This window comes from Shewanella cutis (genome assembly GCF_022410515.1).
In the GTDB taxonomy this organism is placed as follows: domain Bacteria; phylum Pseudomonadota; class Gammaproteobacteria; order Enterobacterales; family Shewanellaceae; genus Shewanella; species Shewanella cutis.
In genome coordinates this window covers 1-57,671 of record NZ_JACSDI010000009.1, presented here as the reverse complement: position 1 = coordinate 57,671, position 57,671 = coordinate 1, and the positions used below count along the sequence as shown (strand labels likewise).

At 47.6% G+C, this 57,671-nt stretch carries 45 protein-coding genes (1 of these 45 running past the window's edge); 38 read left to right on the top strand and 7 right to left on the bottom strand.

The features are described from left to right. Positions 1–1,656, bottom strand: partial view of an arginine--tRNA ligase gene (gene argS, locus H9J30_RS13240; protein ID WP_240131432.1) — the 5' portion only. The gene continues 90 nt to the left of window position 1, outside the view; the window shows 1,656 of its 1,746 coding nt (coding positions 1–1,656); it begins with the start codon at positions 1,654–1,656; its stop codon lies off the left edge, out of view. Between the two features lie 111 nt (positions 1,657–1,767). Continuing rightward, entirely contained in the window at positions 1,768–3,981 is a 2,214-nt protein-coding gene (gene priA, locus H9J30_RS13235) for a primosomal protein N' (protein ID WP_240131431.1), read from the bottom strand. 102 nt (positions 3,982–4,083) lie between these two features. Between priA and H9J30_RS13230 the strand changes: the two genes are divergently transcribed. The 34 genes from H9J30_RS13230 to H9J30_RS13065 all read left to right on the top strand — a co-directional run bounded on the left by H9J30_RS13230 (position 4,084) and on the right by H9J30_RS13065 (position 44,283). Further along, positions 4,084–5,121 (top strand): FimV/HubP family polar landmark protein, encoded by a 1,038-nt coding sequence (locus H9J30_RS13230; protein WP_240131430.1) that lies wholly within the window; start codon positions 4,084–4,086, stop codon positions 5,119–5,121. A 175-nt stretch (positions 5,122–5,296) separates the two neighbouring features. Continuing rightward, positions 5,297–5,509, top strand: coding sequence for a 50S ribosomal protein L31 (gene rpmE, locus H9J30_RS13225; RefSeq protein ID WP_011073821.1), 213 nt, complete (start codon positions 5,297–5,299; stop codon positions 5,507–5,509). 515 nt (positions 5,510–6,024) lie between these two features. Continuing rightward, complete coding sequence (locus H9J30_RS13220) at positions 6,025–7,269, top strand: malic enzyme-like NAD(P)-binding protein (RefSeq protein WP_047537409.1); 1,245 nt, start codon at positions 6,025–6,027, stop codon at positions 7,267–7,269. Positions 7,270–7,483: 214 nt separating this feature from the next. Then, positions 7,484–9,394, top strand: coding sequence for an RNase E specificity factor CsrD (csrD, locus tag H9J30_RS13215; RefSeq protein WP_240131429.1), 1,911 nt, complete (start codon positions 7,484–7,486; stop codon positions 9,392–9,394). A 238-nt stretch (positions 9,395–9,632) separates the two neighbouring features. Then, the gene (locus tag H9J30_RS13210; protein WP_240131428.1) at positions 9,633–10,511 is read left to right on the top strand and encodes a pilus assembly protein PilM; all 879 of its coding nucleotides are present in this window, start codon (positions 9,633–9,635) and stop codon (positions 10,509–10,511) included. Beyond that, positions 10,508–11,110, top strand: a complete 603-nt coding sequence (locus H9J30_RS13205; protein WP_240131427.1) for a DUF2681 domain-containing protein — start codon at positions 10,508–10,510, stop codon at positions 11,108–11,110. The genes H9J30_RS13210 and H9J30_RS13205 overlap by 4 nt, the downstream gene beginning before the upstream one ends. Next, the gene (locus H9J30_RS13200) at positions 11,107–11,757 is read left to right on the top strand and encodes an MSHA biogenesis protein MshJ (protein WP_240131426.1); all 651 of its coding nucleotides are present in this window, start codon (positions 11,107–11,109) and stop codon (positions 11,755–11,757) included. Before H9J30_RS13205 ends, H9J30_RS13200 begins: the two co-directional genes overlap by 4 nt. Then, positions 11,744–12,061, top strand: coding sequence for an MSHA biogenesis protein MshK (locus tag H9J30_RS13195; RefSeq protein WP_240131425.1), 318 nt, complete (start codon positions 11,744–11,746; stop codon positions 12,059–12,061). The genes H9J30_RS13200 and H9J30_RS13195 overlap by 14 nt, the downstream gene beginning before the upstream one ends. A 14-nt stretch (positions 12,062–12,075) precedes the next feature. After that, positions 12,076–13,761 (top strand): pilus (MSHA type) biogenesis protein MshL, encoded by a 1,686-nt coding sequence (gene mshL / locus H9J30_RS13190; RefSeq protein WP_240131424.1) that lies wholly within the window; start codon positions 12,076–12,078, stop codon positions 13,759–13,761. A gap of 6 nt (positions 13,762–13,767) precedes the next feature. Then, positions 13,768–14,700, top strand: coding sequence for an ExeA family protein (locus tag H9J30_RS13185; RefSeq protein ID WP_240131423.1), 933 nt, complete (start codon positions 13,768–13,770; stop codon positions 14,698–14,700). Next, positions 14,697–15,980, top strand: coding sequence for a tetratricopeptide repeat protein (locus H9J30_RS13180; RefSeq protein ID WP_240131422.1), 1,284 nt, complete (start codon positions 14,697–14,699; stop codon positions 15,978–15,980). Before H9J30_RS13185 ends, H9J30_RS13180 begins: the two co-directional genes overlap by 4 nt. After that, complete coding sequence (locus tag H9J30_RS13175; protein ID WP_240131421.1) at positions 15,977–17,737, top strand: GspE/PulE family protein; 1,761 nt, start codon at positions 15,977–15,979, stop codon at positions 17,735–17,737. Before H9J30_RS13180 ends, H9J30_RS13175 begins: the two co-directional genes overlap by 4 nt. A gap of 2 nt (positions 17,738–17,739) precedes the next feature. Continuing rightward, the gene (locus H9J30_RS13170) at positions 17,740–18,960 is read left to right on the top strand and encodes a type II secretion system F family protein (RefSeq protein ID WP_240131420.1); all 1,221 of its coding nucleotides are present in this window, start codon (positions 17,740–17,742) and stop codon (positions 18,958–18,960) included. Positions 18,961–18,986: 26 nt separating this feature from the next. Continuing rightward, the gene (locus H9J30_RS13165; protein ID WP_240131419.1) at positions 18,987–19,481 is read left to right on the top strand and encodes an MSHA biogenesis protein MshF; all 495 of its coding nucleotides are present in this window, start codon (positions 18,987–18,989) and stop codon (positions 19,479–19,481) included. A 76-nt stretch (positions 19,482–19,557) separates the two neighbouring features. Continuing rightward, positions 19,558–20,175 (top strand): prepilin-type N-terminal cleavage/methylation domain-containing protein, encoded by a 618-nt coding sequence (locus H9J30_RS13160; RefSeq protein WP_011073808.1) that lies wholly within the window; start codon positions 19,558–19,560, stop codon positions 20,173–20,175. A 55-nt stretch (positions 20,176–20,230) separates the two neighbouring features. Next, the gene (locus tag H9J30_RS13155; RefSeq protein WP_275679627.1) at positions 20,231–20,737 is read left to right on the top strand and encodes a type II secretion system protein; all 507 of its coding nucleotides are present in this window, start codon (positions 20,231–20,233) and stop codon (positions 20,735–20,737) included. A gap of 14 nt (positions 20,738–20,751) precedes the next feature. Continuing rightward, on the top strand, positions 20,752–21,264 hold the full coding sequence (locus tag H9J30_RS13150) for a type II secretion system protein (protein ID WP_023266934.1): 513 nt from the start codon (positions 20,752–20,754) through the stop codon (positions 21,262–21,264). Positions 21,265–21,503: 239 nt separating this feature from the next. Further along, positions 21,504–21,977, top strand: a complete 474-nt coding sequence (locus H9J30_RS13145; RefSeq protein WP_240131417.1) for a type II secretion system protein — start codon at positions 21,504–21,506, stop codon at positions 21,975–21,977. Further along, the gene (locus H9J30_RS13140) at positions 21,967–22,521 is read left to right on the top strand and encodes a prepilin-type N-terminal cleavage/methylation domain-containing protein (RefSeq protein WP_240131416.1); all 555 of its coding nucleotides are present in this window, start codon (positions 21,967–21,969) and stop codon (positions 22,519–22,521) included. Before H9J30_RS13145 ends, H9J30_RS13140 begins: the two co-directional genes overlap by 11 nt. Beyond that, complete coding sequence (locus tag H9J30_RS13135) at positions 22,521–23,369, top strand: PilW family protein (RefSeq protein WP_240131415.1); 849 nt, start codon at positions 22,521–22,523, stop codon at positions 23,367–23,369. The genes H9J30_RS13140 and H9J30_RS13135 overlap by 1 nt, the downstream gene beginning before the upstream one ends. Then, a complete protein-coding gene (locus H9J30_RS13130) occupies positions 23,359–23,814 on the top strand; it encodes an MSHA biogenesis protein MshP (RefSeq protein WP_240131414.1) in 456 nt (151 codons plus the stop codon). Before H9J30_RS13135 ends, H9J30_RS13130 begins: the two co-directional genes overlap by 11 nt. Continuing rightward, positions 23,807–27,580, top strand: coding sequence for a DUF6701 domain-containing protein (locus H9J30_RS13125; protein ID WP_240131413.1), 3,774 nt, complete (start codon positions 23,807–23,809; stop codon positions 27,578–27,580). The genes H9J30_RS13130 and H9J30_RS13125 overlap by 8 nt, the downstream gene beginning before the upstream one ends. Before the next feature lie 343 nt (positions 27,581–27,923). After that, a complete protein-coding gene (locus H9J30_RS13120; RefSeq protein WP_007651015.1) occupies positions 27,924–28,973 on the top strand; it encodes a rod shape-determining protein in 1,050 nt (349 codons plus the stop codon). A gap of 44 nt (positions 28,974–29,017) precedes the next feature. After that, positions 29,018–30,049 carry a rod shape-determining protein MreC gene (mreC, locus tag H9J30_RS13115; RefSeq protein WP_240131412.1) on the top strand — a complete coding sequence of 344 codons (1,032 nt, stop codon included), beginning with the start codon at positions 29,018–29,020 and terminating at the stop codon, positions 30,047–30,049. Beyond that, entirely contained in the window at positions 30,049–30,537 is a 489-nt protein-coding gene (mreD, locus tag H9J30_RS13110) for a rod shape-determining protein MreD (protein WP_011073800.1), read from the top strand. Before mreC ends, mreD begins: the two co-directional genes overlap by 1 nt. A gap of 2 nt (positions 30,538–30,539) precedes the next feature. Beyond that, the gene (locus H9J30_RS13105; protein ID WP_240131411.1) at positions 30,540–31,124 is read left to right on the top strand and encodes a Maf family protein; all 585 of its coding nucleotides are present in this window, start codon (positions 30,540–30,542) and stop codon (positions 31,122–31,124) included. Positions 31,125–31,299: 175 nt separating this feature from the next. Beyond that, complete coding sequence (rng, locus tag H9J30_RS13100) at positions 31,300–32,766, top strand: ribonuclease G (RefSeq protein WP_240131491.1); 1,467 nt, start codon at positions 31,300–31,302, stop codon at positions 32,764–32,766. Next, positions 32,766–36,938 (top strand): YhdP family protein, encoded by a 4,173-nt coding sequence (locus H9J30_RS13095; RefSeq protein ID WP_240131410.1) that lies wholly within the window; start codon positions 32,766–32,768, stop codon positions 36,936–36,938. The genes rng and H9J30_RS13095 overlap by 1 nt, the downstream gene beginning before the upstream one ends. Beyond that, on the top strand, positions 36,862–37,755 hold the full coding sequence (locus H9J30_RS13090; RefSeq protein ID WP_240131409.1) for a carbon-nitrogen hydrolase family protein: 894 nt from the start codon (positions 36,862–36,864) through the stop codon (positions 37,753–37,755). The genes H9J30_RS13095 and H9J30_RS13090 overlap by 77 nt, the downstream gene beginning before the upstream one ends. 96 nt (positions 37,756–37,851) lie before the next feature. Then, the gene (tldD, locus tag H9J30_RS13085; RefSeq protein ID WP_240131408.1) at positions 37,852–39,300 is read left to right on the top strand and encodes a metalloprotease TldD; all 1,449 of its coding nucleotides are present in this window, start codon (positions 37,852–37,854) and stop codon (positions 39,298–39,300) included. A 146-nt stretch (positions 39,301–39,446) separates the two neighbouring features. After that, positions 39,447–40,868 carry a TolC family protein gene (locus H9J30_RS13080; protein WP_240131407.1) on the top strand — a complete coding sequence of 474 codons (1,422 nt, stop codon included), beginning with the start codon at positions 39,447–39,449 and terminating at the stop codon, positions 40,866–40,868. Beyond that, positions 40,858–41,832, top strand: coding sequence for an HlyD family secretion protein (locus tag H9J30_RS13075; protein ID WP_240131406.1), 975 nt, complete (start codon positions 40,858–40,860; stop codon positions 41,830–41,832). The genes H9J30_RS13080 and H9J30_RS13075 overlap by 11 nt, the downstream gene beginning before the upstream one ends. Before the next feature lie 98 nt (positions 41,833–41,930). Then, positions 41,931–43,145, top strand: a complete 1,215-nt coding sequence (locus H9J30_RS13070; protein WP_240131490.1) for an ABC transporter permease — start codon at positions 41,931–41,933, stop codon at positions 43,143–43,145. Between the two features lies 1 nt (position 43,146). Beyond that, on the top strand, positions 43,147–44,283 hold the full coding sequence (locus H9J30_RS13065) for an ABC transporter permease (protein WP_240131405.1): 1,137 nt from the start codon (positions 43,147–43,149) through the stop codon (positions 44,281–44,283). A gap of 159 nt (positions 44,284–44,442) precedes the next feature. Here the strand turns inward: H9J30_RS13065 and H9J30_RS21635 are convergent, their stop codons facing one another. Further along, on the bottom strand, positions 44,443–46,632 hold the full coding sequence (locus tag H9J30_RS21635; RefSeq protein ID WP_275679624.1) for an immunoglobulin-like domain-containing protein: 2,190 nt from the start codon (positions 46,630–46,632) through the stop codon (positions 44,443–44,445). Positions 46,633–47,253: 621 nt separating this feature from the next. Here H9J30_RS21635 and H9J30_RS13050 point away from each other — a divergent pair. Beyond that, entirely contained in the window at positions 47,254–48,585 is a 1,332-nt protein-coding gene (locus H9J30_RS13050; protein ID WP_240131404.1) for an APC family permease, read from the top strand. Between the two features lie 53 nt (positions 48,586–48,638). On the opposite strand, the gene H9J30_RS13045 is transcribed toward H9J30_RS13050, so the two are convergent. Both H9J30_RS13045 and yjgA read right to left on the bottom strand, forming a co-directional pair. Further along, positions 48,639–51,119: an Ig-like domain-containing protein gene (locus H9J30_RS13045; protein WP_240131403.1), complete on the bottom strand. Its 2,481-nt coding sequence runs from the start codon at positions 51,117–51,119 to the stop codon at positions 48,639–48,641. 28 nt (positions 51,120–51,147) lie between these two features. Beyond that, complete coding sequence (gene yjgA, locus H9J30_RS13040) at positions 51,148–51,681, bottom strand: ribosome biogenesis factor YjgA (protein ID WP_240131402.1); 534 nt, start codon at positions 51,679–51,681, stop codon at positions 51,148–51,150. Between the two features lie 161 nt (positions 51,682–51,842). On the opposite strand from yjgA, the gene pmbA reads away from it, so the two are divergent. Then, positions 51,843–53,186, top strand: coding sequence for a metalloprotease PmbA (pmbA, locus tag H9J30_RS13035; protein WP_240131401.1), 1,344 nt, complete (start codon positions 51,843–51,845; stop codon positions 53,184–53,186). Positions 53,187–53,385: 199 nt separating this feature from the next. Here pmbA and H9J30_RS13030 read toward each other — a convergent pair whose 3' ends face one another. After that, positions 53,386–54,231, bottom strand: a complete 846-nt coding sequence (locus H9J30_RS13030) for a substrate-binding periplasmic protein (RefSeq protein WP_240131400.1) — start codon at positions 54,229–54,231, stop codon at positions 53,386–53,388. A 277-nt stretch (positions 54,232–54,508) separates the two neighbouring features. On the opposite strand from H9J30_RS13030, the gene H9J30_RS13025 reads away from it, so the two are divergent. Continuing rightward, a complete protein-coding gene (locus H9J30_RS13025) occupies positions 54,509–54,736 on the top strand; it encodes a ribosome alternative rescue factor ArfA (protein WP_240131488.1) in 228 nt (75 codons plus the stop codon). A gap of 292 nt (positions 54,737–55,028) precedes the next feature. On the opposite strand, the gene rimO is transcribed toward H9J30_RS13025, so the two are convergent. Next, positions 55,029–56,474: a 30S ribosomal protein S12 methylthiotransferase RimO gene (rimO, locus tag H9J30_RS13020; protein WP_240131399.1), complete on the bottom strand. Its 1,446-nt coding sequence runs from the start codon at positions 56,472–56,474 to the stop codon at positions 55,029–55,031. A gap of 391 nt (positions 56,475–56,865) precedes the next feature. Here rimO and H9J30_RS13015 point away from each other — a divergent pair, with 391 nt between their 5' ends. Then, positions 56,866–57,579: an oxidative stress defense protein gene (locus tag H9J30_RS13015; RefSeq protein ID WP_240131398.1), complete on the top strand. Its 714-nt coding sequence runs from the start codon at positions 56,866–56,868 to the stop codon at positions 57,577–57,579. Positions 57,580–57,671 lie beyond the last annotated feature (92 nt).

Sequence of the window (57,671 nt, the reverse complement as noted above, 5' to 3'; positions counted from 1 at the left end):
TTTTTGCTCGTCGTTATCGGCGGCAAGCACTGGGCAGGCCTCATAGAAACTAGAGAAAGCCCCTGCTAATTCATAGAGGTAACCGCAGAGCACATGTGGTTGGCCTTTGTCGATAACACGGCTTAGGATTTCACCAAACTGCGCCAGTTTGTTGCCTAGATCTTTCTCTTTTTCGTGGTCGAGTACGATTTTGGCTTGGCTTAAGTCAACATCGGTCGCACGCTTAAAGATGCCCGCTACACGGGTGTAAGCGTATAACAGGTAAGGCGCGGTATTGCCTTCAAAGCTCAGCATTTGCTCGAAGCTGAAGATGTAATCGCTGGTGCGGTTTTTCGACAGATCAGCATATTTCACTGCGCTGATCCCGACGACGCGGGCAATCTCAGCAAGTGTTGCTTCATCCATATCAGGATTCTTACTGCGAACTAATTCCAGCGCGCGGCTGTTGGCTTCGTCGAGCAAATCGACCAATTTCACCACGCCACCAGTACGAGTCTTGAATGGACGACCATCTTCGCCATTCATGGTGCCAAAGCCTAAGTGTTCGAGTGACATATCATCACGAACAAACTTGGCCAGTTTGGCGAGGCTAAACACTTGCTGGAAGTGCAGGGCTTGGCGTAAATCGACAAAGTACAGCACGCGGTCAGCCTTGAGCACGCTTGAGCGGTAACGCATAGCGGCTAAGTCGGTCGTTGCATAGAGGTAACCACCATCGGCCTTTTGAATGATAACAGGCAATGACTCGCCTTCTTTAGTGCGAAATTCTTCTTGGAAGACCACTTTGGCGCCGTTGCTTTGGGTTAGTAAACCCTGTGCGTCTAAATCTTTGACTACTTGCTCTAAGTCGGCGTTATAGGCGCTTTCACCGTGCACATCGGCGCGGGTTAAGCTCACCCCTAAACGCTCGTATACGTCGTGGCAGTGGCTTAAAGAAATATCGTTAAATTCACGCCACAGTTTGTTGCAGTACTCGTCGCCTGATTGAAGTTCAACCACGAGCTGACGGGCACGGGTCGCGAACTCTGCTGACTCGTCAAAACGCAGTTTGGCGGCGCGGTAGAAGGTTTCGAGATCCGATAACTCTAATTGGGCTTGTTCGCCATTGGCCGCACGTAATTCTTCCATGTAGGCCAGCAGCATACCAAACTGGGTGCCCCAGTCGCCTACGTGGTTTTGGCGAATCACTTTATGACCTAAAAACTCGAGGGTACGCACCACGCTATCGCCAATGATGGTTGAGCGCAGGTGACCTACGTGCATCTCTTTGGCGAGGTTGGGTGAGGAATAATCCACCACAACAGTTTGTGGTGTGGGTAATTTGACCCCTAAATGCGCATCGCCAATCGCAGCTTGTAACTGGTTAGCCAGTGCGCTGTCATCAATGAAGAAGTTGATAAAACCAGGACCTGCAATTTCAACTTTTGCCACATAAGCAGAGGCGGGAAGGTTATCAATGATCAACTGCGCTAATTCGCGGGGATTTTTACCCGCCGCTTTGGTTAGCATCATGGCTAAGTTGGTCGCCAAATCGCCATGGCTCTTATCCTTGGTTCGATCTACTTGAATTCGGGCCTCAAAATCCGCAGGTAAAATACCTTGTTGTTTAAAGGATTCGATAGTTTGTTCAAGTAATGATTGGATATGTGATTTCATGGATTAATTAGCTACTAACTTTAAGAGTGAATACAGGGAATAACCGCGTATTTTAGCCGTTTGTGGTGGCTAATTGCTATCTTCCCGATGATTTTTTATCAAATTATTGAATCACAACAGATCCTGCGGATCCCTATCTAAGCTCCAGCGGCAGCGTTTGGCTTCGGGCAGTTGTTCCAAAAGCGGATAAATACGCTCAAACTCCTGCTGCAACCTATGTCTGTACTTGGCTTGAAACATCAACTGGCGGCGGAACTTACCTGCTTTTCGATCAAGTGGTGCGGGCATTGGGCCGATGATTTCAAACTCTTTATCTTGGGGCAGCAAGGATGCAAACGCATTAAGAAAATTGTCAGCATCTAAGGCTGAATGTGCCTCGGCGCGCACCAGTACCATATGCCAAGCGGGTGGTAAGAGCGCCATTTGCCGTTCTTTTAATTGGCTGCGGGCAAACTCACCATAACCGCGGTGGAGTAAATCCCTAAGGATCGGGTTATCGCTCTGGTGGGTTTGCAGCAATACAGTGCCGGGTTTATTGGCCCGCCCCGCGCGGCCAGCGACTTGGGTATAGAGCTGACCGAAGCGCTCTGGCGCCCTAAAATCGGCGCTAAATAGCGCACCATCGACATCGAGTAAGCCCACTAGGGTGACATCTGGAAAGTGGTGACCCTTGGCCAGCATTTGGGTGCCGACCAAAATCTTATACTCGCCCTTATGAATCGCACTTAAATGGTTTTCAAGTGAACCTTTAAGGCGAGTGGTATCGCGATCGATGCGCACCACGGGATACTTCGGGAACTCTTGCTGCAATGCTTCGGCGAGCTGCTCGGTACCAATACCTTGCCCCATCAACATGGTGCTGCCGCAATTGTGGCATTGCCGTGGGATGGCATATTGATTACCGCAGTGGTGGCAACGGATCTCGCCCAAGGATTGATGCACAGTAAAAAATGCATCGCAGCGGTCGCATTCATGTAAGTGCCCACACTCGTGGCACAGCAGTGCTGGTGCAAAGCCGCGGCGGTTCAAAAACAGTAATACTTGATTTCCCGCATCCAAATGGCTACGGATTTCATTGATGAGTGGCGCCGACATCCCCGCTTTGAGTGGCAGGTTTTTAATATCGATAATCCCTTGGCGTACTTTTTTAGCATTGCCAGCCCGTTCACCGAGTTGCAGATGATGATAACGACCACTGAGCGCATTTTGCAGGCTTTCTAAGGAAGGCGTTGCTGAACCTAAAATCACCGGAATAGATTCTAAATGCCCGCGCATTACCGCTAAGTCGCGGGCATGATAACCAACGCCTTCTTGCTGTTTAAAGCTACTGTCGTGTTCTTCGTCGAGGATGATGACGCCAGGAAATGCCATCGGTGTAAACAACGCCGAGCGAGTGCCAATAATAATGGCCGCTTGGCCACAGCGAGCTTGCCGCCAGGCTTCGAGGCGCTGATTGTCGGTTAAACCTGAGTGCAGCACGGCAACATTCACCTTAAATCGGCGTTTAAATCGATTAATGGTTTGCGGCGTGAGGCCAATTTCAGGCACTAGAATAAGTGCTTGTTTACCTTGCTTTAGGATATGTTCGAGCAAGGCTAAATAGACTTCGGTTTTACCCGAACCGGTAATGCCCTCGAGCAGAGTACAGTGATATCCTTGTTGCTGGGTTAATACCGTTACGGCAATCGCTTGTTCTTTATTTAGCCTGTGGGGCGTTTCATCGAGCTCGAGTTGGCTGCGCCAATCGAGATTGAGCTCGGCGAGTTTCTCGTGGCGGGCAATCCAGCCTTTATCTTCTAAGGTTTTGAGCGCGGTTTTGTTCAGCGCTAGGCTGATGACTTCTTCCTGGGTGAGACTGGTTTGTTTTAGCTGTTCAAGTAATTTTTTTTGAGCGGGCGCGCGTTTTAAGGTTTCTGGCGCAATATTGCTGCCAAGTGTAGTGATTTGCCAATATTGAATTTTTTGTGGCGCAGCATCTAGGCCCTTGCGCAGTGCCACGGGGAGCGCCTGTGTTAACATTTGCCCTTGGCTGCAAAAGTAATATCTTGCCGCCCAGAGGGTTAATTTATAAAGCGATTCTGGCAATAAGGGCGCGTCATCAATAAACTCTATGACAGATTTGAGTTGTGTTGGCGCCAGAGCGCAACTGTCGGTAATGGCGGTAACAAGGCCAATAAGTTGCTGCCGCCCAAAGGGCACTTTTACCCGTACACCAATCTGTGGTTTGTCTTGGGGAGTATCATCGTTTTGCTCGTATGTCTTTACACGATACGTAAAGTTTTGCCGCATAGGCACAGGTAACGCAACTTCAACAAACAGTGACATATGCTGGGCGAGTCTGAAAGGGAAATGAGGTTTAGTGTACTCAGCGCAGCGAGTTAGGGCTAGTCTTTATCAGGGAGTGTCTAGGGATGGTTGGGAGTATGTATGAGTAACGTATTAAAGTTACTAGGATTGTTAGCCTTAAGCTATAGTTTTTCCAGCTTAGCTCAAGTCTCTCATGTTAGTTTTAATGGACCTATGTTTGAGCTAGGGTCCCACCCAAAGATGCGTGTTAATGTGGTCACTGATGATCAGGATATGACGCGTTTGGAGTTTGTATTGCGTCAGTCAACGCGAGAAGAAAAGTTGATGGCGCTGCCAGTGAATCGTTTTATGTTGTTACTGTTTGGGTTGGAGAATGTGACAGATCCTAAAGCGCGATTGTTAGTTCGCGAATATCGAGTCGATCGTTGGTATGAGGTGAAAAACCTGCCACTGTTTGAGAATGTAGGCTCAGGTGAATCATCTACATTGCTAGCAAAGACAACGGTTGTTAAGCCGATAAAAGCCTCAAAGACTGAAGCTAATTCGCTGACTGCAAATGATAAAGCCACAGCTGCTAAATCAACCAAGAATGCGACCGAGGTTAATCTCGTGACCGCTGAAACAGAATTGGCACCTATTGTTGTTGCCGCCGCTAGTGAATCGGCAGTGGTGCCTCGCTCCAGCGGATTTACCTTCCCAGGGGATAAGCTTGATGCAGAGGTATCAAAGCTGCAGGTCTCTACAACGGATAAATCAACTGCCACAGCACAGGCAACGCCGGATGTGAATACTCGTAGATCTGATAATGTTGAATCGAGTAATGTGCCCGAAACTCAAACACAAAAATCTATGCCAGAAGCGGCATCATTAGCCGACAATAGCGTCGCGATTTCAGCCAGCTCGGGGCAGTGTACTCTGGATTATCATAACGAAACCCTATGGCGTATTTCCAATCGCTATGCTGTTGAGTGGCAAGTGAGTGTGTATGGCGCGATGTTGGCAATTCATGATGCGAATCCCAAGGCATTTTCTAAGAACCGCATTAACGCTTTAAAGAAAGACGCGACTTTGTATTGTCCATCAACCGAAATACTCGCCCGCTATCCCGATGCAAAGGCTGCGAAGGCAAGTTTTGAGGAGCGGGAAGCAGGGAAATAGAAGTAGATTAATAATTGTTAGCAAGCATCGATTATTGAGAAAATGCGCAGATAATCTACTTGTATCCACTTAGGTGATACTGTAATATCCTGCGCCCTAACATATCGTTATTAACTGCATGTGGTGTCCGACTTCGGGTTGGAAGAGCGACATGGCCTTACTTGAGGTAACCCAAATGAAACCAGGTATCCACCCAGAATACGCAGAAATCACTGCAAACTGTACTTGTGGCAACGTAATTAAAGTGAACTCTACTGTAGGTAAAGACCTGCACTTAGACGTTTGTGGTGCATGTCACCCATTCTACACGGGTACACAAAAAGTTGTTGATACAGGCGGTCGTATCGACAAATTCAACAAGCGTTTCGGTATGCTTGGCAAGAAATAATTGCGTTAGCAATGTTTCTAAAAAAGGCGCCTTTGGCGCCTTTTTGCATTTCATATCTCCGCTGGCACGTAATCGGTACTTTTTTCCCTTTCTGGTACGACTTCAATTAAAAAATCGTCATTATCGCTTTCTGCATGTTTCCATTGCGATAAATCGACTTATTTATAGCAATAAACTATAAGATAACAGCTACTAGCTGTCTTTATTGTAATTTAGTCAACATTTTTGGCTTTTTATGGTCTTTTTGCCATTGTTTTAATGTATATTTTCGTTGGTTTTCTACAGGTTTAAACGGGTAATCGTCCTTTATTGGGGCACATAAGATAATAAAACGTAGCTTAGAATGGTTGTTCGCTGGTAAAGGCGAAATTTCTCAAGATTTTATTTAAAATGTGACCTAATTGGCGTATCTTACCGCGACCTGCCACACTGTTTAAATCACCCACAAATGAGGTGATCTTGAGTCGGTCGGCCTTACTTCCATACTTATAAATGTCGCATTTCAGGATGTTAAAATGTCAGATATTCGTCAACAAGCACTCGATTATCATGAATTCCCCGTTCCCGGTAAAACTGCAGTATGCCTCACTAAACCCGCTGAAACGAGCCACGATCTCGCACTAGCCTACAGTCCTGGTGTGGCCGAGCCTGTCCGTGAAATTGCCGCTAATCCTGAAAATGCATATCGCTATACAAACAAAGGTAACACTGTAGCCGTTATCTCTAACGGTACTGCGATTCTGGGCTTAGGCAACCTAGGCCCATTGGCGTCAAAACCTGTGATGGAAGGTAAGGCGCTATTGTTTAAACACTTTGCCAATATCGACTCGACCGATATCGAAGTGACTCACAACACACCTGAAGAGTTTATTAACACAGTTGCGGCCATTGCTGGCACCTTTGGTGGGATTAACCTTGAAGATATTAAAGCGCCAGAGTGCTTTGTTATTGAGCGCGAATTAATTGCACGTTGTAATGTGCCCGTGTTTCACGATGACCAACATGGTACGGCGATCGTAACTGCTGCTGGCATGATTAACGCCTTAGAAATTCAAGGTAAACTGATTAGCGATGCGATCTTTGTGTGTATGGGCGCTGGTGCAGCGGCTATCGCCTGTATGACCATGTTAGTAAAGTGTGGTGCAAACCGTGCCAACATCTATATGTTAGATACCAAAGGTGTTATCCATTCGGGGCGTACTGATCTGAATGAATATAAAGCCTTATTTGCGAATGAGACTGACAAGCGTACCTTGCAAGATGTGATTAAAGGCGCCGACGTTTTCTTAGGTTTATCTGGTCCTAATGTGATTGGTGCTGAAGAAGTGGCCATGATGGCGGATAAACCAGTGATTTTTGCTTGCTCAAACCCTGATCCTGAGATCAAGCCAGAGCTTGCCCATGCTACTCGTAGCGATCTGATTATGGGTACTGGCCGCAGCGATTATCCAAACCAAGTGAATAACGTGCTGTGTTTCCCGTTTATTTTCCGCGGCGCATTAGATGTACGCGCATCTTGTATTAACGATGAGATGAAAATTGCCGCAGTGCATGCTATTGCCGAATTAGCGAAAGAAGCGGTACCTGCAAGTGTTCTTAAAGCGTATCCAAAGGTGAGCTCATTAAGTTTTGGCTCTGAATATGTATTGCCAAAACCCATGGACCCACGTTTATTGCCTCGTGTGGCACGCGCAGTGGCAAAGGCGGCTATTGATTCGGGTGTTGCGGCAATTACCACTTTGCCCAAATATGCGGATTAAGCAACTGTACGGTTAATGAAAAAAGAGGCTAATAGCCTCTTTTTTGTTTTAGCCTTGGATGATATTTCTGCAATTGACGCTATTTTTAGCGTCTTTGAAAATAAATCCTAGGTTGCCTTTTAGCTTATGCTACTGAATAATCTTGAGTAGCATTTGTTTAACTCATGTTAAGAGTGCGCCGATAATTATAATAATTCTGCAGGATAGCGGATCGATGAAATTCACTCGAATGTTAACAACAAAATTAACCAGCTTTTGGTTGATGTCTTTGGCCGCTATCGCCTTTGTATTTTTACTCAGCGCCATGATGAGCTTTGTGCAGTTGACCTATAAGTTTCAGCAGCAGAAAGTGGCAGAGCTTGAAACCTTGCTGATAGAGCATTACCACACTCAGCCAGATTGGGAGTTAGAATCTTGGCTGCCTCCCATGTTGCTCGCCTTTAACACCGTCGAATTTCGTTTAACCATGAACAACGAAGTGCTATTTGCCTATCAAGGTAATGTGCAAACTCAAAATCCCATGGTGTATACCCATTTGCTTGATCCTCAGTCGGGCCTCAGTATGACATTGAGTTTGCCGCAACCCTTCGACCATTACAGTGTCAGTTGGTATGAATTGCTCATTTTGGGCGTTGGCTTGCTGGCGGTTATCGCGCTGGTGCGTTTCGGGCATATATGGCTATCACAACAGTTGGATGGTATTGAGGAACTTGCACAGCGTAGTCGGTTGATTTTACAAGGTAAACATGAGCAAGCTCTCGCTACGCCTGGTAATGGCAAGCCAAGGTTAATCAATCGAGCACTGACTAAGCTGCTTGAAGAGTTGCAGGATGCCCATAAAGAACGCGGTCGTTTCGATAAATTTATTCGTTCCAATACTTTTTTAGATGCACAAACCCGCATTGGTAATCGGTTGTTTTTAAATAACCGTCTTGATGCCTTGAGTCACGACCAAGGCATGGTCGCTCATGGGGTGATTTATCTACTAGAAATGGATGACCTCGATTTTATACAACAGGCAAAAGGGGTGGGTGCTGTTAAAGATCTGCTCCATGCGACGGTCAATGGCATTAACTCCATTTTGCAAAGTTTACCCAATAGCATATTTGCGCGACGTACCCACAATCAATTTGCGATTGTAGTGCCCCATGTTTCCTTAATTGAAGCCGACCAGCTTGCGAGCAAATTACTGAAAGTCTGTTTGAGCCAACCTTTGCCCGATGGCGTTGACAATCGGGATAACTTTTACCATTTAGGCTGCGCTTACTTTACGGCGGGGGATAATGTTAATCAGCTGCTCGATGAAGCGGATATGGCGTTACGTGCAGCCCAATTACAAGGTAACAGTAATTGGTTTATGTATGATAAAGGTGCGATTGATGAAGAGTTTGCAAAGGGCTCGGTGCGTTGGCGTAGCTTCTTGGAGAATGCTTTAGTTCAGCGGCGTTTTTATCCCTTCAGTCAGCCAATTATGGATTCCGATGGGGGAGAGCACCATAAAGAGATCTTTACACGGGCGAGGGATAATCAAGGAGCATTAGTGCGGGCGACGTTGTTTATCCCTATGGCTAATAAATGTGGTTTGATGCCGCAAATTGAGCGGCAAATGATTGAACGTGTGTTGGTTTTACTTGGGCAAGAACAGCATAAAGGCCAAGTCTACAGTGTGAATCTTAGCCTAGATACTTTGATGAGTCGCGCTTTTACGCATTGGCTTAAAACCACCTTGCTTGAACATCGCCATTTGACGCCTCAACTGATTTTTGAGGTATCTGAAGACATAGTGGTCCAGCATCAAGATAAACTGCGGCCTAAACTCGATATGATCAGTAAGATGGGGGCTCGCCTTTGTGTTGACCATGTCGGGCAACAGGTTGTTGGCACTTACTATATCCGAGAGTGTCATTTCGACATGATTAAATTGCACCGTTCTATCGTGCGACATATTCATTTGCGCCCTGAAAATCAATTGTTTATTCGCAGTTTAATCGGTGGTTTATATCGTACTGAAGTGCAAGTGAGTGCTGAAGGCGTTGAAGTATTTGAAGAGTGGCAAACCCTACAAATCCTTGGGGTGGGGATGGCTCAGGGCATGTATTTTAGCGATCCTGTAGAGTTGCAATAGGCCATATTTCTTTCTCTGGGTGATGTGACCCCTGTGGAATAATAGGGCCCAATTGTAGGATTTCTCTATAAAATTCACTGATTAGCGGCTAAACTAGCTTGTGCCAAAATTATGACGCTGGATATAACAGCTTTCACATTTCAAATGCAGTGAGCTTATATCCTCCTCGTGGTTTAGAAATAGTGCTATTTGCAGGCTTATCACTCAAGCTTTAACTTTATCGGAAGACAGGCATTTTATGGATAAAGGACTTTTTGCTCGGTTGGCCTTTTGGCAAACCAAACAGGCCAGCATCACACTGGGGGTGTATGTCTGTGCCGATAAGCTTTGGGTCTACGCACCTGCCACAGACCGTCAGGATGAGCAGTGGCTTATTTTCGAGCTACAACAAGATCAATGGCAAAGTGCCTTCGCTGAACTTGCCAGCACTTTTCCCCACAGCGCATTGCAAATCGTGCTTGGTAGTGGCCGCTACCAATTACTCGTCGCCGATAAACCCAATGTCGATAGTCAAGAATTATCCCAAGCCTTGATTTGGTCTATTAAAGATATGGTCACGATTCCTGTGCCGCAAATCCATTTAGATTATTTTGAGTCGCCCTTACCTAGTAATAAGCTCAATGTTGTCGTGGTCGATAAAGACAAATTGACGAATATGGTTCAAGCCATCAATGAGCAAGGGCTCACTATTTTAGGCATCAGTATTGAAGAGCTCGCGATGACTAATCTGTTTATGGATGATAATCAGGCAAGATTGGTGGTTAGTCATCATCCAGGACAGGAGTTGTTGCTTACTGTGGTTAAACAGGGGCAATTATACATGCAGCGCCGCGTGCGCGGCTTTAGTCAATTAGATAAGGCTGAAGTGGATGAGCTCAATTATGGATTGGCAGATAACTTAAGCCTAGAAATTCAGCGCTCTATGGATTACTTTGAGAGTCAACTGCGTCAGTCTCCCGTTAACTCAATTGAATTATTTGCCGATGGCGCGGTAGATGCCTTAGCTAAGTTGGTTTCGGCTAACTTTAATCAAGCTGTTAATGTGATGAATAACACCTCCGTTGGCGCAAAAATGGCGGGATTAGCCTTCAGTGAACTGTCACGGGGTGCCGAGTGATAAAATCGAGAGTTAACCTATATTCTGCAGCGCTCTTACCGCCAAAGCAGAGCTTAACCTTCGCGACATTAATGAGTTATACCGCGGGCTTATTACTTGTCTGCTGTGCGGTCGCTGGCTTTAGCTATTGGCAATTAACTGAGTCTGTACAGGCGTTAAGCCAAGCGTCAGCGCTAAAACAGCAGTACGACCAACAAAAAGCCGATCTCGAAACGCAAATTGCCAACCGTAAACCCGACCCTGATTTAGTCGCTCGGGTCACACTTGAGTCTCAGCAGTTGGAGTTAAAGCAATTGTTGTTGAGCGAGCTGGCACTGCGTTCATCCCTCACTAGCCGAGGTTTTGCACCTGTGCTGAAGGACTTAGCCATGGTGTCCGATGCGAGCGTTTGGCTGAATCATATTGTGATTAACGAACAACACTTTATGTTTGAAGGTTTTACCGACCATCCACAGAACATCCCGCTTTGGATAAGCAAGTTAAAAACGACCCAAACCTTAAAAGGGCAGGCGTTTTCTTCCATGACAATGGATCGCGGCGAGGATAAACCTTTGGCGTTCACGCTGACTAGCGAGACACCTGAGGAGAGCGCACGATGAAAGCACAATTTAATCAATTAGCGCAAAAGTTTGATGCGCTGAGCCAGCGGGAGCGAGGATTAATAGCACTCGCCGTTTTAGTGCTGCTCGGTATGCTGGCATATATGCCAATCGAATCCCTGTGGAAACAACAGCATTCAACCACGCAGCAATTAGAAGCACTAGAGCAGGAAAATAGCGTATCGTTGCAACAGATTGATTTATATCAGCAGCGATTAGCGATGGATCCCAATCAGGACTATCGTCAGCGTTTAAATCTACTACAGCAACAAAATCAACAGATTGATGCTCAGCTTAACGAGCAGATGGTTGATATGGTGCCCGCCGATTATATGCCAGAGCTGCTGGGTAATCTGCTCGGGCAAGTGCAAGGGATTAAATTACTGAAGTTTACCTCTATTGCGCCTGTTCCATTACTCGCCGTGGGTGATGAGAAAAAGTTGAATCTCTATAGCCATGGGATCCGCATGAGTTTAGAAGGGGATTATTTCACCGTGTTGCGTTTTGTTGAAGCGGTAGAGGCCATGCCTGACAAACTTTACTGGAAACGACTCGACTATAAAGTGGGCGATTACCCGAAAGGGAAAATCGACATTGAACTTTATACCTTGAGCATTAATAAGGACTTTATCAGTGTTGCTCAATAAGCCTTATATTTTCATTGCATTACTGGGTATTTCAGCACAAGTGTCGGCTGAAAGCTTAAGGGATCCTACTTTGCCTGGCAAAGGCTATTCGGGCACAGGTGCAGTGAGCCAAAATCAGCATCAAGCCTTAATACTCAATAGCATCGTCAGCTCAGGCAATACGGCTTACGCTGTGATTAATAATAAAATTGTGTCCGTGGGTGATAGCATTCAAGGGGTTAAAGTGGTGCGCATTACTCCCTCGTCGGTATCTCTTTCTGACGGACGGAAATTAGCAGTATTTCAAGCAATAATAGAGAGATAGGGAATAACACTCAGATGACAGCCATTAAATATTTCACACCTCTACTCTCACTTTGCCTTATGGCTTGCCAAACAACAGATAGGCCGCAACCTACGGCATCAAAAGAAGCGCTTTCCGCCTCCTCGATGCAGGCCGCGAGCCAGCCAACGCCGCCCCCGCCAGCCACTATGCCAGATGCGGTGCAGCGTGAGCTGAATGCCAATACTTTAATGGGTGGCTTAACTGCTCCCATGGAGACTGAGCGTCGTATCGATGTTTCTGCCCATGATGTGGATGCGAGGGTGTTTTTCCCTAGTCTCGTGCAGGGCACTCCCTTTAGTGTGGCGGTACACCCTGATGTGCAGGGCAGCATTTCACTGTCGTTAAAAGGGGTGACACTGAGCGAAGCCATTCAAGTGGTGGAAGATATTTATGGTTATGAAGTCAGCCGTGAAGGACGTATTTTGCGAGTATTCCCTGCTGGGATGCGTACTGAGACTTTCCCGTTAAATTACTTATACATGGAACGTGATGGCCTGTCGTTAACTTCGGTAAGTTCGGGCCGAATTTCCGATAATAACAACTCAAATAACAATAGCGGCAATAGTAACTCGAATAACGGCAACTCTGGTGGAAATAATAGCAATAGCAATTCGAGCAACGGCAGTAATGCTAGCAGTAACAGCAGCGATAGCACCAATGGCACCTTTATTCGCTCGCGCACCAAAACCGATTTTTGGGGCGAGTTAAAAGAAACCTTAACCGCCATTGTGGGTGACACGGGCGGCGGCCGCCAAGTGGTGGTGACCCCGCAGGCGGGATTAGTGACTATTCGCGCCTATCCAAATGAGCTACGCCAGGTGCGTGCATTTTTAAGTTCGGCAGAGAGCCATTTACAGCGCCAAGTGATCCTCGAAGCGAAGATCCTCGAAGTGACCTTATCGGACGGTTATCAGCAGGGTATTCAGTGGGATAATGTGCTGGGTCATGTAGGCAACACCAATATTAATTTTGGGACATCAGCGGGTACTGGCTTAAGTGATAAAATCACCTCCTCTCTTGGGGGCGTGACATCGCTGAGCATCAAAGGCTCAGATTTTAATACCATGATAAGCCTGCTCGATACCCAAGGTGATGTGGACGTATTATCCAGCCCAAGGGTGACGGCTTCTAACAACCAAAAAGCGGTGATTAAAGTCGGTACCGATGAGTATTTTGTTACCGATGTTTCATCTACCACGGTTGCCGGCACGACACCAGTTACTACACCTCAGGTGGAATTGACGCCATTTTTCTCAGGCATCGCGCTGGATGTCACTCCGCAAATCGATAAAGATGGCAACGTATTACTGCATGTTCACCCATCGGTTATTGATGTAAAAGAACAAACGAAGGACATCAAAGTCAGCAATGAATCCTTAGAATTACCTTTGGCACAAAGTGAAATCCGCGAGTCTGATACCGTCATCCGCGCGTCCTCCGGCGATGTGGTGGTGATTGGCGGACTGATGAAGAGTGAAAATATTGAGGTGGTGTCTCAAGTGCCGCTGCTGGGTGATATTCCGTTTGTGGGCGAACTGTTTAAAAACCGTAGCAAGCAGAAAAAGAAAACCGAGTTAATTATTATGCTTAAGCCTACCGTGGTGGGTAATGATACTTGGAAAACCGAGTTAGAGCGCTCTAAGGCCTTACTCGACCGTTGGTATCCAGAAAATAAATAATTTTTCATGTACTTGAAGCACTTTGGGCTGGGCCAGACACCCTTTTCGTTAACCCCTAATACCGGATTTTTTTTCGGGCTATCCCCGCACGTAGAGGCGCTGCAAGTGCTGCAGACCGCCCTACAAACCGGGGAAGGTTTTATTAAAGTCACGGGGGAAGTGGGGACGGGTAAAACCCTAATCTGTCGCAAGTTGATTAACGAACTCCCGCAGGGATTCCACTGTGCCTATCTTCCTAATCCTTATTTAACTCCCGCTGAGCTGCGCTGGGCGGTCGCCAATGAGCTTGGCCTTAAATATACCGCGGAGATTGATCAGCAACAGTTGACTGGGCTTATTCAGCAGCAGTTGCTCGCCTTAAGTGCCCATGGTCATGCCATTGTGTTAGTGCTTGATGAAGCGCAGGCGTTGCCCGATGAAAGTCTCGAAGCCCTGCGACTGTTCACTAATCTTGAAACTGAAAGTCGTAAGCTATTGCAGGTGGTGTTATTTGGTCAGCCCGAGTTGGATGAAAGATTAAAACGCCAAGCCTTTAGGCAATTAAGACAACGTATTACTTTTAGCTACAATCTACGGCCGTTAACCTTGGATGAAACCGATGCCTATATCCGTTACCGATTAGCGGTGGCAGGGCATGCGGGGCAAGCGCTGTTTAGCCCAAAGCTCACCCGCAAGATAGCTCAGGCGTCCCGTGGGATCCCTAGATTGATCAATATATTAGCCCATAAATCCCTTATGCTAAGTTTTGGTGAGGGTGCAACGCAGGTGCGGATGTCCCATTTGAAAGGCGCCATTTGCGATACCGAAGATGCCAGCCCGACTAGAGTTCAAAAGTGGTCGACCTATTTCGCTATCGCTTTTATGGTACTTGCTGTTGCACTGTTGGCATTGCTACTATCGGGGATTAATGTCCTGCAGTGGTCGGGAGATGGCGCATGAGCGTGATCAACAAGATGCTGCAGGATCTGGACAAGCGCCAGCAGGGGCATTCGCTGAGTAATATCACGCTGAATCAAGCCCAGTACCTAGGGCGGACAAGCTCGTCACGTAAATGGTTAGTGATTTGTTTGCTATCTGTGTTAGTGGGAGGCTTATCTATGTATGCCTTTCAATCGAGTTACCGGTCGCAACAAACGATGAGTATTCCTTCGAATATTGTTGCAACTCCGTCAGCTTATCAACTTGAGTCATCGTCCCAATCAAGTGTGCCCATAGAGGCTACAACGAATGCCGCCTCTATTACGACAACGACTGAAATTGGGCAAACCAAGCCGCAGCAGTCGACGAGCACTCAAGCCAGCGATAAGCTTGAAATCAGTGGCGCCCAGCCAAGTCCTACTGACAAAGCGACACTCGAGGCGACTTCTCAAAGTGTGCCTGTGCAGGCTAAAGAGTCTTCTACCCCTGTTTCTGCAGTCAATCCGCCTTCGGCAAATGTTGTGCAGGCTCAAGCGAGAGATACTAATCGCCCTATCGATAGCGCTAAGGCTTACCAAATGGAGCCAAATGCAACTGTCTCCAATCAAACAGCGCAAGTCGCTCTTGAACCAAACCAAGCTAGAGCCAACCAACAGGCAGAGTTTACAAGTGTTCAACCCAAGGCGGCTGGTCAAATGGCGGTCAAGGAAGTAAAGCTTTCACCGAGCCAATTAGCACAAAAACAGGTGGCGCTGGCGAGCGATGCTGAAAAACAAGGTCAGTTGCTCAAAGCTATGGACTACTATGATAAGGCGCTTAAGTTAGATCCGAGCTTGCATGAGGCGCGCAAACAACTCGCGGCACTACATTATGGCCAAGGCGAGCTAGCACAAGCGGCTGAAGTGCTCAGTCAAGGTCGATTACTGTATCCGCAAGAGTATGAATTTTATCTACTATTAGCAAGGATACAACACGCAATGGGCGATACTGACTCGGCCTTAGCGAGTCTTGCACAAATCCCTGAACGCCATGTCTTAGCAAGGCAAAAGTGGTTAGCTCAGACGGATTTAGCCCAAAAACAAGGCCAGTTTACGTTAGTAGAACAGGCGTACCGCCAGTTATTACAGCAGGACCCACAGCAGGCGAAATGGTGGTTGGGATTGGCCTATGCCCTAGATTCACAACAACAATTCGCTCAAGCCAGCCAAGCCTATCGCACAGCATTAAGCTATTCCGGCTTATCAACTCAGGCCACGGCTTTTATTGAACAACGCTTAATACAACTAGGAGATAGCCAATGAAACCCAGATTAAAGATGCGTTTGGGCGATCTGTTAGTTCAAGAATCCATTATTACCGAAGAGCAGTTGCAGCAGGCTTTGGCCGAGCAACGCAAGACTGGCCATAAACTCGGCCGAACATTGATCGACCTGCGTTCGATTACCGAAACTCAACTACTGCAATTTTTGTCACAGCAGTTAAATTTGCCACTGCTGGATATCAGCAAACGCCCAATCCCCGCTGAAGTGGTAAGCCTTATCCCAGAGGTGCAAGCGCGGCGTTTTCGTGCCTTAGCGGTAGAAGATAGGGGCGATAGTGTACTGGTTGCTATGAGCGACCCTGCTGATTTACAGGCGCTCGATCACTTAGAAACCATTATCGCGCCTAAAAAGCTCAGTGTCGCGGTCGCGCCTGAGCAGCAGTTACTGCAAGCCTTCGATAACCTCTATCGCCGCACCGACCAGATCGCACAAATTGCTGGCAAGCTAGAAGAGGAATACGCCGCCGATAAAATGTTTGATTTGGCAAGCTTAACTTCGAGCGACAGTGATAATGAAACCACAGTCGTTAAGCTACTTCAGTCTATTTTTGAAGATGCGGTGCAAATGCGTGCTTCGGATATTCATATCGAACCAGGGGAAAAGGTGCTGCGGATCCGTCAGCGGATCGATGGTCAGTTACATGAGACCATACTAAATGAGGTTAATATCGCCGCAGCCTTGGTTCTGCGTCTTAAGCTCATGGCGGGCCTCGATATTTCTGAAAAACGTCTGCCGCAGGACGGGCGTTTCCATATGGAAATTAAAGGCCACAAAATTGATGTGCGGATGTCGACCATGCCGATTTACCACGGTGAATCCGTGGTAATGCGTTTGCTCGATCAATCTGCAGGGCTGTTGACCTTAAACGAAACGGGTATGCCACCGCATATTTTGGCGCGTATTCGTAAGCAGATTAAACGTCCGCACGGCATGTTACTGGTAACAGGCCCTACGGGTAGCGGTAAAACCACCACCTTGTATGGCATCTTAAGTGAGCTCAACACCGCGGATCGCAAGATTATCACCGTAGAAGATCCGGTCGAATACCAACTGCCACGGATCAACCAAGTCCAAGTAAACCATAAGATTGGACTGGATTTTTCGAACGTACTGCGCACCACATTACGTCAAGACCCAGACATTATCATGGTCGGGGAGATGCGCGACCAAGAAACCGTTGAAATTGGCCTGAGGGGGGCACTTACGGGTCACTTTGTGTTATCCACTTTGCACACCAATGATGCGGTGACCAGCGCGCTACGTTTACTCGATATGGGCGCCGCCAGTTATTTAGTCGCCAGTGCCTTAAGAGTGATTATTGCCCAGCGATTAGTGCGCCGTGTGTGCCATAACTGCGGCGTAGAATATCAGCCTACTGCGCAGGAAAAAGCGTGGTTAAATAGCGTGAGCCGCCAAGATTTTACCCATGCGAATTTCCGTATTGGCACGGGTTGTCAGAGCTGTAATGGCAGTGGTTATCGTGGCCGTATCGGTATTTTTGAAATCCTCGAACTGGATGAAAAAATGATTGATGCCATGCGCACTGGCAATCCGCAGGATTTTGCCCGCGCAGCACTACAAAGCCCGAACTTTACTCCGTTAGTTGAATCGGCATTGCAATATTTAAGTGAGGGTATGACGACCATTGAAGAGGTGGCTAAGCTGGTAGAGGATGTGAGTGAATCTCAAGTGCCACTCTCACGGGATATTATTAGTCAGCAAGGCGTCGAGGCCTAATTATGCCGGTTTATCAATACCGTGGACGCAGTGGGCAAGGTCAAGCCGTAACGGGTCAGCTCGATGCTGCCTCCGAAAGTGCGGCAGCTGATATGTTGTTAGCGCGCGGCATTATTCCTTTGGAAGTAAAAGCGGCAAAGGTGACGAAGTCATTTTCACTGACGCAGCTCTTTGGTAGTAAAGTCGGTTTAGATGAATTACAAATTTTTACTCGGCAAATGTATTCACTCACGCGTTCGGGGATCCCGATTTTGCGGGCCATTGCCGGTTTATCTGAAACCGCGCATTCCCAACGGATGAAGGATGCGCTTAATGATATTTCTGAGCAGCTTACCGCGGGTCGCCCGTTGTCATCTGCCATGAACCAACATCCTGATGTGTTTGATTCACTGTTTGTTTCTATGGTGCATGTGGGGGAGAACACAGGTAAGTTGGAGGATGCCTTTATTCAGCTCTCGGGCTATATCGAGCGTGAGCAGGAAACTCGCCGTCGGATTAAGGCCGCGATGCGTTATCCGATCTTTGTATTGATTGCGATTGGTTTGGCGATGGTGATCTTAAATATCATGGTGATCCCCAAATTTGCCGAAATGTTTTCCCGTTTCGGTGCCGATTTGCCTTGGGCGACCAAGGTGCTGATTGGCACCTCTAACTTATTTGTTAACTATTGGCCTTTGATGTTAGTGATGTTGCTTGGCGCCATCATTGGGATCCGTTATTGGCACCATACGGAAAAAGGTGAAAAACAATGGGATAAGTGGAAATTACATATTCCCGCAGTGGGTTCGATTATTGAGCGTTCGACCCTTGCCCGTTATTGCCGCAGTTTTTCGATGATGTTAAGCGCGGGCGTGCCGATGACACAGGCGCTGAGCCTTGTGGCGGATGCGGTGGATAACGCCTATATGCACGACAAAATTGTTGGTATGCGCCGCGGCATCGAATCCGGCGAATCTATGCTGAGGGTATCGAATCAGAGCAAGTTATTTACACCATTGGTGTTGCAAATGGTCGCCGTTGGTGAAGAAACCGGACAAATTGACCAGCTACTAAATGATGCCGCCGATTTTTACGAAGGTGAGGTCGACTACGATCTTAAAAATCTTACCGCTAAGTTAGAGCCGATTTTAATTGGGATCGTGGCCGTAATTGTATTGATATTAGCCTTGGGTATTTATCTCCCCATGTGGGATATGCTCAATGTGGTCAAAGGTGGTAAGTAATGCTTTATGCTATCAGGATCAAATAGATGCAGAGCCAACAGAAGGCCGAAAGCGATCTATTACGTGTGTATGGTCGGCTCGTTAGCTTGACCTTGATCTTGGTTATTCTCGCGGTGATTGGGGTTAACTATTTTTCCACAGTGCCACAACTTGCCGTCCGTAATCTGGAGTTGGAGCATACGCGTTTCTTAAATGTGTTAGCTATGGTGCGCTCCCAATGGTTATCCCTTGGCAAACCACAGCAAATGCGACTAAATTGGGAAGTGTTTAACGAGCAAAGTACAAATAGCGAGCAAACGTTTGTGGCGATGGGCGTGCAGGGCTGGCCGCAACCTAGCCAATTTGATGACCAAGGTTGTCAGGCGCTATGGCAACAATTGATGGGGCAAGATCTAGCGGAAAATACCTTAATGGGTGCCTATTTTAGTAAGGATAATAGCTGCCGTTATCGCTCACAAAATGGCGATAGTATCGGCTATCAACTAAATTCTGGCAGGGTCATTTTTTTGACGTCATCCTAAAATATTGTTAAGTAACGGGCTTTTTTAAACTGATTTAGCTGTTAGAATGGACTTTCATCAAGATAGGGAGAGACTAATGAAGACTAAGCAAAATGGTTTTTCATTGATTGAACTGGTCATAGTGATCGTAATTTTGGGGTTGCTTGCGGCAACAGCTATCCCACGTTTTTTAAATGTCACCGATGATGCTGAAGATGCCAGTGTGGACGGTGTGGCTGGTGGTTTATCCACAGCCGTAAGTTTTGTGCGTTCACAATGGGAAGTCGATGGTCGCCAAAATAGCAGTGTGATCTTAGACGGTACCTCAGTATCCCTCGACCCACGTTTTGGTTATCCCACAGGGACATCGGGTACCGATGCTACGGCCATGACAGATGCGAGCTGTCAGCAGGTATTCAATACGGTATTGCAAAGTGCGCCACGTAATGTGCTCTATTCGCAAGATGCGCGAAATCAACGTTATACAGTACGTGTGATTGATGGTGCGGGTGGCAGTGCTAATTCGATTACCGGCGCAGCAGTGAGCGGTTTAGATTTATGTGTTTATCACCAAGTAGCCTCGCTGGTGTTAAACCAAACAACGGGTGTACCCTCTCCAGCCCCTGACTTATCTACCACAGGTGCAAAAGGAGTAGTTTATAATCCTGGTACGGGCAAAGTATTAAGTTTTACTCAAACACCATTTACGCCTTAATTGCACTGGCGTGAAATTTAGGTATTTAGAATTGTTATTACACAGGTAGTTAATGATGAAAAGACAACAAGGTTTTACCTTAATTGAGTTAGTAGTAGTGATCATTATCTTAGGTATTCTTGCTGTCACAGCGGCACCTAAGTTTATTAATCTTCAATCAGATGCGCGTAAATCAACAGTTGAGGGTGTGAAAGCGGCCTTACAAGGTGCGAACACATTGATCTATTCAAAGGCTGCTCTTGCAGGTAAAGAAAAAGCCGCTGCTCAGACTGTAACTATTGCAACTGGCGTTGATGTTACGACTGATTATGGATACCTCAACAGTGCTACTAGTTCTGCTGTTGTGAAAACTAACCTAGAAAATGCTTTGGACATGAAGTTTGATGCCTTAGCAACTGATACAGTTGGTACAGTGAATGACTTTGGCGTTGTGTATAAAAGTGCGACATCTTTCATTATTGTTCCTAAGGGAAAGAAAGACACGGATTCCTGTCGTTTAGAATATACACCAGCAACGAGTACCACATTGCCTGTGTATAACGTTGTAGCTACTGCGTGTTAATGGAGTCTTAAAGAATGAAAAAGCAAAGTGGTTTTACATTAATTGAATTAGTGGTTGTGATTATTATTTTAGGCATTTTGGCTGTTACTGCAGCACCTAAGTTTATTAATTTGCAAGGTGATGCGCGAGTGTCTGCGCTGAATGGTCTAAAGGCCTCGATCCAAGGAGCGAATACTTTAGTCTATTCAAAAGCAGCGCTTGCAGGTTTAGAGAAAGGAACAAACCAATCTGTTGTTTTAAGCGGAGATGCTACAGCTACGCCTAGTACTGCTGTATTAGTCACTACCGACTATGGTTATATGAGAGCTTCTCTAAATAACTTTAAAAATTCATTGGATATTACTATCAGCGAAGGTACAACACCGACTGGTGCTACAACTGATTGGGTCGTAGATACTACAACTACATCAGGTAAAGCTAAGTTCTGGCAGGCAGGTGCGCCAGCAACGTGTTTTATTGAATATACACCTGCTACAGCAACAGCAGCTCCAACATTTACTGCAACACCAGCAGCTTCGGCTTGTTAATTTTAGTTATACGTAAAGGCCTGCCTAGCAGGCCTTTTTTTTAGGCCAGTAATCTATGAGTTTGTCCCCTTTAATAAAATGAATTAGCTAATTATTTCTTTTGTTTAGGGGTAATATTTGCCTTAATAATCATGTTGGCAGAAACTGAACCTAGAACCTAGAACCTAGAACCTAGAACCTAGAACCTAGAACCTAGAACCTAGAACCTAGAACCTTATATCAACAATGGCTACTTTTTGATGGCGAAACAGGCTGGATTTACCTTAGTCGAACTTGTGACCACCATTATCCTAATTGGGATTCTATCGGTGACGGTATTGCCGCGCTTATTTAGCCAGTCATCCTACAGCGCCTTTAGCCTACGCAATGAATTTATGGCTGAGCTGCGCCAAGTTCAGCAAAAAGCCTTAAATAATACTGATAGATGTTACCGCGTTGTCGTTTCAGCAACGGGCTATCAAGTGAGCCAGTTTGCAAGCCGTAATAGTGCTGGTTGCACAGGTGCGGCTCTGGCACCTAATCCGTTATATACCCAGGCTTTTCAAGGTGGTGCGCAGTTGGCGCTCACTAGTAATAACGCAAATAGTTTTAATCTTGATTTTGATATTAATGGTAGGCCTTCGCTGGCTTGTAATGGCTCGTGCATTAAAGTGATTGCCAACGATACTCTGGTCATTAACATTTCCAGCGAAGGTTATATTTATGCTAATTAATCCTTGGCAGTTATTGGACAAAGCATTAATAAAAACATCCCCAAACGGCAAGCTACAACAGGGTTTTACCCTAATCGAACTCGTGGTCGGCATGCTGGTGATTGCCATTGCTATCGTAATGCTTAGTAGCATGTTATTTCCCCAAGCGGATCGCGCGGCCAAGACTTTACATCGAGTAAAAAGTGCTGAACTGGCCCATTCGGTAATGAATGAGATTTGGGGTAAACGTTACGATCAAAATACCAATGCCAATGGCGGAGTGCCGGCTTGTGGGAGTCCATTAGGCAGTAGTTGCTCGGCCGTCTTAGGGCCAGAGGCGGGAGAGGGGCGCAACGACTTTAACGATGTGGATGACTATAACGGCTTAAGCCAAAATGCCACTATGCTTAATTCCAGCCAAACTTATGCAGAGGCGTATCCCAACTATCAACTAAGTGTGACTGTTGCTTATGGGGCCGCGCCTAATACCAAGTTAGTGACCATTAATGTCACCACGCCAGATAACGAAGTGATCACTTACAATCTGGTAAGGAGCAATTACTAATGCGCTCTTTATCAATGAAGAATAAGCGTCTATACACGCAGGGTTTTACCTTAGTTGAAATGGTCACAGTGATCCTGATCTTAGGTATTCTTGTGGTCGGAGTGAGCAGTTTTATTATTTTTGGCACGCGGATTTTTGTGGAGTCGAGTTCGGTCGACCAAGTGTTAAGTCAAAGCCGTTTTGCCGTCGAGCGTATAACCCGTGAATTAAGGAGCGCGCTGCCTAACAGTGTGCGACTTAATGGCGATAATCTCACCTATCAATGTGTGGAGTTTGTCCCCATTGAGGCGAGTACCACCTATTTAGCAATGCCGATTGCGCCGAGCGCGGCAGCGTTAACTGGGAGTGTAATTTTAGACAATGTGAGCAGCAAGATTGCGGTTAACCAATATGTGTGGATTTATCCCTTAACCGATAGCGATGTGTATAACAGCGCGAGGCAAAAACGGGCGCAAATAAACAGCATTAGCACCGCGGCAAATCAAGTGACTTTAACCTTTACCGCTAATGCGAGATTTGCCGAAGCCTCTCCTCGGCAACGGATCTATTTTGCTTCTGCCCCCGTCAGTTATTGTTTTGAAAAGGCGTCATCCAGTAATGAGTTAATTCTAAAGCGTTATACTGGTTATGGATTGAATGCTAGCCAGCCAGTACCTGCGGATATGGGCTCTGGCGTGTTGATGGCACAAGGTATCGCAAATGCCTTAACCAATAGTGCTGATTTACCGTTGATTTTAACGCCGTCGAGTCTAGTGAATAATGCGATGGTGCACCTACAGCCACGATTTAATGTTAATGGCGAGACATTTCAGTATCGACATCAAGTGCAGGTGATCAATGTCCCTTAACTTAGTTAGCCTATCACGCTCAGCATATTGCCCGTACCCCGCTCACCGCCAAGGCGGCAGCGCTTTAGTCATCGGCATTTTTGTTATTACGGTGATGTTTTTATTGGCTGCTGCATTAATCAATATTGTTGAAGATGCGGATACCGGATTAACTCAAGAGGTTTGGGGCGCCCGTGCCCTCGCAGCGGCAAACAGTGGTGCTGATGCTGCATTGGCGCAATTATTTCCGCTGAATGCGGCGGCAAACTTTATTCCAACATGCGCAAGTGTTTCAAGCACTTGGACACCGCCTAATGTGGTTGGCTTTCATGCTTGTAGTGTTGGGGTAAGTTGCTCCGCGCATGCGGCTGGCGCTGTCACTCAATATCGGATCAATAGCAAAGCGGTGTGCGAAAGTGGTGAAACCCGTGTTAGCCGTCAAGTAGAGGTAGAAGCCCGTGGTTAGAGCATTTGGGATTGGTACTCAATTATTTTCCGTGTTGACAATATTGCTAATGACAATGATGTCTTCACATGCAGCGATTGATTGTGGCAGCGTATTTCCTGGCCCAATACAGAGTTTTAATTCTAATGGGCAGTTAGAAATGCAAAACCAATCTATGGTTGTTAATTATGACAACCTAGATGTGTGTTTTAAAAAAGCCAAACCTAACGGAGTGAATAATTCTTCGTGTGGTATTGGTCAGTGTAAAGTCAGTGGAATTCCAAGTTTAGCCAAGGCTATTCCCGATATACTTGATAAAACAAATAGTTCTATTAACAGTAATTCAACAGTGGCAAGTTGGACAACACCATCGGTGGAGCTGGGTGTCACTTTGGGATATGGCGCCAAGTTTGATGCAACTCGCTGGGATATCGGTAATGTTGAAGTCAATGGCGGTAGCGTCACTGTTTCTGACACCTATGATGTTTATGTGTTTAAAAGCGTGACATTCTACCAGAATGGCACAATGACATTAAGGGCGGGAAAAACGTATATCATAGATGGTGATCTTAATCTTAGCTTAGGTGCGATTAATATCATTGGTACAGGCAATACTCAGTTTTATGTGAGAGGTACTTTTACAACATCAGATACATCAGTATTTAATGCTTCGAGTACTACAGATATCTATGTTGGTAGAGAATTGGAATTGCAAACAGATTCTAAAGTACAAGGCAGTTTCTACGTTGCTGGTGATGCTACGTTATTTAATCGCTCAACTTTGACTGGTCGTTTAAGTGCACAAAATGTGCGTATGTTTTCAAATTCCAAAGTGATTTATGACACCAGTCCAGCCCTTGAATGTTTTACTGATGATTTTTCACGCACAAGCCTTGGAAATGATTGGGCGATAAAAGTGCTGGGGAGTTCAACTCCGCCGAGTATTGTCAGTAATCGACTTCGAATTACCCCCGCATCGGGGAACCAAGCAACCGCAAGTACCTTTCAGCGGCTATTTCCTGCAGAAAATAACTTAGTGACGGTCGAGTTTGATTATTATGCGTGGTCGCCATCTTCAGGAACGGGTGGTGATGGGGTTGCGGTCATTCTCTCCGATGCGGCGGTCACGCCTCAACCCGGTAGTTTTGGTGGTGCGCTTGGATATGCACAACGTAATGATGGTACGCCTGGTTTTGCGGGTGGCTGGCTTGGGGTGGGATTGGATGAATATGGTAACTTTTCAGATTCCAATGAAGGGAAGGTCGGAAGACCGGCAACAGCTCCTTATTTCAGACCTCAATCTATTACATTACGTGGATCTGCGGCGGCAAACTACAAGTATTTAGCTGGTACAGCAGCGAATTTAAATCCTAGAGTTGACGTTCGTAGTACGTCAACTGCGGCGCCCAATCATAAATATCGGATTAAGGTTGATTCAACTATTCCTAGCCAAGCTTGGGTCTCAGTTGAACGTGATGTGCGTAATGGGCAAGGGTATCAAGTACTGGTTCCGGCATTTAATGCCAGAGCGATATCTAATCAAGGCGCAGTGCCTGAAGATTTTTACTTGTCTTTTACTGGCTCTACTGGCGGCGCCAACAACAACCATGAAATCGATAATTTTAAGGTGTGCGCCCTAAAATCTCGCCCCGTAGGTCAGCAAGTGCATCATTTCGAATTTGATTATTCGAGCTCACCGTTGACCTGTAAAGCGGAAACGATGGCTATTCGTGCTTGTGCAAATGCTAATTGTAGTCAGCTATTTACCGATCCCGTTACGGCGCAATTATCGTTAAATCCCAATGCTAATGGCGCTTGGTATGTGGGTGGGGTGAATACTCAGAGTGTCAATTTTGTCAACGGCTTAGCAACTGCCAGCCTTCGTTATAATGTCACCACGCCTCCTGTAACCATTGGTGTGAGTAGCTCTATCCCATCCACCATTGCAGGGAGTAATACACTTTGCCGTAAAGGCTCTGGCCCGTTAAATACGGCTTCCTGCACGTTGAGCTTTGCAGAGAGTGGGTTTATTTTCGATGTCCCTGATAAGTTGGCGAATAAGCCCACCTCTATCAATATTTCTGCGGTGAGAAAGTCCAATTCAAGCCTTGAATGTGTTCCCGCATTTGGGAATGCGACGAAAAATGTCGGTTTTTGGAGCACTTATGTTTCCCCGTCATCCATTCCGAGCGCTTTGCAGCAAGCGATAACGATTAAGGGGAATTCAACGGGGGCAACAACGGCAATTGGCAAAACCCAAACCTTGCGAACTCAAATTCCTTTGCGGTTTACTAATGGCGTGGCCTCCCTTGAGATTAATTACCCCGATGCTGGGCGAGTTCAACTTGACGCTAGGCTTGATGGGACTGGGGAAGATACAGGTCTAGTGATGACAGGCTCTGACCAGTTTGTCAGTGTGCCAGCGGGATTATGCGTTAAAGCTGTGGATGCGCTCGCCAGCTGCCCAAGTGCGGATATGAGCTGTAATGCCTACCGTAAAGCGGGACAAAATTTTGGCATGACAGTACAAGCCATGGCATGGGAAAAAGATGGCGATACGGACTTTTGTTCGGGCAACTTATCCACACCTAACTTTATCGATGCGCAGATGAAACTTGCGAGTTATGTGGTTGCACCCAGCATTGCCAATGGCGGCCATGATGGTGTACTGGGTATGACATCTTACAGTCACACGGCGCAGACCAGTAACCTTAATACCATCAGTAATCAGAGCATTAGTGAAGTCGGTGTATTCCAAATTGCGGCGCAGGCGACGCCCAATTATTTAGGGACGGCAAGCAGCCTGAATATTCCGATTGGCTATTCTGCCAATATCGGCCGTTTTGTGCCCGACCGATTTTTAGTGAGCGATGTTTCCGTTTTGCCCGCCTGTGGCGGCTTTAGTTATATGGATCAACCTTTCCCGATGTCGATGAGCCTTAACGCCTTGAATGTCGGTGGCGTAGTGACGCAGAACTACTTCCCGCCATTTTCCTATGCGAGTGCCAAATTGGTCGGAGAAAACAATAATAACGGCGTTGATTTGCAGAGCCGTTTAAGCGCTTTACCTGTGAATGGGGCAAGTTGGAACCAAGGTGTGGCAACTGTTGATGGCAGTTACCTGGCGAACGTGAGTCGGATGACGCCAAATATCGCTGCAAATCAGTATCAGGACGGCCCTTTTGAGCTGCTCGATATTGGTGTGCAATTGATGGACAACGACCCAAGGCCAAATGGCTTATACAGCTATGTGGCCTTAGCAGATATGGATGCGGCATCCACGGGCACTTGCACTAACTGTAATGCGAGAAAAATCACCACTCAGATCCTACGTCACGGCCGCGTGGTGATGGATAACACCTATGGCCCTGAAACTGAAATCCTCAAAATGCCAACCAGAGCTGAGTATTGGAATGGAACTAACTGGGTGTTAAATGGGGATGATAGCTGCACTATCGCCACCTATGGCTTAGGTTCGCAGGTGGATAATGCTGGCCTTGGCTACAACTTTGATCCCGATTTAGCCGCAGGGCAGAGTATCAATCGAACCGGTGCATCTTTAGCATTTCAAGCGGGGCAATTTGATTTGCTGTGGCGAGCCGTGACCTCAAGCGGCACTTTATATCGTGGTCAAGTGACCGCGCCTTTAGATGTACCCACATGGTTAGAGTGGTATTGGAACTGGAATGGCGTCACGCCCAGTAGCTTATCTGATCCACGTGCCAGTGCATTTTTTGGGCGTTATCGAGGTCATGACAGAATCATCTACTGGCGAGAAGTGAATTAGCTTGTTTTTTAGTTCGATTTTGCTGAATTGGAATTAGCCTATGGTGATTTATCATGCCGAGCTGATCTTTTGGGCATGATTTCAAAGCATCATGCTAAGGCAAAATTGCAAAAAACAGGTTTTACGCATGTTGCCGACTTGTATTTAACATGGTTTTTAACTGTTGAATTTTTAATCAATATTGCGTGTTTTTCGATTAAATAGTGTTTTTGAGCGGCCTAATTAAAAAAAAATCACTCCATTAGCGATTGTTAACCTCAACGGTCTTGTGGAATCAGGGTGGCATTGATAAAGTTAGCTGATTTTTCTTTTCTTCTGACTCCACAGAATACAGGCTAGTTACATGTTCAAGAAGCTGCGTGGCATTTTTTCTAATGATCTATCGATCGATTTGGGTACAGCTAACACCTTAATTTATGTTCGTGATGAAGGCATCGTCCTCAATGAGCCTTCTGTTGTTGCTATACGTGGCGAGCGTAACAGCTCTGGTCAGAAATCTGTAGCAGCTGTCGGTACAGAAGCTAAACAGATGTTAGGCCGTACTCCTGGCAATATTCAAGCAATTCGTCCGATGAAAGACGGTGTGATTGCTGACTTTTATGTGACAGAGAAAATGTTGCAGCATTTTATTAAACAAGTGCATAACAACAGCTTTTTTCGTCCAAGCCCACGCGTTTTAGTCTGTGTTCCCGTTGGCGCAACGCAAGTTGAACGCCGTGCCATTCGTGAGTCAGCCATGGGTGCGGGTGCCCGTGAGGTGTATTTGATTGAAGAGCCAATGGCCGCGGCCATCGGTGCAGGTTTACCTGTTTCTGAAGCCACAGGTTCAATGGTCGTTGATATCGGTGGTGGTACGACTGAAGTCGCCATTATCTCCTTGAACGGTGTTGTATATTCCTCCTCAGTGCGTATTGGTGGCGATAAGTTTGATGATGCGATCATCAACTATGTTCGCCGTAACTATGGCAGCTTGATTGGTGAAGCTACCGCTGAGCGTATCAAACACACAATCGGTACTGCTTACCCAGGCGATGAAGTGTTAGAAATTGAAGTTCGCGGTCGTAACTTGGCCGAAGGTGTGCCTCGTAGCTTTACCCTCAACAGCAACGAAATTTTAGAAGCACTGCAAGAGCCATTATCGGGTATTGTGAGTGCGGTTATGGTGGCATTAGAGCAATCGCCACCAGAATTAGCCTCTGATATCTCTGAGCGTGGCATGGTGTTAACTGGTGGTGGTGCGCTGCTGCGTGACCTAGACCGTTTATTAATGCAAGAAACGGGAATTCCAGTCATGGTGGCGGACGATCCTCTGACCTGCGTTGCGCGTGGCGGTGGTAAAGCCCTTGAAATGATTGATATGCACGGCGGCGATCTGTTCTCCGAAGAAACCTAATCTAACTTCGGTATAGGGCGGCTAATCACCGCCTTAGCTTTCCTATGAAGCCAATTTTTGTTCGTGGTATTTCGAACCAGTTCCGTTTAACACTGGCAATTATCCTGTCGGTGATTTTGCTCGCGGCAAATCACCGTCTTGAGCCTGCCCGTGAATCCCTTTCATCTGCTTTAAGCCCTATTCAATACCTCGCGAGCGTACCCAGTGCGATTCTCGATTGGTCATCTGAGAGTTTTGCGACCCGCAATATGCTGGCATTGCAAAATAAAGAGCTGTTAAGGCAACAATTATTAATGAGTGAACGCCTACAGCGTTTCGAACATCTGCGTCAAGAAAACGAACGCTTACGTGCTTTGCTGGGTTCGCCAGCCTATCAGGATTCCCGCAAGATGGTGGTGGAGGTGATGGAGGTTGCCAGTGAACCTTCCCATCACTATGTGGTCTTGAATCGGGGTTCCCGCAGCGGTGTCTTCGTCGGTCAGCCGGTGGTGGATGCGCAGGGGGTCGTGGGGCAAGTTGTACAGGTTAGCGAGATGACCAGCCGAGTGTTACTAGTGTCTGACGTTTCCCACGGTTTACCCGTGCGGATTACCCGTAACGATGTGCGTTTAGTCGCTAATGGTACGGGTGAGCTCGATGAGATTGAGCTGCGTCATGTGGCTAAGAGCACCGATATTCGAGTGGGCGATTTGTTAGTCACCTCAGGCTTAGGTAACCGCTTTCCTGAAGGCTATCCTGTGGCACGAGTGATGAAAGTCTTTACCGAAGATGGCCAAAGCTATGCGCGAGTCACGGCTCAGCCTCTGGCGGCACTTGATCGCATTCGTTATCTGCTGCTGATTTGGCCATCACCTGACTCGGGCGTGACTTTGCCTAATCAAATCCCTGTGCCTGCGGCGGATCATCCGGTAGAAGAAGCCAAACCTGATGCTGGTAATGGTGCCACCAATCCTCAAGCGCAGGGCACAAACGCCACGGCTCCTAATGCCACAGTTCCAAACGCGACTGCGGCACCGAGAAATGCCAATGGTGCATCGAATGCTGCTACCACCCAACCGCCAGCTGAGGTGCACTAATGAGTTTACAAGCGGCTAATGGACGTATTGTGGTTTGGCTGACCTTGTTTGTCGGACTCTTAAGCCAAATTATGCCTCTACCTACAATTGTTGAGGCTTGGCGGCCGGATTGGCTACTGATGATTTTGATCTACTGGTCCATTGCGTTGCCACACAGGTATAACATTCTTACGGCATGGGTAATGGGTTTGGCTCTCGATATTCTCTTAGGCGCCACCTTAGGGGTACGTTCTTTGGCGATGTCGCTAGTGATTTATATTGCGATTTTACATTGTCAGCGTTTACGCAACTTCCCTAAATGGCAGCAGTCGCTGGTAGTGATGCTGCTCATTGCTATCTACCACCTGATTGTTTATTGGGTTGAGTTTGTTATGGATGGCGCAACATTCCATGCGGAACTGTTTTTGCCTGCGCTATCGGGCCTAGTATTTTGGCCTTGGATTTTTTGGATTTTACGTCGTATCCGACGTCATTATAAGGTTCGTTAGTTGTGAATTTAGTCTTAGCTTCGACATCGCCGCGCCGTAAAGAATTACTAACTCATATTGGATTAGGGCTGAGTGATTTTACCTTTGAGCAAGTGGCACCGGATATCGACGAAACCCCTAGGTCGGGTGAGTTACCACGGGATTATGTGCAGCGCCTCGCAGCCGAAAAGGCGCAGGCTGGGCTTGCATTATGCTCAGATATGTCACAGCCTGCTGTATTAGGTTCTGATACTATCGTCGTGCATGAAGATGAAATATTAGGTAAGCCTGTTGATGAGGCCGATGCCAAGCGAGTGCTGCGTGCGCTTTCGGGAAGAGCGCACACTGTGATGACGGCTGTGGCCTTGGCAAATGCCAACCATACCGCAGTGCGTTTAGTCGAAACCTTAGTGCGTTTTTGTGTGCTTTCTGATGCGGATATTGATGCCTATGTCGCCTCACAAGAACCCATGGATAAAGCTGGCAGCTATGGGATCCAAGGTTTAGGTGGCTGCTTTGTCGAGTCGATTGATGGTAGTTACTCCTGTGTTGTTGGCTTGCCATTAGTGGAAACTCGCCAGCTCTTATCTGAGGCGGGCATTATCTAGTCTGCGGATTGGGCGACTTGCAAATGGGGAGCAATACAGAGGATTGGGTTTTCAACACTCAACTCTTCTGCGTTATTGGTTTTCAGGCTTATAACATACTGAGATTAATTTAATTTCCCTAATGGGGTGAGTCGTGAATACCGGTCGCTTAAATCCGAATAAAATTCAGCGCAAGATGGGTTCAGAGTTACTGATTAACGTAACCCCATCAGAGGCCCGTGTCGCTTTGGTTGAGCACGGTGTGCTGCAAGAAGTCCATATTGAACGCCGCATGAAACGTGGCCTTGTGGGCAATATTTACAAAGGTAAAATCAGCCGTGTGCTGCCCGGCATGCAAGCCGCCTTCGTGGATATTGGTTTAGATAAAGCGGCTTTTTTACATGCCTCCGACATAGTGCCGCACACCGAATGTGTCGCCGATGTCGAGAAAGGCCATTTTGTGGTTCGTGATATCGCAGAGTTGGTGCGCCAAGGGCAAGATATTATGGTGCAAGTGGTGAAAGATCCGCTCGGCACTAAAGGTGCACGCCTGACCACGGACATTACTCTGCCGTCCCGTTATCTGGTTTTTATGCCTGGCTCCAGCCATATTGGGGTGTCCCAGCGGATTGAGCAGGAAGAAGAGCGCAGTCGTCTTAAAAAAATCACTCTGCCTTTCGTCGATGAAGACGGTGGCTTTATTATCCGCACCGCCGCTGAGGGCGTAGGTGAGGATGAGCTCGCGCAGGACGCTGCTTTTTTGCGTCGAGTTTGGTCTAAAGTCTCAGAGCGTCGTCAGCGCCGTGGTGTTGCGTTACTCTATCAAGATCTCGCTTTGCCTGTACGGATTGTGCGCGACTTTGTCGGGACGGAATTAGATCGCATTCAAGTCGATTCGCGGCGCACTTTTGCCGAGCTGCAAGCCTTCGCTCAAGAGTTTATGCCGGAAATCGCCGACAAGATTGAGCACTATTCTGGCCCTGCGCCGATTTTCGATCTCTACGATGTTGAGAATGAAATCCAGCGCGCCCTCGGTCGCAAGGTAGAGCTCAAATCGGGTGGGTATCTGATTATCGATCAGACCGAGGCCATGACCACGGTCGATATCAACACGGGTGCCTTTGTTGGCCACCGCAATCTTGAAGAAACCATCTTTAACACTAATCTCGAAGCCACCCAAGCCATCGCGCGGCAACTTAGGCTGCGTAATCTCGGTGGCATCATCATTATCGACTTTATCGATATGCTGAGTGACGAGCATAAAACCCGTGTACTCAATAGCTTAAACAGTGCGTTAGCCAAGGACAGGGTTAAAACTAATGTCAGTGGTTTCTCAGGTTTAGGCTTAGTTGAAATGACCCGCAAACGCACCCGCGAGAGTTTAGAGCATGTGCTGTGCGGCGAGTGCCCTGCGTGTAAGGGGACGGGGAGTATGAAAACAGTCGAAACGGTCTCTTATGAGATATTCCGTGAAATTATCCGCCTAAATCGAGCCTATGATGCTGATGAGTTTTTACTGTATTGCTCGCCCGCGGTGTATAACAGCTTAAGTGGTGATGAAAGTCATCTAGTAGCTGAGCTTGAGGTCTATATCGGTAAACGTATTCGTCTGCAAAATGAACCTATGTATTCCCAGCATAAATACGACGTGGTGATGATGTAGTGGCAACGCTTTTTACTGCTAAAAAACTAAGCCGTTTTTGCTGGCAACTATTGGCGCTGATCTTAGTCTTGTTTGCCTTGACGGTAAGCTTGATCCGAGGACTATTGCCTCAGGTCGATGAGGTTCGCCAGCAGTTAGTTGAGTATGTAAAAAGTGAATATCAGATCAATATTCAGGTGGGTGAGTTATCTGCCCAGTGGCAGGCCTTTGGCCCCGCGGTAACCATTGATGACCTAGTGATCCCGCCGCAGGAAAAATTACCCGTCACAGTGTTAGTGAAGCAAGTTCAAATCAAGTTGGATTTTTGGCAGTCTTTGCTGACCACCAGTCCGCGCATCGAAGATGTGAATTTTGAAGGTGTTCATATCGCCCTCGATATGGATAAATTGTCTGGCAGTACAACGGGCCGAGTCTCTGGACAATCCACGCAAACCGACTGGTTGTATAAGTTACTGCTAAAACAGCTTGAGCGTTTCTCGCTGGCGGATGCCTCGGTGCAGCTACTGAGCTTGCAGCATGAATATCGACCCATCCATATTCGCCACCTTAATTGGCGTAATAGCGACATGCAACATCGCGGTACGGGGGAGATTTACCTCGATAACAATGCCATGGTAAAGGAATCCCTCAGTCTCCAGCTTGATATTACTGGTGATGCGACTGCGCCCGATACGCTGAAGGGACAAATCTATTTGGCGGCTCAGTCACTCGATTTAGGCGAATGGGCATCACGCCAACCTAATCCCTATGACCCAAGCAAAAAGCTGCCCCTAGAGGGCATAGTGAATCTCAAGGCATGGTTTGATGTTGCCCATCGCAGTATACGTTCTGGTCTGGTGCAGTTTGAGCCCAGTTGGTTGCAGTGGTCGATGCAAGGAGAGCCACAAAAGTTTGAAATCCAATCCGGTAGTATCCGTTGGGAGCCCAAGGCGACAGGTTGGGAGATCAGTAGCGCCGATTTAGATTTTGTCACTAATGGTGAGCATTGGCCTGAACTAAAATTAGCGGCGAAACAACAAAATGATGCTTTGTATGCCTATGTGAGCCGTGTAGATTTACCGACCTTGTTTCCATTGTTGCCGCTTTTCCCCGGTGTCGATTTAGCCGTACTTGAGCAATGGTTCCATCTCGCGCCCGAGGGCAGCATTGGGCCTATTCGCCTCTATCAAGCTGCCGATCAATCTTTGCTAGCAAGTACTAGCGTCAAGCAATTACACTGGCAGAAGGTGGAGGGAATACCCAATACCCAGCCCTTAGATCTTAAGTTGCAATGGCAGGATGAAACGTTAGTTTTTTCGCTCCCCGAGCAAACTTATACCCTCGATTTTGGCGATGAATTTTCAGCTCCCTTAGTGTTCCAAGGCGCTGAATTAACTGGTGCATTTGATACTAAGCGTGCGACTTTATCTATGCCCCATGTTCAGCTTGTAAACGATGACCTTGGCCTCTCTGCCGCCCTAAAACTGGATTTTAGCACTGCAGCCAGTTTGTCCCTCGCTGCTAATGTTGCAGTCAAAAATGCTGCTAATGCAGATAAATACTTCCCGATTAAAGCCATGGGTGAGTCACTGGCCGAGTATCTTGATAGCGCGATAAAAGCTGGACAGAGTCAAAATGCGCAAGTATTGTGGCAGGGGGCGTTATCGAGCTTCCCCTTTGAGGATAATAGTGGCGTGTTCCAAGCGGCATTTACCTTAAACAATGCCGAATACCAATTCCAACCTGATTGGCCTGCGGTCACAGATCTTTCTCTTGATGCGTTATTTGAAAATGCCCGTATGGATATCTGGGTCAACCAAGGCAAACTGATGAATGTGGTGGCCGATGGTGCCCATGTGTTTATTCCTGAACTGGGTGAGCGTTCCCTGTTAAAAATTCAGGCAGACCTCGTCACCGACGGCAGTGCGGCGACGAAAGTGTTACAGGCATCTCCCCTTGCAGATACGGTGGGCGAGACCTTAAAAGTTGTGCAGGTTCAGGGCGCGGTAGGGGGTAACTTAGACATCAGTATCCCCTTGTACGAGGGAGAGGCCGAGGATATTCGTGGTCAAATTGTGTTTGATAATACGCCAGTTTTTATTGCCCAGCCTGGGTTACAACTGAAAGCCGTTACGGGCACAGTGCAGTTTGCTAATGAAGTCGTTGAAGGCCAAGGTATTAAGTCACGCCTATTTGAGCAGCCCTTGGAGTTTAGCTTTGCAACTAAGCCCGAAGGTAAAGATTTCACGCTGAATGTAGATATGAAAAGCCGTTGGGATCTCAGTCGCTTACCTCAAGAACTCCATAATCCACTGAGTGGTTTTTACCAAGGTAAGGTCGCGTGGGGCGGCAATTTGAGCATGGTATTCGATGAGCAAGGCTATCAAATTCAAGCCAAGTTAGGCTCAGATCTGGTGGGCGCAAGTTTAACATTACCAGGCGTCTTTGCTAAGCCGACGGATGAGCCTAGGCCCTTACTGGCCGAGTTTTCCGGCGATCAGCAAGCCGCAATCCTCAGGGTCAAACTCGATAAACAGGCTGAGTTTATTGGCGGCTTTGAGGCTGAAAAAGGCACGCAATTCAGTTATTTTGATCTGCTATTAGGGCGACTCTTCGAGGCTACCGAGGTGCCCAATACCGAGCTTGGACACATTAAGATCGATGTAACCAGTGGTAAGTTAGCCCATTGGCTACCCGTGATTAATGCCTTTATCGGTACTGATAACAAGCCCGTCCGTACTGGTATTTTAGTCGAAAAGGCAGATCATTCCGCTCTGTTCCCTGCCGTTGTTGGGATAGACGCCAATATCGGCAAATTTGATTTACTGGGACAGGGACTGACAGATTTAAGACTGAGCGCCAACCCTAACGACAATGGCTGGCGTTTTGATGCTAAAGCCAGTGAATTTGAAGGAACTATTGATTTTTATCCTAATTGGATGACACAGGGTCTTAAAGTGGCCGCCAGCAAGTTTTATTTTTCGCCTGAAGTGAAGTCCGAAGGTGAAGCCGATTTTGCGGCGGATCAGGTGCTGACAAACTTGCCACCCGTCGCGGTGAATGTGGACGATTTTCGCTTTTTCGATAAACCATTTGGCAAGTTAGTGGTGCAAGCGAGTCCGCAAGCCTCTGGCTACCGTATCCAGACACTGTCTTTGACGACGCCTGAAGTTTCCCTGCAGGGTAACGGTATTTGGCAACAGCAGAATGGTCAAAACCAAACCGAGTTATCCGTCAGTTTAACTGCTAGCCAATTTCACCACTTGAGTGATCAGCTTGGTATAAATCCGGGGGTAGACGAAGCACCATTAAAAGTGAATGCCGATCTTGCTTGGCAAGGTGCACCCTATGCATTTTCCCTCGAAACCTTGAACGGTAAGGTCAAATTTGAGTTAGGCAAGGGTCATTTATCCCAAGTGAGTGATAAGGGCGCGCGGATTTTCTCGCTGTTTAGTCTCGATTCATTAATACGTAAATTATCATTAGATTTCAGTGATGTGTTTGGGCAAGGGATGTACTTCAACTCCTTTACTGGCAATCTGCAAATTGATAATGGCGTGGTGAAAACGACAGACACTGAAATGGATGCGATTGCGGGCAATATGAAGGTGCGCGGCTATACGGATCTCACCAGCGAAAGCTTAAACTACGATATCCGCTTTGTGCCGCAATTAGCCTCCAGTGTTCCGACTGTGGTGCTGCTGAGCACCAGTGCTTGGACGCTAGGGCTTGGTGCGTTTGCCTTAACCAAAGTACTTGAACCTGTGATTGAGGTGATTTCTGAAATCCGTTTTCGAGTCACGGGCACGATGTCAGATCCTGTGGTTGAGGAGCTTGAGCGTAAGAGTAAAGAGATTGAAATCCCCGAGTCGATTTTACCCATGGTTGGCGGCGAGTTACCTGCCACAGCAGAGGGCGATAAGCCTAAGACTGATGGGGCTGCGGTAAATAAAACCATGCCAGCACCTCAGACTGAATCTGAAGCAAAAACTGAGCAAAATAAAGTCGGATCTAAGGAAAAGATTGAACAGCCAGCCACAGATATTCGTAAACCCAATGCTGAGCCAGTAAATTCCAAAGTTGCTCTGCCGATAAAACAAATTCAAGGAGAGAGCCATGCGCATCAGCTTGTTGCAATGCCAGAGCAGCCGCGACGTCAGCGCGAACCTGTTGTTTATCGAATCGCAGCTTGAGGAATTAACTCAGGAGCGGCAACAGTGGGGCGATAATTCTCCTCATTTGGTGGTGTTACCCGAATGCAGTTTATTGTTTGGTGGCCATGAGAGCCAGCAACTAGCCTATGCGGGTGATAGTCATCACAGTCCGTTAAAATCTGCCTTAAGTGCCTTAGCTACGCGCTATCGGGTGTTTATGGTGGCAGGGACGATTCCTGCGCTGGCGGAGGATGGACGTGTCTATAGCCGTTGTTATCTGTTTGATGACAAAGGTGATACCTTAGGGCATTACGATAAACTGCATCTGTTTGATGTGGATGTCGCCGACGGCACTAAGCAATACCGCGAGAGTGAAACCTTCTGCCCCGGCGATCATATCAGTGTTATCGATACACCTTTTGGCAAAATTGGCCTATCCATCTGTTATGATTTACGCTTTCCTGACTTATTTCGGGCAATGCGCCTCGCTGGAGCCGAGATCATTACCGTGCCTTCGGCTTTTACTAAGGTCACCGGAGAAGCCCACTGGCAAGTGTTATTGCAGGCCAGAGCTATTGAGACTCAATGCGTTATCGTAGCCGCTGCCCAGTGGGGAGCCCATAACCAAGGTAGTCGTGAAACTTGGGGGCAAAGTATGGTGATTGGCCCTTGGGGCAACATCATTGCCGAGCGAACAACCGGTACGGGTTGGGTACATGCCGATATCGATTTAACCGAGGTGCACAGCATTCGCAGCAAAATGCCCGTAATGCAACATAATCGGTTTAATGCGCCGACGATTAAACTCAGAGAGAGTTTAATCCTGAATGCGTTAACCACTGAACAAAAGCCATAGATAAATAGACTCACAACGAATTTAGATAATTTTAAAAATGAGTGAGTTGCGAATTTTAGCCAAGCAAGATCGCTTAAGCGAATAGAGAGAACCTCGATGCCTTTTTTAGCACAAGTAGAGCAAAGTTTATTGAAGGGTGGCCTAGCCCTCGACGGCTTACAAGATTATTTAAACAGCATACACCAACATAAAGTCGATTTTTCCGATCTCTATTTCCAAGGCAGTCGCCATGAATCTTGGGTGCTTGAAGATGGCATTATTAAGGATGGTAGTTTCCATATCGAGCGTGGTGTGGGGGTGCGCGCCATCAGTGGCGAGAAAACCGGTTTTGCCTATGCCGATGATATTACACCTGCAGCATTAACAGCTGCGGCTGAGGCGGCCCGTGGCATTGCAGGGGCTGGCGAACAGGCAAAAGTACAAGCCTTCAAACGTCAACACGCCTTGGCGCTGTACGATAGTGTCGATCCTATCGCCGCCATGGAAGAAGTGAAAAAAATCAATCTACTGAAAGAGGCTGATGCCTATATTCGCAGCCTCGATAGCCGCATTATTCAAGTGGTGGTCAGTCTTGCGGGCGTGCATGAAGAAATACTGGTTGCCGCCAGTGATGGTACGTTAGCCGCGGACATTCGTCCCTTAGTACGCTTTAACTGCAGTGTGATTTTAGAAGAAAACGGTAAGCGAGAGCGTGGCGGCGCCGGTGGCGGTGGTCGCCACGATTACAGCGTGTTAATGGTCAATGATGACACAGGCTTGCCAATGTGCTTTGCCTTTGCCCGTGAAGCGGTGCGTCAAGCGCAAGTAAACCTTAATGCCATCGATGCTCCCGCCGGGGAAATGACCGTGGTGCTCGGTAATGGCTGGCCGGGGGTGTTACTGCACGAGGCGGTTGGTCATGGACTTGAAGGCGACTTTAACCGTAAGGGCAGCAGCGCCTTTAGTGGCATGGTGGGTCAGCAAGTGGCATCTAAATTAGTGACAGTGGTGGACGATGGCACGCTTGCGAATCGTCGTGGCTCGCTGAGCATCGATGATGAAGGGGTACAAACCCAGAGAACTGTGTTAATCGAAGACGGTATCCTCAAAGGCTATATGCAGGATAAATTAAATGCGCGCCTGATGGGCGTGGCGCCGACCGGGAATGGTCGCCGTGAATCCTATGCGCATCTGCCGATGCCGCGGATGACCAATACCTATATGACATCGGGCGAGTCCGAACCGAGCGACATCATCAAGTCGGTGAAGAAGGGCATTTATGCGCCTAACTTTGGCGGTGGTCAGGTCGATATCACCTCGGGTAAGTTTGTGTTCTCAGCCTCCGAAGCCTATTTGATCGAAAATGGTGAAGTGACTCAAGCGATTAAGGGCGCAACCCTGATCGGTAATGGCCCTGAAGCCATGAGTCAGATTTCCATGGTGGGTAACGACATGGCGCTGGATAAGGGCGTTGGTGTATGTGGTAAGGATGGTCAAAGCGTGCCTGTGGGTGTCGGTCAACCGACCCTTAAGCTCGACAAGCTGACCGTAGGCGGTACTGCGTAAAACGAGAAGCTAGAAGCTCCTACGTTGATTGGCTAAGTGCTTATTTTAGAACCCATCTTACACTTCCAGCGGTGGGTTCTAGCCGCCTTCCATGATGGATGTTATCATTTGCAAAGGAAATTAGAGTAACTACTCTAGAGGTGTTAATGAAACTATCACGTTTGGCATGGCTGTGTTTATTGCCTTTGCCCTCACTATTGCCGTTAGCGGCCTATGCCCAGCCCAGTAGCTTTACTGAGGCTTGGCAGCAAGTGCTTAAGGTGAGCGATAAACTCCAGGCTCAATCCCAAGAGGTGAATCGCGCCAAGGGCGAGCAAGAGGCGGGCGAAAGTTTAAATCTGCCGTCCCTCAGTCTGAATGGCAGTTATACCCACCTCGAAAAACCAATTGAATTAGATTTAAGGGATCTCAATCCCTTAGCCTCTCTTGATCCCGCGACCTTGCCACCCGCACTTGGCGGTGCACTGGCGAGTATTCCGGGTTCATTATTTGTCACGCCCTTTACCGAGCAAGATATTTTCCGCGCCAGCTTACAGGCGATGTGGCCGATTTATACCGGCGGCCAGATCACTGCGGCTCAAGGCATTCATGCCGCCATGGTGGCCGAGAAACAACAGGAATTACAGTTAGCGACCCGCGACTTATTCACTCAGTTGGTTGATCGTTATTATGCCGTTGATGTGACTCAATCCCTTGTCAGCACCCAAACCGAGCTGGTGGCCTCCTTAACTAAGCACGTTGACCACGCGCTAGCGCTAGAGCGCGAGGGGCAAATCGCTAAGGTCGAGCGCCTCAATGCTCAAGTGGCCTTAGACAACGCTAAGGTCAATTTAGGCAGCGCCCGCCGCCAACATGAAATGGCCGTTATCGCCCTATCGCGTATGTTGCAACGGAGTGATGTTAGTACTAACTCGCCGCTATTTGTGCTGCAACAGGCGCCGTCATTGGGGGACTTGACCCAAATGACCTTAAATCAACACCCGGCGCTTAAGCTACTTGAGGCTAAAGAGGCGCAGGCGAATGGTTTGGTTTCCTTAGAGAAAGGTAAATATCACCCGACTGTGTTTCTCTTTGGTAATTACACCTTATACGAAGATGACAGCTTGTTTTCTAAGGTAGAACCGGACTGGATGGTCGGTGTCGGTGTAAAAGTGCCCTTGCTGAGCCGCGATGGCCGCAGCGGTAAAGTGGAAGCGGCTAAGAGTGCCTTGCTGCAAGCCCGTTACACTAAGGCGCAGACACGCCAAGACTTAAGTTTGCTGCTCGACCAAAGCTATCGCCAGCTGTTGCAGGCCGAGGAAGAGGTCAATTCACTCAATACCTCACTTGAATTAGCGAGTGAAAACTTACGCCTAAGGGAAATCGCCTTTAATCAAGGGCTTTCAACCTCTATTGACAGAGTGGATGCCGAATTAAAACTGAGCGCAGTTAAAACTCAGCAACTCGGTGCCCGTTATCGTTATGTGCAAGCCTATGCCAGATTAATGGCCATCAGTGGTCAATTAGATGAATTTATCGGTCGCAGTGCCACAGGCATTCAATCGCAGGAGACTATCAATGCGCGCTAACAGAATTCTTGCTCTCACGGCGTTGGTCGCATTAGGCCTTATTTTAGCCTATGGGCTCAAATTGGCTTATAGCCCAAAGCCGAGTGTGTTGCAGGGGCAGATTGAAGCCCGCGAATATAACGTATCCTCTAAGGTGCCAGGGCGGGTCGAGCAAGTGCTTGTGCGCCGTGGCGATAGTGTCAATGAAGGTGATTTGTTATTTGCCATTCATAGCCCAGAATTGGATGCCAAGTTGATGCAGGCCGAAGGCGGCCGTGATGCCGCCAAAGCCTTGCAACAAGAGGCAAACAATGGTGCCCGTAGTCAAGAAGTGATGGCGGCTAAGGAACAATGGCTCAAGGCGCAAGCGGCAGCAACGCTGGCAAAAACCACCTATACCCGAGTCGAAAACTTATTTGCCGAAGGTGTTGCTGCGCGGCAAAAACGCGATGAAGCCTTTACCCAATGGCAAGCGGCTAAGTACACAGAGCAAGCGGCGTTAGCCATGTATCAAATGGCGCAGGAAGGCGCGCGGGTCGAAACCAAAGCCGCTGCGGCGGGTAATGCGCGTATGGCTGAAGGCGCGGTGAAAGAAGTCAGTGCCATTATGGCCGATAGCCAAATGCGCGCACCTAAGTCAGGGGAAATTAGCGAAGTATTATTGCAAGCAGGTGAACTGGCACCCAGCGGCTTCCCGGTGGTGAGTCTGATTGATATGCAGGATGCTTGGGCGGTATTCCAAGTGCGTGAAGACCAGCTAAAACGTTTTAAAAAAGGCGAAAAACTGCAATTAACGCTGCCAGCGCTGGATAAAACGCTAGAGTTCACTGTCTCCCATATCAGTGTGATGGGCGACTTTGCGACTTGGCGTTCGACCGAAAGTGGCCACGATTTTGATATGCGCACCTTCGAGGTGGAGCTGCGTCCAACGGCGCCCATTGCGGATCTGCGCGTCGGTATGTCCGTGTTGCTCAATGGTGAGTAACGACAGTGGCCCAGTTACCGAAAGAGCCCACGCATTTGATCGAGCCTAAGCCATTGAACGAGGCTCAGAATGCGACGCATCCAGTATCCTCAGGCTTTATGGCGCAGCTTGTGGCATTAGTGCGCCGCGAGCTTAAGGCGTTGTGGTGCGATCCTTGGCAACTGGCTTTAATCAGTTATATCCCACTGCTGGGGATTTTGTGCCTGTGGTGGTTATTTAGTGCAGGTTTACCGCGGCAGTTGCCCGTGGCGATTGTTGACCAAGACCATAGCCAACTCAGCCGGATGTTGACCCGTCAACTCAAAGCAAACCCTGTGACAGATCCCCAGAGTTTTACCGATCTTTCCTCGGGCATTACCGCGATGCAGCAGGCGCAGGTCTATGCGGTGGTAGTTTTCCCCTATGATATGAAAAAGGATCTACTCACAGGTCATACACCCACTATCGATGTGCGTTATAACAGCCAATTTTTGTTGGTGGGAAAACTGCTATCGAGCCAAATTCAGCTGAGTTTAGGAGATGGACTGTTACAAGTCGCAGGCCTTAAGCAACTGATGACGGGCACGCCGAAATCCCAAGTCGCGGTGAATTTAAGCCCAGTAAAGAGCCAAACGACCGCGCTGTTTAACCGTAATAACAACTACATAGGTTTTTTAGTGCCGCCGGTATTGGTCGCGCTGTGGCAGTTGTTATCTATGTTGGTGATCGCTAACAGCTTAAATCGCGAGTTGCACCTTAATGCCGCGCAGTCAGAGAGTGGGGTATCCAATCGGTTAACCGAGCATTTTTGGCCTAAGGTGTTGGCTAAGATCTTGTTGTTTACGCCTATCTTAATGCTGCAAGGCGGGTTTATCCTCACTTGGCTGTATCAGTATTTAGCCTTGCCTTTGGCGGGCAGTTTAGCGCTGCTGCTGTTTGCCCAGTTGATCATGCTGTTGGCGGTATGGAGTTTGGTGTTACTGGTGTTTGTGCTGATGCGTGATAGCGCGCGGGTGATCAGCTTTTGCACGGCGTTATTCGCGCCTGCCTTTGCCTTTATGGGGATCACTTTTCCTACCCATGAAATGCCGCAACTCGCCCAGTGGTGGCGACTTGTTATGCCATCGAGCCATTATATTGAGTCCCATGTGAGTGTGGTCAGCTATGGTGCTGCTTGGCCAACGGTGGCACAGCAATTGAGTAGCTATTGGGGATTTATTTGCCTATTTCCCGTGATTTATGTCTTGGCGAACAAACTTTTGCCGATGACGGCCAATGCTAGCTCTGGGGCGACTGTAAACACCGAAGCGCCTCTGCCAGCGAAGGGGCAATAACATGAATTTATGGCAGTTAGTGCTCACTGAATTAAAGGCGATTGTTAGCGATAAGGCGATCACCGTGACGCTATTTGGCGGTGTGCTGTTTTATTCGGTGCTTTATCCTTTGCCTTATTTGCATCAAGTCCCCACTGAGCAGCAACTGATTGTGGTGGATTTAGACCATTCTTCCCTGAGCCGTCAACTTATCCGCCACGCCGATGCGAGTGCAAAAATTCAAGTGATTGGGCAAGTCGGCTCAATCACCGAAGCGAAGCGCTTTATTGAAACGGGCAAGGCGCACGGTTTATTGGTGATCCCCGAAGGATTTCGCCGCGATTTGCTGCTCGGTAAGGGCGTCACCTTAAGTTACGGTGGCGATGCCAGTTACTTTTTGATCTACTCCGCTGTGGCCGAGGGGCTTGTCAGTGCGGGGATGGATGCGGGTAAGCAAATACAATGGATTGGTATGCTCGCCCAAGGGAAAAATCCTAAAGAGGCTGAGCAGAATCTGAACTCGCTGCACTTAAACAGCGTACCAGCGTTTAACCCAAGCCTAGGTTATACGCCCTATGTGGTGCCGGGATTATTTTTACTGATCCTGCATCAAACACTGCTGATCGGGACTGGCATTTTAGGTGCTGGTCAGTGGCGCCATCAGGGCTATTGGCAGCAGGTGTCGCCGCTGCAATTGGTCTGTGGTCGTATTCTCGCCTTTATGTTGATTTATACTCTGTTTACCAGCTTTTATGTGGGCTATTGCTACCACTGGTATAACGTGAGTATTCAAGCGAGTTTTGGCCTAGTCGCACTGTGGTTATTACCGTTTTTACTGGCGACGGCGGCGGCTGGAGTCGCAATGAGCACCTTGTTTACCCGCCGCGATTTGCCTACTCAAGTATTGCTATTAATTTCAATGCCAATCCTGTTTGTCTCAGGCTTTGTCTGGCCAATTGCCTTGATCCCAGATCCTTTGGTGCTGGGCTCGCAGATGATCCCTGCCGTTCCGGCCATTATGGGCATGTTAGAACTCAATCAAATGGGCGCTAGCTGGGCGAGCGTGTTACCAAAGTGGTTACAGCTTTGGGGCTTGTTTGCGGTATTTTTTGGCTTAGCTCTCTTAGGTATTCACCGCCGGGCGCGGGCTTGGGTTTAGCTTGTGAACTGGTGGCGAGAGTGTGCTTAGGAAGATTTTTAAGGGCGAAATTTTACTTTGGTATTGAATTGCTTGTGAGATGAATCCAAAGATTTGCCCTTTGGCATCACAAGATGCCGCAGGGCTTGTTGTCAAAGTAATATGACCGCAACGCGAGTATTAATGCTTAGTCCACGCATCTTGCCAAGCGCTGCCAGTGCCTGGGGCATAGTAAGGCGCTGAGCCGCTACACCATCCGCTGTTTGGCCAAGGTCGGCATTGGTAAACGCCACCTGCGTTGGTAACAATATCACCGGCTTGGTATTGGGTACCTGCACTGTATGCTGGGTATTCTCCGGGCTCGATACCGCCGTCATCTGCAACTAAGGACAGGGCAAACTGTTGTTTGAGGCTGTTATCTTTGTTGCTGATGATGAGCTGATAAGCTCCCGCATCGAGTGATGCTCCCTGCAATACCATGGCGCCATTACCATTAATGTTAGCTGTGCTGCTCGCGTGGATGCGCTCATCCTGCACAAGGCTAGCCGTTAATTCCATCGCTTGATTGGTATTGACGTTAAAGTTAATGCTAACTTGCCCTTGGGTTAGTGGGTAGCTCGAGGCTAAACCGCTTATCGTAAAGTTCGGCGTGATAACCGGAGGCAAGCCTGAATCGCAATCACTGTCACCTTGGGATTTCCACACGCCCCATTGACCGGCTAAGTCCGGTTGCTCACCTTGAGTCCACCAACCCGCTAACCAGATTTTGCCTGCGTAGCTAACCGTATCACCGCCTAAGTAAATCTTGCTTGGATTCCATAAATTTTCGCACACTGCACCTTGCTCTTTGACGGTTACGATACGCACTGCGCGGGATTGCTCGCCAGCACTGTCAGTTACGCTGTAGACCAGCTCATATTGGCCGATACGGTCGCTATTGACTTCACCTTCAATACGGATGCTATGGGTCAGATCGCCATCTTCGGCATCGTTGGCGCTAACGCCTGCCATTGGATCGAAGGGGGCTGAGACTGTGATGCTAGTATTATGGATGCCACTCAACTCAGGTTTAGTGTTATACACCTCAACAGTGCGTACTTGCTCCGTCGTGTTGTTATCTGAATCGGTGACTTTATACGTTAGTGGATAAAGGCCAAGTTGCTGAGTATTCACATCACCAGTCACTTGGATGTCGGCCGTCAGATCTTTATCTTCGGCATCATAGGCGCTAACGCCATCCAGTGGATTAAATACGCCACCTAATTTGACCCGAACATGGCCTAGGCCGCTGAAAATGGGTTTGCCGTTTTCTGGCTCTGGTGGGGTAATGTCTTGATTGTGGATGAAGGGCCCGTACGCCTTAATAAATGATTCATTATAGGCTTGGCCTGTAGCATTTTTCCCCATATCCCAGTTGATCGACCATGTCATTACGCCACGGAGTGGCTGCCCTTGATTTTTTAATTGTTCGAAGGCGGCAAACAGTTTTTGTGGATCGCTCACATAGCCTGTGGCTGCCGCATCAATATTAGTCGGGATGCCAAAGACCAGTTTGTCATGGGGAATTTTTGTGAACCCATGGCTGCCATTGGCGAGTGCATTAGCGATATGGTAGATAAACTCTTGTTTTAAATTGTCATTATTTTGCGCAATCCAGCCTATACCATCGATATAAATACCATCGCCACCTTGGTTATAAAATTGCGGGTTAATCCAATCGTAATAGCCCTCAAGGGCGTTGATATAAGGTACATATTTCCCGCTGGTGGTGAGGTAGGGGAATTCAGGCGCCATAGTGATTAAAAAGTTTTTCTGCTGCTTACGGTAATGATCTTTAACGATCCTTAGCGCCGCGGGAATGACGATTTGATTGTCTGCAGCGGTGACTGCGGCTTGTTCGAGGTCGATATCAAGCCCATCAAAGCCATATTTTTCAACTAACCGAATGATTTCATTTGCCAGATCTTGCTCTTGGCCATTGCGCAGTTCAATGTGAGCATCCGCGCCACCTAAGGCGATTAATACTGCTCGGCCTTGACGATTGAGCTCACTAATTTGATCAATAAATTGTGCCTCAGTTAACCCAATTGCGGGATCGAGTTTGAAGGTCGGAATGCTGCCGTTGGCACCATAGCTTTTCATAAATGAAACATCGACAACGTTATATTGCGGATTGACCTGCGCTAGGGTCACACAGGGGGCGATACCACCTTTATAACCTGCGCCATCACACCAGTTATGCCAGTAACCCACGACAACGCCTGCTTGCGGGTTGACCATTGCTGAACCCTCTGCGCTTGCAGGGGCGGCCAACACAGCGGTGGTAAGAGCTATGCAACTAAACAGGGTATTGAATTTAAAAGATTTCATTGAGTCTTGCCTTTTTATCGATAAAAACAACCAAAATAGCCTAAGCTGCTTAAGTTGTGTTTAATGAAGTTAAAAATGGATTTAACTTTGACTTATTGGTGGTTTAAGTGAGTTTTTATTGTTTTTTTATGCTTTCTTAGTTCATGGTTATTATGCATAAAGTCTTTAAAGTTTATATAAAAAATGGTTTTGTAGTTTATTTTATTTGAAGTTCGCATTTATCTGTCATTTGTTTGGCAGTGTCAATTTTATGGTAAATGTGACTTTTAGCCTTTAGTGGCAATAATGTGATTTAGCAAAGATGTGAAAAAGCCAATTTTTGCGACAAAGATAAGGACTGTGAAGCAAACGATGGTTTTTTGCTTGTTTTCCTACTTGTTTAAGGCGAAAATGCGCGCCGAAAAAATAACCGAGGTATTCAGTGCCTCGGTTATTTTCTTTTTGAATGTATAGGTTTTAAACCAATAGAGGCCGGTAAACATCCGGAAATGATATGAGGTTCATTTGAACCTACTTTACTGAGGACAATTCAATGGGGCTGTTGTTTACCGGATTTTCGGTCGTTGCCGTCAATCAACATGTTGCGTTAGTCATTCCACCTACTTTACTGGGAGGTGGTGTATGAGCCAACAAAAACCGGGCTTAAAGCAAAGCCTTAATCTGTGGCAGGTGGTTGTGATGGGGCTTGCGTACCTCACGCCGATGGCCGTGTTTGACACCTTCGGAATTGTCTCTGAGATCACCTCTGGCCATGTGGCCACCTCTTACTTGCTCGCATTAGCGGGTATTCTCTTTACTGCCTTTAGCTATGGTCACTTAGTGCGTAAATACCCCTATGCGGGTTCGGCCTATACCTATGCTCAAAAAACCTTTAGTCCGAATGTCGGCTTTATGGTGGGCTGGTCATCGCTACTCGATTATATGTTTATGCCGATGATCAACATGCTATTGGCCAAAATCTATCTCACCGCCATGTTCCCCAACGTGGAGCCTTGGATTTTTATCTTTGGTTTAGTCACTGTTATGACGCTACTCAACCTTAGAGGCATTGATTTAGTTGCGAATTTTAATGGGGTTATCGTATTTGCCCAGATAGCGATTATCTTAGTGTTTATTGGATTGATGGCCCATAGCCTGTCCCTTGGGGAAGGTGAAGGGGTGATTGCCAGCGTGCGTCCATTCTATTCCGAGCAGATAACCTTAGCGCCGCTCTTTACCGGGGCAACCATTCTGTGTTTCTCCTTTTTAGGTTTTGATGGCTTAAGTTCGCTAAGTGAAGAAACCAAGGATGCAAAACGAGTCATCCCCCGTGCTATTGTACTAACAGCACTGATTGGCGGGGTGATTTTTGTCAGCGTGTCCTATTTCTTGCAACTCTATTTCCCGGATATTTCTCGCTTCCAGCAGCTAGATGCTGTGCTGCCTGAGATTGCCCTGTATGTGGGCGGTAATTTATTCCAGTCTATCGTGCTGGTGGCGACAACGATTGCGGTGTTAGCTTCGGGCATGGCCGCCCATGCGGGCGTAGCACGTATTCTCTACGTGATGGGTCGCGACAATATGTTGCCCAATAAAGGCTTTGGTTATGTTCACCCTAAATGGCGTACCCCAGCATTTAACGTGATTCTAGTGGGGTTACTGGCGCTTTCGGCGGTGTCATTTGATTTAGAAATGGCTTTAGCCTTAGTGAACTTCGGTGCTTTAGTTGCCTTTACCTTTGTTAACCTGTCGGTGATTGTGCAGTTTTATTTTAAAGAAAAACGTAATCAATCCCTTAAGGAGCATTTGCTGTATTTCGTCTTGCCCTTGTGTGGTGCTGCGACCATTGGCGTGCTGTGGATTAACCTTGAGCCTCAGTCATTAGAACTCGGTTTAATTTGGGGAGCGGTAGGAATGTTGTATCTGGCGCTGCGCAGCTTACGTTTGCGCAAGGCGGTAGAGTTACAGAATTAACCAATAAATTGAGCTAGAAAGTAAAAGACCCGCCTTGGCGGGTCTTTTGGTTTTTACAGTGTCGGCACAGTAAAGCTTAAATTGGTGGTTTTAATTCCCTTTGGTGTAGTGGTCACTATGCTGACTTGACTCCCCGCAGAAGCGGTGAAACTGAGTGGTGTGCCTAAACTATCCTTAGCAGAGATGCTATTGGGTACCTCAAATGTTTCTGCTACGCCATTACAATCGACGCAAAGCTCGATTTGGGTCTTGGCAGGCATAATTTGCTTCGCTCTGTCGTGAACAAACACCACAAATTGAGATTGGGCACCTGCAGCGACGGGTTTTATATCATTGACGCTGGCGAGTAGCACATCGTCCTGCATCACACTGATATAAGCCTGCGAGCCAGACATGCTCATCACCAATCCCTTGCGAACATAGGTCTTGTTGGCTTGACCTGTACCACAGAGGCTGCCTAGGCATTGCGGGCCGTTAAACTTGCCATCGGCTGCTGGATAAGTGTCACGGGCGAGGTTATCGAAATAGCGCTCGCCACTGTCGTAGCTGAAGTTTTCATTATCATCACGGAACGCCGTTGGTAAGTCGCTGAACCCCTTGCTGTGGAAGGTTTCGACATCCATACCATTACCGCTGCAGTGAGTTGCGGCGCCATTGAATAAACAGGCGTTAGCGATAGCACCGCCATCTGCGCTATCAAACTGGTTGTTGCCATTGGTATCGAAAAAGGTTTCGTGACCTAGGGCGTAAGCCAATATGCTAATGCGATGATCCTGAGGGCGATAATCGCTGGATGTCCAAGTCACGCTGCAAGCGCCATTTTTGGTCAGGCAGCTTGGGGCGATTTGCCCGCCCTCGGTGGTGAAGTTCACCGTGGTATCGTCGGGCGCTGGGTTTCCAAAACTGTCCGACAATCGGGCGGTAATAGTCGCAGTTTCACCGTCATGATCGCCCGCTTCTGGGTTGACTATCGTCGTAGACAGGCTAAAACCAAGCTGTTGTGGCAAACCTGTATTGACGGTTAATTGCTCAGACTGGCTGGTAATCACCTCTTTGGTATCGGCATCCACGGCCGTGGCAACCACGCGAACGGGGGTGGGCACAGTACCTGAAAGCACGCGCACACTGGCGATACCTTGGGAGTTGGTGAGGCTCTCAGCGCTGGCGCTGCCATTGGCAAAACTTAAGCCACCAACGACGGTATCTAAACTAAAACTGACCTTTTGCTGCGCTGCAGGCTGGCCATTGGCGCTGGTCACTTTAAAGCTGACGAGGGATGATTCACTCGACCCAGTTCCACCTGCGCCTTTAATGCGTATCTGGCTAGGCGCTGCCGATTCAAAACTTAGGCTTGCAAGGGTTTGGCGCTGTAGTGTAAATGGGAAATTGGCCGTAAGCGTTTGATTACCGACTACTGTGGTCGCGATAATTTGGTCATTACGCTCACTGTTACCGCTGCAGCTTGTGTCTTGGAAGGTTGAGCTGGCATTGCCCGATAAGGTGGTGACAGGCGTGTCTAAGGTGGCGTTATTACTGGCTGTACAGTCGGAGCTAAAACTCATTGATGAAGGCGTTTGTACTCGAGTAATAGTGCCATCACTCGCTTCTAATACTAAGCTTGCGGTTACCCCAAAGCTGCCGCCGGCGCTAATTTTATAACTGCCGTCTGCTTGTGGCGTTAAGGTGCTGCCAAGTTTACCTTCAGTGAAGCTGGTTCCGTTAAACGATCCTAGTTTGAGGGTGCCTGTTTCGTTGATGGCATCTTTACTGAGTACTTCATATAAGCTGCTACTTTGCAGCGTTTGACCTTGATAATCGACTGTCACAGTTAAGGTATTTGCCCCTAACTCCGTCGCGCTTGGCGTATACGTCACCTGGGCAAGACCTTGGCTATTGGTCAATGCGCTAGCTGGATTGAGGGTAGCTGTGCCTGCACTAAAGGTAACTTTAGCATCGGCAATGCCTTTGCTTTCAGTATCAAGCAAGATGGCTTGCAGTTGTACGGCTTCATCCACTTTAAACCGTGTGACCAAGTTTGCGCCATTGACAATGCTGGCACTGAGTTTGGGTGGAGTAACGGTACCCGCTCCGCCCTTGCCAATAAATTCATAGTTGCGTGTCGCGGTTAAGGCTGCGGCACCTGCGGGAGTGTAGGTCGCACTGACAGTCCCCGCACCTTCGGTTAAGCCTGGATTAGCAATAATCACTTCAGCCACACCATTGGCATTGGTTAATTTCGTTGCTGGGGAGACTGTGCCTAAGGTGGCGCTAAAACTAATCAGTTGTCCGCTGACGTTTGCTGAACCTTGTTTTAAGGTTGCAAGCGCACAAAAGCTGGCATCAGTCGGGAAACTTAAACTGCTCGTGCTATCGGCACATTGACCGTTAACTAAGGTTTTGTAGCTTAAGCTGAGGCTATAACTGTCGGTACTGCCACCTGCGTCAGTGCCATCAGCGGCGCCATTACAACCACTGAGCGCCGTTGCGCCCAGTAATGCCCAAGAGAATACTGATAACGTTTTGCTAAATCGCATAAGCAAACATCCTTGTGGTGCAGGTTGATTAGTCTTGGATTTCGCTGCGTAAATATTTAAACAGCTCTTTTGAGGATTTTGACTCAGGACCTTTCGCCAGTTCTTTGGTCGCTTGGCGCACTAAGGTGCGGAGTTTTTGTCTATCCAACTGTGGGTAATGTTCCACTAAGGTTTGGATTTCACCGTCGCCTTGGGTGAGTAAACGCTCACGCATTTTCTCGAACATTTGCAACTTGGCGGTTTCGTTGCTGTTTTTGTTCAGCACCACGGCGAGCGACGCCTTGATAGGTTCGATATCGACGTTACGCATCAGCTTGCCGATATATTGCATATGGCGGCGATAGGCTTCGGTCTTTGGCTTGATCTTATGAGCTTGCTGAATGCTGTCGTATAAGTGCTCGTCCAGCTCGATTTTATCTAGCTGGGTTTTGCTGAGTGAAACCAGTTCCATACCGACTTTTTGAGCCGCTTCGCAGTCACGCTTATCCTCAGTTTTACTGACATACTCTTCGTTACTGTCATAGGGCTGTTTAAAATGTTCTGAATCACCAACAATCTTCATATAGATAAAACCTCAGTTAAATTACGCGCTAATAATAACATCTCCCGCCAAAATTCGCCTAGCTAAAGCGCGATTCAATCAGTAAAGCGCGCAATAAATAATGTGAATGGGATGGGTGTTTGTTATGCTAGCGCCATTGCCTATAACGAAAGAGTTGCTTTGTGTCTTTGAACAGAATCGATAGTGAATTGACCGCGCTGAAAGATGCGGTTGCTGTGGCCCTCGAATATGCGAATAAATTAGGGACAAATGCCGCTGAAGTGGCGATCAGTAAACAACAGGGATTATCGGTTTCAACCCGTTTAAAGGAAGTTGAAACGGTAGAGTTTAATAAAGATGGCGCCCTCGGTATTACGGTTTATCGCGATGGTTGCAAGGGCAGTTCATCAACCTCCGATCTCAGCCCTGAAGCCATTGCGCTGGCGGTAAAAGCGGCCGATGATATTGCCCGTTACACCTCGGCAGATCCTTTTAGCGGCCTGGCAGACAAAGCCTTAATGGCAACCGAGATCCGCGATCTTAAGCTCTACTATCCGCAAGAGATTTCAGCCGACGAATTAGCCCAATTGGCCATTCGCGCCGAAACCGCAGCGCTCGATGCTGATCCGCGCATCAATAACTCCGACGGCGCGAGCGCCAATGCCCATACATCGGTAAAGGTCTACGGTAACAGCCATGGCTTTTTAAATGGTTACTGCAGCTCCCGTTATAGCTTAAGTTGCAGCGTGATTGGTGAAGACAGTGACGGTAATATGCAGCGGGATTACGATTACACTATCGCCCGCAAATTCAATGAGATGCTTTCACCTGAATCGGTGGGGCTAAAAACCGCCGAGAAAACCGTGAGCCGTTTAGGGGCGCGTAAGATCGCCACCACCCGTTTGCCAATATTACTGGCGCCAGAGATAGCGACCGGCTTAATCGGCCATTTGATTGGTGCCATCAGCGGTGGCAGCTTGTATCGTAAATCGAGCTTCTTACTTGATGCCATTCACACCCAAATCTTCCCCGATTGGTTCAGTATTGAAGAGCAGCCGCATTTATTGGGCGCGCTCGCTAGTGCCAACTACGATAGTGAAGGGGTTGCGACCCAAGATAGACGCATTATCGATCGCGGCATATTAGAAACCTACTTGCTAACCAGCTATTCGGCGCGCAAATTGAGCCTACCTAACACCGGTCATGCGGGCGGGATCTATAACTGGACCTTAGCGCACACTGGCCAAGGTTTTGATGAATTAGTCAAAAGCATGGGCACGGGCTTGATTGTCACTGAGGTGATGGGCCAAGGCGTGAATATGGTAACGGGGGATTATTCCCGTGGCGCCGCAGGTTTTTATGTCGAAAATGGCGAAGTGCAGTTCCCCGTAGAAGAAATTACCATTGCTGGCAATCTTAAGGATATGTTCCGTGGGATACAGGCGGTCAGTAAGGACTTCGATTTACGCTCGTCTATTCGCACCGGCGGGATTTTATTGTCCGAGATGAAGGTTGCGGGTAACTGATTGAATTAACCTAATCTAGTTCATTTAGTCTAACTAATCAGTTCTCACCAAGTGAGCTTTAAACCAAAGGGCAAATGCGTTGGCATTTGCCCTTTGTGTTGATGTTTAGATATTTGATTTTTTATGGCGTTCGCAACATCTTTGAGTCAGTTGCTGCCTACGCCATGCCACGACAGGTCGAGGGCACTGCATATCAGCATTAACCAAAGTGATTGAAATATATCCGCTGGGTTTCACCCTCGGCATCCATCATGGCTAATGCTCTGGCAAACTCGTAGGCTTTGGAATCTTCCGCAAGCAAGCTTGGGTTGTTATCAGGGCTCAAGGGGAGATTGGCACGATAATAGGGGTTTTGTCGCGCCCGAAAATGACGACTTTTTTTGGAAAATCCCAGATACATGGCTTGAGGTTGCTGACAGCAATCGGGGTGCAGCTTAAATTGGCTAATATCACGATTTTTAAGGTAATAGTTAAGCGTTGCTCGATCGTAGATAAAAAAATCCCCTTGGTTGGCGAGGAGGTAATCTAAAGCCTTGGGCACATCAAGTTCGGGCGGTTTGCGCACCGACATGGTTTTGGATATGCCATTAAAGTCATAACTCCCTGGCGCAATTAATAGCGTCATACTTGTCTGGGATAACTGCGCGAGTGAGTTAATACTTGCCGCACCAGCTCGGCTTATGCCGATGTAACGCTCCGACAGACCATTAGGGATAAAAAAGGCAAATTTAGCGCGTTCTTCAGTAAAATGCAGACCGGGATAAAAATCGACATTACCCAGTTTGAGATCCCGTAAAATCCGCAGTTTTGGAGCTCGGATTACCCGCAATTTGCAACCAATTTTCTCTGCTGCGGCCTGATAGATATCGCGGTAAAACCCTTGGTTATTGGGTTCGTGTTGGATAAAGGGAAGGCGCTCACTGGTGCGATAACCCATAGTAATGATGCATTCAGAGCTTGAAAAAGCCTGCGCTAGACTAGGGGAGAGGCTGAGTAACAGGACTACTAAGCAAAGCAAAGGCCGATAAATAACTGCAAACTGCAAAATGCTCTCCTTCTCCTGTGATTACCAAGGGTAATCGTGTCGATAAATGGCGACCCAAAGTAGTGTTAAAGATAAAGATTTGTTGTTCTAATGTATTATTTTTGTTGAGTTAATCTATCATACTTTTCGATAATAAAAAGTGCGATTCTTTGCACTACTGCACAAACTCTGTACATCTTTTTAGATTGGTTTATAGTGTCGCCGCTGGCTGAGAATAATTAACTTGGCCCTTGACTAATATAGGATTAATTGAGGAGTCATTATGACGAAGGTAAATATGGCAAAAGTAAAAGCCGAGGGGGTGTTAGAGCATGAAAATGGTCGCGGCACAATTACAGACAATGCACTTAAGGCGCTGGTGACCAGTCCGTTATTTCGGATGCGTACCGAAAAGCCGAAAAAGGGCAAAGGGTCTTACAACCGTAAAGCAGCAAACCGAAAGGGGTATCAGCATAGGGGTGATACCCCTTTCGACTTTATGGGAGCTTGTATCATAGGTGCTTAGTGTTGAAACCTTAACTTTGCCCGCCTTGTAACTTGTTTTTCCCTTATCTCTGCTCGATTTCTCTTTGATTCTTATCCTGTAAACCTCTAAAAACACGATTCCTAAGCTTATTCCGCGACTTAGCAGCTCTGCCATTTGCTGCCTATATCCTTCAATGCCTATCACTAGCTTGGTAACGATTGGCCCAAAAAAAAGCGAGCTCCTTGACTATTAGTATTAATATCAGGAGCTCGCTATTAATGCTTTTAATCCGGCTAATCGACTGCTGAGGGCAAGCGCTTAGAGCGAAGGCTTAAGCCTCGACATCATCCTCAGCATCGGCATCCACTAACTCGGCCCACAGATCGTGCTCGTCCGAATGAGTGATCACGGCGCGAACTAACATGCCGGGTTCGAGTTCAGTTTCACCGTTGATAAATACCATACCGTCGATTTCAGGGGCATCGGCGAAGCTGCGGCCAATTGCGCCTTCTTCGTCAACGTCATCGATCAGAATATCCATGGTGCGGCCAACGAAACGCGCTAAACGCTCGGCGCTGATCTCGGCTTGGACTTCCATAAATCTGTGGTATCTGTCTTCTTTGACTTCTTCGCTGATAAGCTCGGCGATGGTGTTAGCGACTGCGCCTTCGACTTCTGAGTATTTGAAGCAGCCAACGCGGTCGAGGCGCGCTTCACGCAGGAAGTCGAGCAGCATTTCGAAGTCTTCTTCGGTTTCACCTGGGAAGCCGACGATAAAGGTTGAGCGGATCACCAAATCTGGGCAGATTTCGCGCCAGCGTTGAATCGCTTCTAATTGACGGTCAACACGGCCTGGGCGCTTCATCATCTTCAGGATGCGTGGGCTGGCGTGCTGCATTGGAATATCTAAGTAAGGCAGAATTAAACCTTCGGCCATTAATGGGATCAGATCGTCAACCCATGGGTATGGGTAGATGTAATGTAAGCGTACCCATGCGCCCATCTTGCCTAACTGACGAGCAAGGCTGGTGATGTCTTGCTTAACTGGCATACCGTTCCAAAAATCGGTGCGACCGCCTTTGTCTTTACCGTAGGCCGAGGTGTCTTGGCTGACTACGAGGATTTCTTGTACGCCGGATTCAACCAAACGTTTGGCTTCATCCAATACGCTACCCGCCGGGCGGCTATCTAAATCGCCACGCAGTGCAGGAATGATGCAGAAGGTACAGCGGTTGTCGCAACCTTCTGAAATCTTTAAGTAAGCGTAATGTTTAGGCGTTAACTTAACCCCAGTTTGTGGGATTAACGAGGTAAAGGGATTGTGCTCTGGTTTTGGTACGTATTTGTGGACATGCTTTAACACGGCTTCGTAGCTGTGTGGGCCAGTGATTTCGAGTACGTCTGGGTGTACTTCGCGGATTTGGTTTTCTTTGGCGCCTAAGCAGCCGGTCACGATTACTTTGCCGTTTTCTTCTAAGGCTTCGCGCACCGCATCTAAGGATTCTTCAACCGCCGCATCGATAAAACCACAGGTGTTGACGATCACTAGATCGGCATTGTCGTAGCTGTTGGTCACTTCATAGCCATCGATACGCAGTTGGGTCAGAATGCGCTCTGAGTCCACGAGGTTTTTGGGACAACCTAAAGACACAAAACCGATGCGATTGCCTGTGGCAGCATTGCCCGTATTAACAGAATCAGCACTGGCGGCTTCTAATGTTTTGGCAGGGGTCTCAAGCGTGGTAGTTTGCTTAGGATGAAAAGTTTCAACTGTCATGGTGTCTCGCTGATGCTGATAAAAGAGCGCCTTAAAAAGAGCGCGGATTATACCTGAAGTGATTAAAAGGTACAGTATCTGTGGCTGAAAAGTGTACAGCCAAGATGGCGTTTCTACCAGTTACGGCCCACACAATGCTGTGTATCGTTATCAATCGGCATTTCGTCCTGCGGGGATTCGTTTTAGGGCGCGTAGCTGAGTACAGGGCTGAACGTAGCCGATTAGAAAATTTTTTAAAAAAATTAACCCTTTTTATGTTTGCCCGCGTTTATAGGGATAGTTTGTATGACGCGTTGGTATAACGAGCAGACACTAAATTGGCCTGTTAGCCGATAGTCATCGCGTTAGAATCACGGCAGTCTCGCCTTAAATGATTTAGTTGGAGTTAATAATGAAGCATTCTCTTTTAGCTGTATTAGTTGCTGGTGGTCTTTTCTCTGGCGCATTTACTGCCACCGCACTTGCTGCCGATGTGGACTTTCCCCATATCGAAACCATGGGCGTCAGCCAAATTCAAGTCGAACCAGATATGGCAGAACTTAATGTGGAAGTGGCGGTCACCGAGAAAGACGCTAAGGCTGCTAAAGATAACTCGGATGCAGCTGTCGCGAAATTTATCGCACGCCTCGCCGCCGCAGGGGTGAGTAAAGAACATATTCAAAGTGCTAACTTAAATCTGCAGCCCCAATATGTGTATGCGCAGGATAAAGCACCTGAGCTAACGGGGTATATCGCCAGTCGTCAAATCACGGTAACGATTACTGATTTAAGCCGCTTGAATACGATTGTTGATTCAGCCATTGAAGAGGGCATGAATCGAGTGAATAACATCGCCCTTAAATCAAGCAAAGAGGCTGAATATGTGGCCAAGGCGCGCCAAGAGGCCATTGTCGATGCTAAGCAAAAAGCCGAGTCTTTAGCCAAGGGATTTGGGGAAAACTTAGGTAAGATTTGGCAAATTCGCTATTACGATCAACGTCCAGTACAACCTGTGATGCTGCGTATGAATGCCAAAGCCGATTATGCTATGGCCGCGGCTGAAAGCTATCAATATGGTCAAGTGACTATCGAAGACCGAGTGGAAGTGGTCTATAAATTGAAATAAATCAATCATAAACCGATAAGATGGATGAGGCTGACTTAGCTCATCCATTGTGACTGATTAGAGTTGATTGTCGATGATGTAAAGAGTGTTTA

What these genes read in the sequence shown, in the direction of transcription:
- priA (WP_240131431.1), bottom strand. Translation starts at nt 3,981, where the DNA reads ATGTCACTGTTTGTTGAAGTTGCGTTACCTGTGCCTATGCGGCAAAAC.
- H9J30_RS13230 (WP_240131430.1), top strand. Translation starts at nt 4,084, where the DNA reads ATGAGTAACGTATTAAAGTTACTAGGATTGTTAGCCTTAAGCTATAGT.
- rpmE (WP_011073821.1), top strand. Translation starts at nt 5,297, where the DNA reads ATGAAACCAGGTATCCACCCAGAATACGCAGAAATCACTGCAAACTGT.
- H9J30_RS13220 (WP_047537409.1), top strand. Translation starts at nt 6,025, where the DNA reads ATGTCAGATATTCGTCAACAAGCACTCGATTATCATGAATTCCCCGTT.
- csrD (WP_240131429.1), top strand. Translation starts at nt 7,484, where the DNA reads ATGAAATTCACTCGAATGTTAACAACAAAATTAACCAGCTTTTGGTTG.
- H9J30_RS13210 (WP_240131428.1), top strand. Translation starts at nt 9,633, where the DNA reads ATGGATAAAGGACTTTTTGCTCGGTTGGCCTTTTGGCAAACCAAACAG.
- H9J30_RS13200 (WP_240131426.1), top strand. Translation starts at nt 11,107, where the DNA reads ATGAAAGCACAATTTAATCAATTAGCGCAAAAGTTTGATGCGCTGAGC.
- mshL (WP_240131424.1), top strand. Translation starts at nt 12,076, where the DNA reads ATGACAGCCATTAAATATTTCACACCTCTACTCTCACTTTGCCTTATG.
- H9J30_RS13185 (WP_240131423.1), top strand. Translation starts at nt 13,768, where the DNA reads ATGTACTTGAAGCACTTTGGGCTGGGCCAGACACCCTTTTCGTTAACC.
- H9J30_RS13180 (WP_240131422.1), top strand. Translation starts at nt 14,697, where the DNA reads ATGAGCGTGATCAACAAGATGCTGCAGGATCTGGACAAGCGCCAGCAG.
- H9J30_RS13175 (WP_240131421.1), top strand. Translation starts at nt 15,977, where the DNA reads ATGAAACCCAGATTAAAGATGCGTTTGGGCGATCTGTTAGTTCAAGAA.
- H9J30_RS13170 (WP_240131420.1), top strand. Translation starts at nt 17,740, where the DNA reads ATGCCGGTTTATCAATACCGTGGACGCAGTGGGCAAGGTCAAGCCGTA.
- H9J30_RS13165 (WP_240131419.1), top strand. Translation starts at nt 18,987, where the DNA reads ATGCAGAGCCAACAGAAGGCCGAAAGCGATCTATTACGTGTGTATGGT.
- H9J30_RS13160 (WP_011073808.1), top strand. Translation starts at nt 19,558, where the DNA reads ATGAAGACTAAGCAAAATGGTTTTTCATTGATTGAACTGGTCATAGTG.
- H9J30_RS13155 (WP_275679627.1), top strand. Translation starts at nt 20,231, where the DNA reads ATGAAAAGACAACAAGGTTTTACCTTAATTGAGTTAGTAGTAGTGATC.
- H9J30_RS13150 (WP_023266934.1), top strand. Translation starts at nt 20,752, where the DNA reads ATGAAAAAGCAAAGTGGTTTTACATTAATTGAATTAGTGGTTGTGATT.
- H9J30_RS13145 (WP_240131417.1), top strand. Translation starts at nt 21,504, where the DNA reads ATGGCGAAACAGGCTGGATTTACCTTAGTCGAACTTGTGACCACCATT.
- H9J30_RS13140 (WP_240131416.1), top strand. Translation starts at nt 21,967, where the DNA reads ATGCTAATTAATCCTTGGCAGTTATTGGACAAAGCATTAATAAAAACA.
- H9J30_RS13135 (WP_240131415.1), top strand. Translation starts at nt 22,521, where the DNA reads ATGCGCTCTTTATCAATGAAGAATAAGCGTCTATACACGCAGGGTTTT.
- H9J30_RS13130 (WP_240131414.1), top strand. Translation starts at nt 23,359, where the DNA reads ATGTCCCTTAACTTAGTTAGCCTATCACGCTCAGCATATTGCCCGTAC.
- H9J30_RS13120 (WP_007651015.1), top strand. Translation starts at nt 27,924, where the DNA reads ATGTTCAAGAAGCTGCGTGGCATTTTTTCTAATGATCTATCGATCGAT.
- mreC (WP_240131412.1), top strand. Translation starts at nt 29,018, where the DNA reads ATGAAGCCAATTTTTGTTCGTGGTATTTCGAACCAGTTCCGTTTAACA.
- mreD (WP_011073800.1), top strand. Translation starts at nt 30,049, where the DNA reads ATGAGTTTACAAGCGGCTAATGGACGTATTGTGGTTTGGCTGACCTTG.
- rng (WP_240131491.1), top strand. Translation starts at nt 31,300, where the DNA reads ATGGGTTCAGAGTTACTGATTAACGTAACCCCATCAGAGGCCCGTGTC.
- H9J30_RS13090 (WP_240131409.1), top strand. Translation starts at nt 36,862, where the DNA reads ATGCGCATCAGCTTGTTGCAATGCCAGAGCAGCCGCGACGTCAGCGCG.
- tldD (WP_240131408.1), top strand. Translation starts at nt 37,852, where the DNA reads ATGCCTTTTTTAGCACAAGTAGAGCAAAGTTTATTGAAGGGTGGCCTA.
- H9J30_RS13080 (WP_240131407.1), top strand. Translation starts at nt 39,447, where the DNA reads ATGAAACTATCACGTTTGGCATGGCTGTGTTTATTGCCTTTGCCCTCA.
- H9J30_RS13075 (WP_240131406.1), top strand. Translation starts at nt 40,858, where the DNA reads ATGCGCGCTAACAGAATTCTTGCTCTCACGGCGTTGGTCGCATTAGGC.
- H9J30_RS13070 (WP_240131490.1), top strand. Translation starts at nt 41,931, where the DNA reads ATGGCGCAGCTTGTGGCATTAGTGCGCCGCGAGCTTAAGGCGTTGTGG.
- H9J30_RS13065 (WP_240131405.1), top strand. Translation starts at nt 43,147, where the DNA reads ATGAATTTATGGCAGTTAGTGCTCACTGAATTAAAGGCGATTGTTAGC.
- H9J30_RS21635 (WP_275679624.1), bottom strand. Translation starts at nt 46,632, where the DNA reads ATGAAATCTTTTAAATTCAATACCCTGTTTAGTTGCATAGCTCTTACC.
- H9J30_RS13050 (WP_240131404.1), top strand. Translation starts at nt 47,254, where the DNA reads ATGAGCCAACAAAAACCGGGCTTAAAGCAAAGCCTTAATCTGTGGCAG.
- H9J30_RS13045 (WP_240131403.1), bottom strand. Translation starts at nt 51,119, where the DNA reads ATGCGATTTAGCAAAACGTTATCAGTATTCTCTTGGGCATTACTGGGC.
- yjgA (WP_240131402.1), bottom strand. Translation starts at nt 51,681, where the DNA reads ATGAAGATTGTTGGTGATTCAGAACATTTTAAACAGCCCTATGACAGT.
- H9J30_RS13025 (WP_240131488.1), top strand. Translation starts at nt 54,509, where the DNA reads ATGGCAAAAGTAAAAGCCGAGGGGGTGTTAGAGCATGAAAATGGTCGC.
- rimO (WP_240131399.1), bottom strand. Translation starts at nt 56,474, where the DNA reads ATGACAGTTGAAACTTTTCATCCTAAGCAAACTACCACGCTTGAGACC.
- H9J30_RS13015 (WP_240131398.1), top strand. Translation starts at nt 56,866, where the DNA reads ATGAAGCATTCTCTTTTAGCTGTATTAGTTGCTGGTGGTCTTTTCTCT.